51 protein-coding genes are annotated in these 52,049 nt (G+C 67.0%); 28 read left to right on the top strand and 23 right to left on the bottom strand.

Annotation, left to right across the window (positions count from 1 at the left end; genetic code table 11):
* Window positions 1-111: 111 nt before the first annotated feature.
* A complete protein-coding gene (locus IAE41_RS08410; RefSeq protein WP_200732777.1) occupies window positions 112-2,205 on the bottom strand; it encodes a M13-type metalloendopeptidase in 2,094 nt (697 codons plus the stop codon).
* Window positions 2,206-2,308: 103 nt separating this feature from the next.
* Between IAE41_RS08410 and IAE41_RS08405 the strand changes: the two genes are divergently transcribed.
* A complete protein-coding gene (locus IAE41_RS08405; protein WP_200732776.1) occupies window positions 2,309-2,728 on the top strand; it encodes a hypothetical protein in 420 nt (139 codons plus the stop codon).
* Window positions 2,729-2,942: 214 nt separating this feature from the next.
* Here IAE41_RS08405 and gpmA read toward each other — a convergent pair whose 3' ends face one another.
* On the bottom strand, window positions 2,943-3,692 hold the full coding sequence (gene gpmA, locus IAE41_RS08400; RefSeq protein ID WP_079221191.1) for a 2,3-diphosphoglycerate-dependent phosphoglycerate mutase: 750 nt from the start codon (window positions 3,690-3,692) through the stop codon (window positions 2,943-2,945).
* Between the two features lie 94 nt (window positions 3,693-3,786).
* Between gpmA and nfi the strand changes: the two genes are divergently transcribed.
* Window positions 3,787-4,476 (top strand): deoxyribonuclease V, encoded by a 690-nt coding sequence (nfi, locus tag IAE41_RS08395; RefSeq protein ID WP_200732775.1) that lies wholly within the window; start codon window positions 3,787-3,789, stop codon window positions 4,474-4,476.
* Window positions 4,477-4,516: 40 nt separating this feature from the next.
* Here the strand turns inward: nfi and IAE41_RS08390 are convergent, their stop codons facing one another.
* Window positions 4,517-5,470 (bottom strand): cation diffusion facilitator family transporter, encoded by a 954-nt coding sequence (locus IAE41_RS08390; protein ID WP_200732774.1) that lies wholly within the window; start codon window positions 5,468-5,470, stop codon window positions 4,517-4,519.
* Between the two features lie 201 nt (window positions 5,471-5,671).
* Between IAE41_RS08390 and IAE41_RS08385 the strand changes: the two genes are divergently transcribed.
* On the top strand, window positions 5,672-7,087 hold the full coding sequence (locus tag IAE41_RS08385; RefSeq protein WP_200732773.1) for a GGDEF domain-containing protein: 1,416 nt from the start codon (window positions 5,672-5,674) through the stop codon (window positions 7,085-7,087).
* Here the strand turns inward: IAE41_RS08385 and IAE41_RS08380 are convergent, their stop codons facing one another.
* Window positions 7,088-8,278, bottom strand: coding sequence for an MFS transporter (locus IAE41_RS08380; RefSeq protein ID WP_200732772.1), 1,191 nt, complete (start codon window positions 8,276-8,278; stop codon window positions 7,088-7,090).
* A gap of 83 nt (window positions 8,279-8,361) precedes the next feature.
* Here IAE41_RS08380 and IAE41_RS08375 point away from each other — a divergent pair, with 83 nt between their 5' ends.
* From IAE41_RS08375 to map, 9 genes are all read left to right on the top strand, one after another.
* Window positions 8,362-8,790, top strand: a complete 429-nt coding sequence (locus tag IAE41_RS08375) for a helix-turn-helix domain-containing protein (RefSeq protein ID WP_200732771.1) — start codon at window positions 8,362-8,364, stop codon at window positions 8,788-8,790.
* Between the two features lie 96 nt (window positions 8,791-8,886).
* Complete coding sequence (locus IAE41_RS08370; protein ID WP_200732770.1) at window positions 8,887-9,222, top strand: hypothetical protein; 336 nt, start codon at window positions 8,887-8,889, stop codon at window positions 9,220-9,222.
* Window positions 9,219-10,799 carry a PepSY-associated TM helix domain-containing protein gene (locus IAE41_RS08365; RefSeq protein WP_200732769.1) on the top strand — a complete coding sequence of 527 codons (1,581 nt, stop codon included), beginning with the start codon at window positions 9,219-9,221 and terminating at the stop codon, window positions 10,797-10,799. The genes IAE41_RS08370 and IAE41_RS08365 overlap by 4 nt, the downstream gene beginning before the upstream one ends.
* On the top strand, window positions 10,796-11,095 hold the full coding sequence (locus IAE41_RS08360) for a DUF3325 domain-containing protein (protein WP_200732768.1): 300 nt from the start codon (window positions 10,796-10,798) through the stop codon (window positions 11,093-11,095). The genes IAE41_RS08365 and IAE41_RS08360 overlap by 4 nt, the downstream gene beginning before the upstream one ends.
* A 21-nt stretch (window positions 11,096-11,116) precedes the next feature.
* The gene (locus IAE41_RS08355) at window positions 11,117-13,324 is read left to right on the top strand and encodes a TonB-dependent siderophore receptor (protein ID WP_200732767.1); all 2,208 of its coding nucleotides are present in this window, start codon (window positions 11,117-11,119) and stop codon (window positions 13,322-13,324) included.
* Window positions 13,325-13,462: 138 nt separating this feature from the next.
* On the top strand, window positions 13,463-14,590 hold the full coding sequence (locus IAE41_RS08350; RefSeq protein WP_200732766.1) for a metallophosphoesterase: 1,128 nt from the start codon (window positions 13,463-13,465) through the stop codon (window positions 14,588-14,590).
* Window positions 14,591-14,697: 107 nt separating this feature from the next.
* Window positions 14,698-15,057: a VOC family protein gene (locus IAE41_RS08345; protein WP_200732765.1), complete on the top strand. Its 360-nt coding sequence runs from the start codon at window positions 14,698-14,700 to the stop codon at window positions 15,055-15,057.
* Window positions 15,058-15,125: 68 nt separating this feature from the next.
* On the top strand, window positions 15,126-15,338 hold the full coding sequence (locus IAE41_RS08340; RefSeq protein WP_079221179.1) for a ParD-like family protein: 213 nt from the start codon (window positions 15,126-15,128) through the stop codon (window positions 15,336-15,338).
* Window positions 15,339-15,348: 10 nt separating this feature from the next.
* A complete protein-coding gene (gene map, locus IAE41_RS08335) occupies window positions 15,349-16,137 on the top strand; it encodes a type I methionyl aminopeptidase (protein WP_200732778.1) in 789 nt (262 codons plus the stop codon).
* 32 nt (window positions 16,138-16,169) lie between these two features.
* Here map and IAE41_RS08330 read toward each other — a convergent pair whose 3' ends face one another.
* A complete protein-coding gene (locus tag IAE41_RS08330; protein ID WP_200732764.1) occupies window positions 16,170-16,736 on the bottom strand; it encodes a hypothetical protein in 567 nt (188 codons plus the stop codon).
* A gap of 45 nt (window positions 16,737-16,781) precedes the next feature.
* Window positions 16,782-17,396, bottom strand: a complete 615-nt coding sequence (locus tag IAE41_RS08325; protein ID WP_108746245.1) for a LysE/ArgO family amino acid transporter — start codon at window positions 17,394-17,396, stop codon at window positions 16,782-16,784.
* 105 nt (window positions 17,397-17,501) lie between these two features.
* Here IAE41_RS08325 and IAE41_RS08320 point away from each other — a divergent pair, with 105 nt between their 5' ends.
* Entirely contained in the window at window positions 17,502-18,395 is an 894-nt protein-coding gene (locus tag IAE41_RS08320) for a LysR family transcriptional regulator ArgP (protein ID WP_200732763.1), read from the top strand.
* 24 nt (window positions 18,396-18,419) lie between these two features.
* Here the strand turns inward: IAE41_RS08320 and IAE41_RS08315 are convergent, their stop codons facing one another.
* Window positions 18,420-18,971, bottom strand: a complete 552-nt coding sequence (locus tag IAE41_RS08315) for a hypothetical protein (RefSeq protein WP_200732762.1) — start codon at window positions 18,969-18,971, stop codon at window positions 18,420-18,422.
* A gap of 175 nt (window positions 18,972-19,146) precedes the next feature.
* Here IAE41_RS08315 and IAE41_RS08310 point away from each other — a divergent pair, with 175 nt between their 5' ends.
* From IAE41_RS08310 to IAE41_RS08295, 4 genes are read left to right on the top strand one after another with little or no spacing between them, the layout of a single operon-like run.
* The gene (locus tag IAE41_RS08310; RefSeq protein WP_234458384.1) at window positions 19,147-20,493 is read left to right on the top strand and encodes a TolC family protein; all 1,347 of its coding nucleotides are present in this window, start codon (window positions 19,147-19,149) and stop codon (window positions 20,491-20,493) included.
* On the top strand, window positions 20,486-21,499 hold the full coding sequence (locus tag IAE41_RS08305; protein WP_200732760.1) for an efflux RND transporter periplasmic adaptor subunit: 1,014 nt from the start codon (window positions 20,486-20,488) through the stop codon (window positions 21,497-21,499). Before IAE41_RS08310 ends, IAE41_RS08305 begins: the two co-directional genes overlap by 8 nt.
* The gene (locus tag IAE41_RS08300) at window positions 21,484-22,671 is read left to right on the top strand and encodes an ABC transporter permease (RefSeq protein ID WP_200732759.1); all 1,188 of its coding nucleotides are present in this window, start codon (window positions 21,484-21,486) and stop codon (window positions 22,669-22,671) included. The genes IAE41_RS08305 and IAE41_RS08300 overlap by 16 nt, the downstream gene beginning before the upstream one ends.
* Window positions 22,668-23,804, top strand: coding sequence for an ABC transporter permease (locus IAE41_RS08295; RefSeq protein ID WP_200732758.1), 1,137 nt, complete (start codon window positions 22,668-22,670; stop codon window positions 23,802-23,804). The genes IAE41_RS08300 and IAE41_RS08295 overlap by 4 nt, the downstream gene beginning before the upstream one ends.
* On the opposite strand, the gene IAE41_RS08290 is transcribed toward IAE41_RS08295, so the two are convergent.
* Together IAE41_RS08290 and IAE41_RS08285 are read right to left on the bottom strand one after the other, a co-directional pair.
* Window positions 23,773-25,149 carry a hypothetical protein gene (locus IAE41_RS08290; protein ID WP_200732757.1) on the bottom strand — a complete coding sequence of 459 codons (1,377 nt, stop codon included), beginning with the start codon at window positions 25,147-25,149 and terminating at the stop codon, window positions 23,773-23,775. The genes IAE41_RS08295 and IAE41_RS08290 overlap by 32 nt on opposite strands.
* A gap of 147 nt (window positions 25,150-25,296) precedes the next feature.
* Window positions 25,297-25,659, bottom strand: a complete 363-nt coding sequence (locus IAE41_RS08285; RefSeq protein ID WP_079221169.1) for a glycine zipper 2TM domain-containing protein — start codon at window positions 25,657-25,659, stop codon at window positions 25,297-25,299.
* 146 nt (window positions 25,660-25,805) lie between these two features.
* Between IAE41_RS08285 and IAE41_RS08280 the strand changes: the two genes are divergently transcribed.
* The 9 genes from IAE41_RS08280 (at window position 25,806) to katG (ending at window position 39,696) form a co-directional block, all read left to right on the top strand.
* On the top strand, window positions 25,806-26,198 hold the full coding sequence (locus IAE41_RS08280; protein ID WP_200732756.1) for a barstar family protein: 393 nt from the start codon (window positions 25,806-25,808) through the stop codon (window positions 26,196-26,198).
* A gap of 387 nt (window positions 26,199-26,585) precedes the next feature.
* On the top strand, window positions 26,586-31,115 hold the full coding sequence (locus tag IAE41_RS08275) for an RHS repeat-associated core domain-containing protein (RefSeq protein ID WP_200732755.1): 4,530 nt from the start codon (window positions 26,586-26,588) through the stop codon (window positions 31,113-31,115).
* Between the two features lie 466 nt (window positions 31,116-31,581).
* Window positions 31,582-31,953 (top strand): hypothetical protein, encoded by a 372-nt coding sequence (locus tag IAE41_RS08270; RefSeq protein ID WP_200732754.1) that lies wholly within the window; start codon window positions 31,582-31,584, stop codon window positions 31,951-31,953.
* Between the two features lie 140 nt (window positions 31,954-32,093).
* A complete protein-coding gene (locus tag IAE41_RS08265; protein ID WP_200732753.1) occupies window positions 32,094-32,501 on the top strand; it encodes a hypothetical protein in 408 nt (135 codons plus the stop codon).
* A 233-nt stretch (window positions 32,502-32,734) separates the two neighbouring features.
* Window positions 32,735-33,106 (top strand): hypothetical protein, encoded by a 372-nt coding sequence (locus IAE41_RS08260; protein WP_200732752.1) that lies wholly within the window; start codon window positions 32,735-32,737, stop codon window positions 33,104-33,106.
* Between the two features lie 227 nt (window positions 33,107-33,333).
* Complete coding sequence (locus IAE41_RS08255; protein WP_200732751.1) at window positions 33,334-33,714, top strand: hypothetical protein; 381 nt, start codon at window positions 33,334-33,336, stop codon at window positions 33,712-33,714.
* Window positions 33,715-33,917: 203 nt separating this feature from the next.
* Window positions 33,918-36,509: a DNA mismatch repair protein MutS gene (gene mutS, locus IAE41_RS08250; RefSeq protein WP_200732750.1), complete on the top strand. Its 2,592-nt coding sequence runs from the start codon at window positions 33,918-33,920 to the stop codon at window positions 36,507-36,509.
* Window positions 36,510-36,658: 149 nt separating this feature from the next.
* Window positions 36,659-37,309: a DUF937 domain-containing protein gene (locus IAE41_RS08245; protein WP_200732749.1), complete on the top strand. Its 651-nt coding sequence runs from the start codon at window positions 36,659-36,661 to the stop codon at window positions 37,307-37,309.
* 146 nt (window positions 37,310-37,455) lie between these two features.
* Entirely contained in the window at window positions 37,456-39,696 is a 2,241-nt protein-coding gene (gene katG, locus IAE41_RS08240) for a catalase/peroxidase HPI (protein ID WP_200732748.1), read from the top strand.
* A 236-nt stretch (window positions 39,697-39,932) separates the two neighbouring features.
* Here katG and IAE41_RS08235 read toward each other — a convergent pair whose 3' ends face one another.
* The 3 genes from IAE41_RS08235 to IAE41_RS08225 form a co-directional block, all read right to left on the bottom strand.
* Window positions 39,933-41,126 (bottom strand): cellulase family glycosylhydrolase, encoded by a 1,194-nt coding sequence (locus IAE41_RS08235; protein ID WP_200732747.1) that lies wholly within the window; start codon window positions 41,124-41,126, stop codon window positions 39,933-39,935.
* Between the two features lie 163 nt (window positions 41,127-41,289).
* Window positions 41,290-41,697 carry an RNA-binding S4 domain-containing protein gene (locus IAE41_RS08230; protein WP_108768217.1) on the bottom strand — a complete coding sequence of 136 codons (408 nt, stop codon included), beginning with the start codon at window positions 41,695-41,697 and terminating at the stop codon, window positions 41,290-41,292.
* Between the two features lie 9 nt (window positions 41,698-41,706).
* Window positions 41,707-41,943, bottom strand: a complete 237-nt coding sequence (locus IAE41_RS08225; protein ID WP_200732746.1) for a hypothetical protein — start codon at window positions 41,941-41,943, stop codon at window positions 41,707-41,709.
* Between the two features lie 62 nt (window positions 41,944-42,005).
* On the opposite strand from IAE41_RS08225, the gene IAE41_RS08220 reads away from it, so the two are divergent.
* Complete coding sequence (locus tag IAE41_RS08220) at window positions 42,006-43,460, top strand: MATE family efflux transporter (RefSeq protein ID WP_200732745.1); 1,455 nt, start codon at window positions 42,006-42,008, stop codon at window positions 43,458-43,460.
* A 58-nt stretch (window positions 43,461-43,518) separates the two neighbouring features.
* Here the strand turns inward: IAE41_RS08220 and IAE41_RS08215 are convergent, their stop codons facing one another.
* The 11 genes from IAE41_RS08215 to ffh form a co-directional block, all read right to left on the bottom strand.
* A complete protein-coding gene (locus tag IAE41_RS08215; protein WP_234458381.1) occupies window positions 43,519-43,911 on the bottom strand; it encodes a DUF1801 domain-containing protein in 393 nt (130 codons plus the stop codon).
* A gap of 49 nt (window positions 43,912-43,960) precedes the next feature.
* A complete protein-coding gene (locus IAE41_RS08210) occupies window positions 43,961-44,392 on the bottom strand; it encodes a DUF1801 domain-containing protein (protein ID WP_200732743.1) in 432 nt (143 codons plus the stop codon).
* Window positions 44,393-44,416: 24 nt separating this feature from the next.
* Window positions 44,417-44,797, bottom strand: coding sequence for a DUF6404 family protein (locus IAE41_RS08205; protein ID WP_200732742.1), 381 nt, complete (start codon window positions 44,795-44,797; stop codon window positions 44,417-44,419).
* Window positions 44,798-44,879: 82 nt separating this feature from the next.
* A complete protein-coding gene (rplS, locus tag IAE41_RS08200; protein WP_079221128.1) occupies window positions 44,880-45,281 on the bottom strand; it encodes a 50S ribosomal protein L19 in 402 nt (133 codons plus the stop codon).
* A 154-nt stretch (window positions 45,282-45,435) separates the two neighbouring features.
* A complete protein-coding gene (gene trmD / locus IAE41_RS08195; RefSeq protein WP_200732741.1) occupies window positions 45,436-46,194 on the bottom strand; it encodes a tRNA (guanosine(37)-N1)-methyltransferase TrmD in 759 nt (252 codons plus the stop codon).
* An 8-nt stretch (window positions 46,195-46,202) separates the two neighbouring features.
* The gene (gene rimM / locus IAE41_RS08190) at window positions 46,203-46,715 is read right to left on the bottom strand and encodes a ribosome maturation factor RimM (RefSeq protein ID WP_200732740.1); all 513 of its coding nucleotides are present in this window, start codon (window positions 46,713-46,715) and stop codon (window positions 46,203-46,205) included.
* A gap of 44 nt (window positions 46,716-46,759) precedes the next feature.
* Window positions 46,760-47,020, bottom strand: a complete 261-nt coding sequence (gene rpsP / locus IAE41_RS08185) for a 30S ribosomal protein S16 (RefSeq protein ID WP_004149033.1) — start codon at window positions 47,018-47,020, stop codon at window positions 46,760-46,762.
* Between the two features lie 130 nt (window positions 47,021-47,150).
* Complete coding sequence (locus tag IAE41_RS08180) at window positions 47,151-47,933, bottom strand: aminotransferase class IV family protein (protein WP_200732739.1); 783 nt, start codon at window positions 47,931-47,933, stop codon at window positions 47,151-47,153.
* Complete coding sequence (locus IAE41_RS08175; RefSeq protein WP_200732738.1) at window positions 47,930-49,006, bottom strand: nitronate monooxygenase; 1,077 nt, start codon at window positions 49,004-49,006, stop codon at window positions 47,930-47,932. The genes IAE41_RS08180 and IAE41_RS08175 overlap by 4 nt, the downstream gene beginning before the upstream one ends.
* Before the next feature lie 118 nt (window positions 49,007-49,124).
* Window positions 49,125-49,559 carry a hypothetical protein gene (locus tag IAE41_RS08170; RefSeq protein WP_152027057.1) on the bottom strand — a complete coding sequence of 145 codons (435 nt, stop codon included), beginning with the start codon at window positions 49,557-49,559 and terminating at the stop codon, window positions 49,125-49,127.
* A gap of 91 nt (window positions 49,560-49,650) precedes the next feature.
* Window positions 49,651-51,027: a signal recognition particle protein gene (gene ffh, locus IAE41_RS08165; protein ID WP_079221123.1), complete on the bottom strand. Its 1,377-nt coding sequence runs from the start codon at window positions 51,025-51,027 to the stop codon at window positions 49,651-49,653.
* Between the two features lie 122 nt (window positions 51,028-51,149).
* On the opposite strand from ffh, the gene ccsA reads away from it, so the two are divergent.
* Entirely contained in the window at window positions 51,150-51,944 is a 795-nt protein-coding gene (gene ccsA / locus IAE41_RS08160; RefSeq protein WP_200732737.1) for a cytochrome c biogenesis protein CcsA, read from the top strand.
* Window positions 51,945-52,049 lie beyond the last annotated feature (105 nt).

The following is a 52,049-nucleotide window of genomic DNA, read 5'->3' as shown; positions in this document are numbered from 1 at the left end:
CGCGCTGCGCGCGATAGTCGACCAGCGGTCGACTCTACCGGGTCACCGTTCCGCCATACAAAAGGCCCGGCTTTCGCCGGGCCTTCTGCATCACGCATCACGTGCGATCGATTACCAGATCACGACGCGCTTGTCGTCGGCGCGCACCATCGCATCGCCTGCCTTGCACTGGAACGCAGCGGCGAAGGACGGCATGTTCGACGGTGCACCGTTGGCGCGGAAGTTGGCCGGTGCGTGCGGATCGGTGTTCAGGCGCACGCGCAGTTCGCCATCGGTGAAGTTGCGGCGCCACACGGTGGCCCAGTTCATGAAGAAGCGCTGGTCCTGGCTGTGGCCATCGACGTCGACATTCGCCTTCGGGTCTTCCTTCAGGGCCATCTGCAGCGCGTCGTAGGCCACGGTCAGGCCGCCCAGGTCACCGATGTTCTCGCCCAGGGTCAGCTTGCCCTTCACGAACACGCCCGGCACCGACTCGTAGCCGTCGAACTGCGCGACCAGCTTGTCGGTGCGCTCGGTGAAGGCCTTGCGGTCGCCGTCGGTCCACCAGTTGTCGAAGTTGCCGTTGGCGGCGAACTGACTGCCCGAATCGTCGTAGCCGTGCATCATCTCGTGGCCGATGACCGCACCGATGCCGCCGTAGTTCAGCGCCGGATCGGCCTTGGCGTCGAAGAACGGCGCCTGCAGGATCGCTGCCGGGAACACGATCTCGTTCTTGGTCGCGTTGTAGTAGGCGTTGACGGTCTGCGGGGTCATGCCCCACTCGGTCTTGTCCACCGGCTTGCCGATCTTGTCCAGCATGTAGCGGTAGTTGAACGCGCGTGCCGCCTGCATGTTGCCCAGGTAGCTGTCACCGTTGGTCTGCAGGCCCGCCCAGTCACGCCACTTGTCGGGGTAGCCGATCTTCGGGGTGAAGCTGGCCCACTTTTCCAGTGCCTTCTTCTTGGTTTCCTCGCCCATCCACGGCAGCTGCTCCAGGCGCGCCTTCAGCGCCTCCGACAGGTTTTCCACCAGGTGCTGCATGGCGACCTTCGATTCGGCCGGGAACACGGCGTCGACGTACAGCTGGCCCAGGGCTTCACCCATGCCACCGTTCACCGATTCCAGCACGCGCTTCCAGCGCGGCTGCATTTCCTTCTGGCCACGCAGGGTGGTGCCGTAGAAATCGAAGTTGGCCTTCTCGAACTGGCTGCTCAGGTACGGCGAGGCGTCGTCGATGGTGTGGAAACGCAGGTAAGCCTGCCAGGTGCTGGCCGGCACGTCGGCCAGCATCTTGTCCATTTCACCGAAGAAGCCCGGCTGGGCCAGCGAGAACTTCTGCGCGGCCGGCACCTTCAGGGTGTCAAACAGCGCGGTCCAGCTGAAGTTCGGGGTCAGCTTGTCGGCGTCGGCAGCGCTGAGCGGGTTGTAGCGCTTGGCCGGGTCGCGCATTTCGATACGCGACATCGATGCCTTGGCCAGGCGGGTCTCGAAGGCCATCACGGCCTTGGCCTGCTCGGCGGCCTGCGCAGCGTCCATGCCAGACAGGGTCAGCACCTGGGCGATGTAGGCCACGTAGGCGTCACGGATCTTGGCCTGCGATTCGTCGAAGTAGTAGCCCTTTTCCGGCAGGCCCAGGCCGCCCTGGCCGACGTAGGCGATGACGTTGGCCGAATCCTTGTAGTCGGCGTTGCCGAACAGCGAGAACAGCACGCCCTTGCCTTCGGCCTGGCTGTCGCGCAGGTACTGGGTGATGGCGGCGGTGTCGTTCAGCGCAGCGATCTTGTCCAGCTGCGGCTGCAGCGGCGCCAGGCCGGCGGCCTCGATCTTGGCTTCGTCGTTGCCGGTCTTCCAGATGTCACCGATCTTGGCTTCCACCGAGCCGGCCTTGGCCTGGCTGGCGGCGGCCTGCTCGACCAGCGCGTGCTGCACTTCCAGCGAGCGCTCGCGCAGGATCTCGAAGCTGCCCCAGGTGGTCTGGTCGCCCGGCACCGGGTTGGCCTGCAGCCACTTGCTGTTGACGAAGCCATTGAGGTCGGTACAGGCGGCAATGGACGGGTCCAGATCGGCGCTGTTGAGCGAGATCAGCGGCGTCTTGATCTGCGACTGATCGAAGGCCGGCTTGGCATCGGCGGTGGCGGCCGGCGCGATTTCGTTCTTGCCACAGGCGGCCAGCGAAGCAGCGATGGCGATGGTCAGGCCCAGCGGGACCAGGTTGCGGACGTTCATGGAGTCTCTCTCCGACGGCGAATCGTGCAGCGTAGCGGGCGCGGCGATGCCGGGGACCGGCCAAAGGTCACAGGGGAGATGCGGGCCGTTACCATGCCCTGCCATGACCATCATTACCCTCGCCACGCCATCGGACGCTGCGCTGCGGCTCTACACCCTCCCCGGCCTGGTTGATCCAGGGCACTTGCCCGCCCCCCTTGCGGCCCGGATCGTGGAGGCTCCAGCGGGGCACCTGCTTGCGTGGTCCGCAGCCGAAAACGGAATCGCGGGTTTCAGCCAGGACGGCCGCAGCCTGGTCCTGCCACTTCCGCTGCTGGGCGCCGGCATCGGCAGCATGCAACGGGCCAAGGGCAGTGGCTTCGTCACGCTGTTCGTGAAAACAGCCGACGCGGGCATGATCGAGGTCGTGGGCAGCCAGACGTTCCAACAGGCCGCGCTGGATCGATTGCTGGCGCAGCAGGCCGCACTGGGCGCGTTGCTGGGCTGCACACTGACCGTGGAAGACTGGGGTTACGACTGCTGACGGCGGTGCAGCGGCTCTCTGGGGAAACAGCAGCCGAGCATGGGCTCGACTCTACAAACAGCAGCCGAGCATGGGCTCGACTCTACAAACAGCAGCCGAGCATGGCTCGACTCTACAAACAGCAGCCGAGCATGGGCTCGGCTCTACAAACAGCAGCCGAGCATGGGCTCGGCTCTACAAAAAGCGAAAGGCCGGCTTGCGCCGGCCTTGTGCTTTATTTTGCCTTGCCCTGGTTGGCCACGGCTTCAGCGGCCTTGCGGGCGGCTTCCGGGTCGCCCAGGTAGCGGAACGACTTCACGGTCAGGTCGTCGTTCAGTTCGAACAGCAGCGGGATGCCGGTCGGGATGTTCAGCTCGAGGATCTCCTCGCGCGAGACGTTGTTGAGGTACTTGTACAGCGCGCGCAGCGAGTTGCCGTGGGCGGTGACCAGCACGGTCTTGCCCTCCTTCAGCTGCGGCGCGATGGCGTCGTGCCAGTACGGCAGCACGCGGTCCAGCGTGGTCGCCAGCGATTCGGTGCCCGGCAGTGCGTTGCGGTCCAGGCCGGCGTAGCGGCGGTCGTGGATCGGGTGGCCCGGATCTTCCAGCTCCATCGGCGGCGGCGGAATGTCGTACGAACGACGCCACACCTTGACCTGCTCTTCGCCGTGCTTGGCGGCGGTCTCGGCCTTGTCCAGGCCCTGCAGGCCACCATAGTGGCGCTCGTTCAGGCGCCAGGACTTGTTGACCGGCAGCCAGTCCTGGCCCAGTTCGGCCAGCGCACCCTGCAGGGTGTGGATGGCGCGCTTGAGCACCGAGGTGTGGGCGACGTCGAACTGCAGGCCCTCTTCGCGCATCAGGCGGCCGGCGTTGGCGGCCTCGCTGCGGCCCTGGTCGGTCAGGTCGACATCGACCCAGCCGGTGAAGCGGTTGTCCAGGTTCCACTGGCTCTGGCCGTGGCGCAACAGTACGAGTTTACGGGTCACTGCAGGATCTCCAACGCGAGGATAGGCAGGCGGACATTGTAGCCCCGGCCACGCTCACCGCGCCGTGGCAGCGGTCATGCCATGCTCCGGGCCGATGAAGACCGTGATCGATCCGGGCCATTGGCAAGGCAACGTCGCCGCCGCCCGCGCACACCAGGTGCAGCTGGCCAGCCGCGTCGAGCGCCAGGACCGGCTGCTGGCCGCGCCGCGCTGGGTGGCCGGGCTGGACGTGGGCTTCGAGGACAACGGCGCCATCACCCGCGCGGCCGCCGTGCTGCTCGATGCCACCACGCTGCAGCCGGTGGCGCAGGAAATCGCCCGCATTCCCACCGTCATGCCCTACATCCCGGGCCTGCTCAGCTTCCGCGAACTGCCGGCCCTGCTGGCCGCGCTGGCGCAGCTGCCACGCACCCCGGACCTGGTGTTCGTCGATGGCCATGGCATCAGCCACCCGCGGCGGCTGGGCGTGGCATCACATCTGGGCGTGGTGACCGACCTGCCGAGCATCGGCGTGGCCAAGTCGAAGCTGGTCGGCCGCTTCGAAGAACCCGGTGCCGAGCCCGGCGCGCATGCGCGGCTGCTGCAGGGGGATGAACAGCTGGGCTGGGTGCTGCGCAGCAAGGCCCGCTGCAAGCCGTTGTTCGTGGCGGGCGGCCACCGGGTCAGCGCCGATACCGCGCTGGCCTGGGTGCAGCGCACGCTGCGCGGCTATCGCCTGCCCGAACCAACCCGCCTGGCCGACCGCCTGGCCTCGCGCCGCGATGAGGGTAGGGTCGACGGGTAGAGGCGACTCTACCCAGCCGACGAGACCCAGTCGGGATCTGTTACCGGTGCACGTGGCCATGATGACCCTGTACATCATGGTCATGATCGTGCTCGTGCCTGGCCGGCTCCCCGCACGCTTCGCCGCAGTGGTCAGCCTCGATCTGCAGGGTCACATGATCGATGCCGAACTCCTCGTGCAGGCGTCCGCCCAGTTCACGGCGCAGCGCGTCGGCGTCGGTGCCATCGCGCATCACCACGTGCGCGGTCAGCGCCGGGGTGCTTGATGCCAGTGCCCACACGTGCAGGTCGTGCACGTCCAGCACGGCGGAATGCGCACTCAAGCCTGCGCGCACCTTGGCCACATCGGTGCCCTTGGGCACGCCTTCCAGCAGTACGTTGATGGCTTCGCGCATCAGCACCCAGGTGCGCGGCAGCACCCACAGGCCGATCAGCACGGCAAGGATCGGATCGATCGGCTTCCAGCCGGTCCAGCGGATCAGCAGCGCGCCGACGATCACCGCCACCGAGCCCAGCATGTCGGCCCACACTTCCAGGTAGGCGCCTTTCACGTTGAGGCTTTCACCGCTGCCGGCCTGCAGCAGGCGCATCGAAATGAGGTTGATGACCAGGCCGATCGCTGCGATCACCAGCATGCCGGTCGATGCGATCTCCTGCGGCTGGCGGAAGCGCGCAATGGCTTCCCACAGGATGTAGCCGGCAACGACGAACAGCATTGCGCCATTGATCATCGCGCCCAGTGCTTCCAGCCGCGCATAGCCGTAAGTGCGTCGCGCATCCGGCGGGCGCCGGCTCAGCCGCACCGCCATCAGAGCGATCATCAGTGCCAACGTATCGGTGGCCATGTGCGCGGCATCGGACAGCAGGGCCAGGCTGTTGGTCCAGAACGCACCCACCACCTCCACCACCAGGAACGTGGTGGTCAGGCCGAGCGCCCACCACAACGGTTTCTCGTGGCGGATTTCCGATCGCAGGTGGTCGTGGTCGTGGCCCATGGCAAAGCTCCTGTGCAATGCGGTCAGGCTACGCGCGGTGGCCGCGGGAGACTATTACGCTGTTTATAACATTGCAGGCGTCGCCGCCCTGCCATCGATGCAGGCACGCTGCATGCCGCTTAAACTGCCGACTCGCCCCCCATCAACCGTACACCCGCGCTGCCGATACCGGTGGTTTGCCGTACGCCGCTGGATACCGACGTGGACACACCCCAACTGGATGAGGCCAGCCAACCGCTGGCCGACGCCTGGCAGCACTGCCTGCTGCAGGCTGGCCCCGCAGCGACCGCGCTGCTGCGGCAGGTCGCGCAGGATGCACCGCCCGCGCTGGCACAGCGCTTCTACGACGTCCTGCTGCAGGATGCGCGTGCGCGCCGCTTCCTGTCCCACGAGCAGGTGAAGGATCGCCTGCAGCCCGCCATGCAGCGCTGGCTGAACCAGTTGCTGTGCACCGATGCCGAAGGCGTGGCCATGGCGGTGGCCGCGCAGCGTGTGATCGGCGATGTCCATGCACGGGTCGGCAATCCCGTGGACCTCGTCACCCGCGGTGCGCGCGTGCTCAAGCACGAACTGTTCGTGCGCGTGCGTGGCCTGGCCAGTGATGCGGATACGGCATTCGCTGCCATCGATTGCCTCAGTGCAACCATGGACATCGCCATGGAAGGCATGACCCTGGCCTATACCCATGCCCGCGAGCGCTCATCGCGCGCCGATGCGGCATACCGCCTGTTCTCGCTGGTGCAGAACGTGAGCACCGAACGCGAGCGCCAGCGTGCACTGCTGCTGGACTGGGAAAACACCCTGTTGTACACCTTGGCCGGCCACACCTGCGATGGCGAAGGCGCGAGCCTGGCCACGTCCGAGTTCGGCCTGTGGTTCACCCACAAGGGCGTGCCCAGCTTCGGCGAAAGCAGCGAGACCCAGCAGGTGTCCCGCCTGGTCGCGCGCATCGACGCCTGCCTGGTGCGCGCCAAGAGCGATGACACCGCGCAGCGGCTGGCCGTGCTGCCGCCCATCCGCGAAGACCTGGCCACCATCCGCAGCCTGATGACGCTGCTGTTCGAGCGTATCGGCGAACTGGATGCGGGCAGCGATGCACTGACCAACCTGCTCAACCGCCGCTTCCTGCCGACCGTGCTGCGCCGGGAAATTGAGCTGGCCACGCGCAACCAGACACCTTTCTCGCTGCTGTTGCTGGACCTGGACCACTTCAAGGCGATCAACGATGGCCATGGCCACGACGCCGGTGACCGCGCGTTGCAGCACGTGGCCGCCCTGCTGGGGCAGCTGACCCGTGGCAGCGATTACCTGTTCCGCTACGGCGGCGAAGAGTTCGTGGTGGTGCTGGTGTCCGCCAGCGAATCGCAGGCGATGGTGATCGCTGAAAGCCTGCGGCGACAGATCGCGCAGTCGCCGGTCAGCCTGGCCAACGGCCAGCAGCTGGACCTCAGCGCCAGCATCGGCGTGGCCGCCCACGATGGCCACCCCGACTACGAGCGGCTGATGGCGCGTGCCGATGCGGCGATGTATGCCGCCAAGCGTGGCGGACGCAACCGGGTGGTGCTGGCTGATGCCACCCTGCCCGACGCACCCGGGCGCCGTGCCCTGCAACGCTGACTATCCCCTCCCGCCGCACGGCTGGCGGCGCAGGCGGCACAGCGCCCACCACAACAGCGCCAACGCCGCGATGCCGGCACCCAGCAGGCACACCGCGCCCCAGCCGTGGCGCGCCTGCACCCAGGTGCCGGCCGCCGCGCCACTGCCGCTGCCCACCGCATAGAACAGCATGTACAGCGCCACCAGGCGCCCATGCTGTTCAACCGGTGCGCGCAGCAGCAGTGCCTGGTTGGCCACGTGCAGTGCCTGCCCGCCCAGGTCCAGCAGCACCACGCCCAGCAGCAGCAACGCCAGCGAGTGCGGCAGCCCCAGCAGCGGCCACCACGCCGCCAGCATCAGCAGCAGCGCGGCCAGGCTGACACGCACCGCGAAACCACGATCCATCCAGTGGCCCACGCGCGCGGCCAGCAGCGCGCCAACAATGCCCGCCACGCCCAGTGCACCGATCGCGGCGGTGCACCAGTGCAACGGTGGCGCCGACAGCGGCAACGGCGCCGCCGCCCAGAACACGTTGAGGCCCGCAAACAGCAGCAGCGCCAGCGGCCCGCGCTCACGCAGCGCGCGGTCGTCGCGCAGCAGCGTGGCCATCGACGCCAGCAGCGCCCGCCATGAAGGTGGCATCGCTGGTAGCGGCAAGGCCGGCAGCCGCCGCCACAGCAGCAGTGCCAGCAGGGCCATCAGCACTGCCGAGAGCAGGTAGACCGCACGCCATCCGCCCACCGCGGCCACGCTGCCGGACAGCACACGCGCCGACAGCAGGCCGATGAACACCCCGCCCTGCACGACGCCAACCATGCGACCGCGCTGCGCGGCCGGCGCCAGCGTGGCCGTGTAGGCGATCAGGCCCTGGGTGAGTGCCGTACCCAGCAGCCCGGCCAGCAGCATGCCCGCCAGCAGCCAGGGTGCCGTGCGGGCGCTGGCCAGCAGCAGGAGCGCGGCCACCAGGGCCAGCAACTGCACGCGCAGCAGGCGCCGGCGGTCGCCGCGGTCCGCCAGCGGCAGCAGGCCGAGCAGGGCCAGCACGCTACCCACCTGGGTCGCGGCCAGCACCCCACCGGCGACGGCCGCATCCAGCGCGAACGCCTGCGCCAGCCGCTCCAGCAGGGGCTGGGCGTAGTAGACATTGGCCACGCTGGCGCCGGCGGCGACGGCCAGCAAGCCCAGCAATGGCCGCGATACGGGAGTGCTCATCAATGTGGTTGCATATCGAAACTGGATGCACGGTAGCGCCGCCGGTTTTAAACTGCAACCAGATTCCACACCCGGACGCCGCCATGCACGCCGACAGCCCCTGCCCCGTGGCCCGCAGTGCCGATCTGCTCGGCGACCGCTGGGCGCTGCTGGTCATCCGCGATGCCTTCGACGGCATCACCCGCTTCGGTGATTTCCAGCGCAGCCTCGGCGCCGCCCGCAACATCCTCAGCGACCGCCTGCGCCGGCTGGTGGAGGCCGGCCTGCTGGTGCAGCAGCCCGCCGCCGATGGCAGCGCCTACCAGGACTATGTGCTGACTGCCGCCGGGCGCGACCTGTTCCCGCTGCTGGTCGCCCTGCGCCAATGGGGCGAACGGCACCGTTTCGCCCCCGGCGAAGCGCATTCCACCCTGATCGAACGCGCCAGCGGCGCCGCCCTGCCCCACATGCGGCCGCAGGATGCCGCCGGCCGCGCCATCGCCCCCGAGCAGACGGTCGTTCGCAAGCTCTGACAGAAGGGCACACCCCCCGAATGGGGGACTCGACACAGCTACCGGTGTCAAATAGCATTCGCTCGCAATTGCAGACGATTCCTATTGACATCGGCTATGGCCGCACCCTCTTCCCCTCCTGCTGCCGGCACCGCGCCGGCCAAGCGCGTGCCGCGCGGTAACGGCCATGGCCTGCTGTGGGCCCGTGGCCTGCTCGGCCTGCTCGGTGGCTATGCCGTGGCCGCCTGCTGGGCCGCCGCACTGGCGCGCCTGCTGCCCGGCGCCAAGGCCGATGCCACCCTGGTCGCCACCATGGCCGCCTTCGTGGTCTACGCGCTGGCCGCGATCTGGGCCTATGCCGCACGCAGCACCCTGCGCGCCACGTTGGGCCTGCTGGTTGCCGGTGGCCTGGGCGCGCTGCTGGCCTGGCTGCTGCGCGGGGGCGTGGCATGAGCAATCTGGGTGGCATCCGCCAATCGCAATCGGTACTGCATACCTGGTCGGGCCTGGTGGTCGGCTGGGTGCTGTTCCTGATCTTCATTGCCGGCACCGCTGCGTACTGGAAGGAAGAACTGACCCGCTGGATGCAGCCGGAAATCGGCCTGCCCGCCAGCAGCGCCACGGCTGTCAGTCAGGCCCAGCAGTTCCTCGCCCGCACCGCGCCGGATGCGCAGCGCTGGAGCATCGAACTGCCCGACTCGCGCAGCAGCGCGACCGCCGTCAGCTGGCAGCCACAAGGCGAGAAGGAACGCCGCCGCGGCCAGCGCAACCCGAACCAGGCCACGCTGGATGCCGACGGCAAGCCGGTGCAGGTGCGCGAGACGCGCGGGGGCAACTTCTTCTATCGCCTGCACTTCGACCTGCACTACGTGCCGGTGCTGTGGGCGCGCTGGTTCATCAGCGCCTGCTCGATGCTGATGCTGATCGCGCTGATCAGCGGGGTCATCACCCACAAGAAGATCTTCACCGACTTCTTCACCTTCCGCCGGGCCAAGGGCCAGCGCAGCTGGCTGGACGGCCACAACGCACTGGCCGTGCTGTCGCTGCCGTTCCATCTGATGATCACCTACACCGGCCTGATCACCCTGATGACGCTGTACATGCCGTGGGCGGTGGATGCCAACTACCCCGGTGGCCGCGATGCGTTCTTCGCCGAACTGTTCCCGCGTGCGGAAAAAGTCGACGCCAGCGGCACCGCCGCGACCCCGCCGGCGCTGGCCGAAGTGCTGCGCCGTGCCGAAGTGCAGTGGGGCGGCGGCCATGCGGCCTCGCTGCAGATCGAACAGCCTGGCGATGCAGCGATGCGCATCAGCGTGCGCCGCCAACAGGGCGACCAGATCGCTGGCGCTGCCGACACGCTGGCCTTCGATGCGCGCGGCAACCTGCTGGATGCGGCGCCGCCGCGTTCGGCCGCCGTCATCACCCGCGACGGCATGATCGGCCTGCATGCCGCGCGCTTCGCACCCACCACGATGCGCTGGCTGTTCTTCCTTTCCGGCGTCGCAGGCACGCTGATGGTGGCCACCGGGCTGGTGCTGTGGACGGTGAAGCGGCGCACCCAGCTGCCGGATCCGGCGCGCCCGCACCTCGGCTTCCGCATCGTCGAACGCCTGAACATCGGCTTCGTCACCGGCCTGCCGGTGGCGATGATCGCCTTCCTGTGGGGCAACCGCCTGCTGCCGCTGGACGTGGCCAACCGCAGCGATGCCGAGGTGAAGGTGTTCTTCTACGCCTGGGCCGCCTGCGTGGTGCACGCGATGCTGCGCGCGCCGCGTCGCGGCTGGGTCGAGCAGCTGGCGCTGGCCGGCGTGCTGGCGCTGGGCCTGCCGTTCTACAACCTGGTGGCCTGGCACGGTGGCGCGCTGTCCGCGCTTGCTGCCGGGGATGGCGCCAAGGCCGGCATCGACATCGGCCTGCTGCTGATCGGCGCCGGCCTGCTGTGGGCCGCGCGCAAGGTGCACCGTTTCGTTCCGGCGCAGCGCAAGCCCCGCACCGCACGCGCCACCACGCCGGCCGAGGCGGGCGCATGAGCGTGCTCGCCCTGCTGTTGGCGGCCGCCGCCTTTGCCTGCCTGGCCATGGCAATGGAACGCCACCACCGCGATGTGGCCGGCCATGCGCCGCCCACGCCGCGCCGTCGCCTGCTGCAGGGGCTGGGCGTGCTCGGGCTGGCCGCCAGCCTGCTGGCCAGCATCGCCGCCTGGGGCATTGCACAGGGGTTTGTTGGTTGGTGCGGCGTGCTCGCCGCCGGTGCCGGGGCGATGGTGCTCTGGCTCAGTTTCCGCAACCCGGCCAAGCCGGCGCCACGCCCGTCTTCCCGTTCCTGATCCAGAAACCGAGGTTCCATCATGAAGCAGCCTTCGCCTGGCGCCCTGCGCCGGAACGCCCTTGCCTTGTCGCTCGCCTGCGCCGCTGCGCCGGCCTTCGCCCAGGACAGCGCGCCGACCACCACCGAACTGGACCGGGTGATGGTCACCCAGCGCACCGAGGGCTACCAGGTCTATGGCACCAACACTGCCACCAAGCTGCCGCTGACCCTGCGCGAAACCCCGCAGTCGCTGACCGTGTTCACCCGCCAGCGCATCGAGGATTTCAACCTCATCACCATTTCCGAGGTGCTGCAGCAGACCCCGGGCGTCACCATCCAGTCCTATGACAGCAACCGCACGCTGTTCAATGCGCGTGGCTTTGCCATCAACAACTTCATGTTCGATGGCATCCCCACCAACTACACCACCGGTGCGGGCGGCAATTCGATCCTCAGCGATACCTCCATCTACGAGCGCATCGAAGTGGTGCGCGGCGCCAGCGGCCTGGTCACCGGCTCGGGCAATCCGTCGGCCACGGTGAACATGGTGCGCAAGCGCCCGACCGAAACCTTCCAGGCCAGCACCAGCCTCAGCGCCGGTTCGTGGGACTACAAGCGTGCCGAAGTGGATGTGTCCGGTCCGCTCAGCAAGGGCGGCCGCGTGCGGGGTCGCTTCGTCGGCGCCTACACCGACAAGGAAAGCTGGGTGCGCTTCCAGCATGACAAGTCACCCAGCCTGTATGGCGTCATCGAAGCCGACCTGACCGACAGCACCCGCCTGCGCGCCGGCATCGACCACCTGAAGACCGGCTCCGATGGCGGCGCATGGAGCGCCTCGCCGCTGTACTTCCGCGACGGCACGCGTGCGCACATGCCGCGTTCCTACAGCGCCGCGGCGCGCTGGAACGAATGGAACCGCGAGAGCACCAACTACTTCGCCACCCTGGAACAGCAGCTCGGCGCCGGCTGGAGCGGCCGCCTGGCCTACAACCACCGCGCCACCGACACCGACTCGCTGCTGCTGGCCGGTTCCAACACCGGCAACTGGGCCGATGCCGTGACCGGGCTGGGCCTGCGCATCGCCGATACCTACTCGGTGTCCGAGACGCGCGAGGATGCCTTCGACCTCTACGCCTCCGGCCCGTTCCAGCTGTTCGGCCGTTCGCATGAGCTGGTGGTAGGCATCAACCACTACGACCGCGACCTGGACACCATCCGCGCCGGCATCACCTCGCGTCCGTACAACGTCAACGCGTTCCCCAGCATCTACCAGTGGGACGGCAACATCGGCAGGCCGACCACCTTCAACTACGGCATTCCGTCGAACACGGTGAACACCACCGAAACCGGCTACTACGCCGCCGTGCGCCTGAACCCGATCGACCCGCTGAAGATCATCGCCGGTGCGCGCTATTCCGATTACCGCACCACCACCGACAACTACGACGTCAACGGTGTGTTCACCAGCCGCAGCGCGCGCAACACCGCGCACGAGCTGACCCCTTACGTGGGCGTGCTGTACGACCTCAGCAGCAGCATCACCGCCTTCGCCAGCTATTCGGACGTGTTCCAGGCCACCGCGCGCCGCGACATCAACAACCAGCTGCTCGACCCGACCACCGGCGGCAACTACGAGTACGGCCTGAAGGGAGAGTTCTTTGGCGGACGCCTGTACACCGCGTTGAACGGCTTCTACATGAAGCAGGACAACGTGGCCGAGCTGGACCCGAACGGCGGCGAGATCAAGCTGCCCGATGGCAGCTCGCCCTACATCGCCAGCAAGGGCATCACCACCCAGGGCGGCGAGTTTGAAGTGTCCGGCTCGATCACCGACCACTGGAGCATGACCGGCGGCTACACCTACAGCTACAGCAGCAACCCCGATGGCAGCCGCTTCGCCAGCACCAGCCCGATGCACCTGGCACGCTTCAACACCACTTACAGCCACGGCCAGTGGACGGTCGGCGGCGGCGTCAGCGTGCAGAGCGAGATCTACCAGATGCAGCCGATCCCCACCGGCCGCTTCAATGCCAACGGCACCCCGGTCACTGCAACCGGCAAGATGAGCCAGGGCGGCTACGTGCTGTTCGACCTGATGGGCCGCTACCGCATCAACGACAACCTCAGCGTGGGCGTGACGGTCACCAACCTGTTCGACAAGGTCTACTACCGCAACGTCGGCTTCTTCAACGCGGGCTACTGGGGCGAGCCGCGCCGGGTGCTGTTCAACCTGCGCGCGAAGTTCTGATGCCACCGTGCGGCGCCGGCCACCCGACTCCGCACAGTGACCCCCCACCTTCGGCGCATGCTGCCGGGGTGGGCATCGGCGTAGCATCACGGGCGGGCCTTCGGGCCCGCCTTTTTGTTGCCCGCCGAGGAACCGCCCATGCTGCACCGCCGCCTGCTCCACCCTGCCCTGCTGCTGTTGCCGCTGGCCCTGCTGGGCGCACCGTCGCTGCAGGCACGCGAGGTGGCCGCGCCGGCCGAGCATGTCGATGCCGATGGCCCCTACGTGTTCCGCGTCGGCGACCAGCTGCGGGCGAAGTGGATCTGCGGCGACCAGGTGCAGATGCGCACCCTGCCCGCCCAAGCCAGCGGTACCGACATCACGCCGCAGTGCGGCTACGGCCACAGCGTGCATGTGATGCCGCCGGTGGCGCCCTCGGTGTCGGTGCTGCCGGCCACGCCGCGTATCGTTGCGGTGTCCGACATCCATGGCCAGTACGGCCTGCTGGTGCGCCTGCTGCGCGCCAACAAGGTGATCGATGCGCAGGACCAGTGGGCGCTGGGCAAGGACACGCTGGTGATTGCCGGTGATGTGTTCGACCGTGGCCCGCAGGTGACCGAAGCGTTCTGGCTGCTGTACGGGCTGCAGCAGCAGGCCGCCGCAGCCGGTGGCGCGGTGCATTTCGTGCTGGGCAACCACGAGACCATGGTGCTGTACGACGACCTGCGCTACGTCAATCCCAAGTACCTGCGCAGCGCGCAGCTGCTGGGCCGCAGCTACCCGCAGCTCTATGGAGCCGATTCGGTGATCGGCCAGTGGCTGCGCACCCGCCCGGTGCTGCTGAAGATCGGCGACACCCTGTTCCTGCACGGCGGCATCTCGCCCGACGCCGTGCAGCTGGCGCTGCAGCCGGCCGCGACCAATGCCGCCTACCAGGCCTCGCTGGGCACGCCCAAGGCCGAGGTGAAGGCCAACCCGGCCACGGCGCCGCTGTATGACGGCAAGACCAGCCCGATCTGGTACCGCGGCTACTTCGATGGGCGCCTGGACAGCAACGGCGTGCAGGCCGTGCTTGATCAGCTGCAGCTGAAGCGGATCGTGGTCGGCCACACTTCGATGCCGCATGTGAGCAGCTTCCATGGTGGCCGCGTGATCGCCATCGACAGCAGCATCAAGAACGGCGAGAACGGCGAACTGCTGTTCATCGAGAACGGCACGCTCAGCCGCGGCCTGCTGGACGGTACGCGGGTGCCGCTGGCTGAAGGCGTGCCCGGCCTGGATGACTGAGCCCGAGCAAGCTCAACTGCCGTTGGCATTGGTAGAGTCGAGCTTGCTCGACTGCTTTTGATCGGATAGTCGAGCAAGCTCGACTCTACCCATCAGGAACCGCCGCCATGCCCCAGACCGTCATCCCGCAGCTGCGCATGCTGCACGCCGACACCAGCCTGCCGTTCTACGTGCAGGGCCTGGGGTTCTCCGTCGACTGGGAACACCGCTTCGGGCCGGGCATGCCGCTGTTCGCCCAGCTCACCCGCGATGGCCAGACCCTGTTCCTCAGCGAACATGCCGGTGACTGCCAGCCCGGCGGCGCGGTGTACTTCAAGATCGATGACGTGGACGCGGTGTTCCGCGCGTTCAGTGCCGCCGGCGTGCCCATCCCGCAGCCGCCGCACGATACCGACTGGGGCACCCGCGAAATGCTGCTGGTCGACCCGGACGGCAACCGCCTGCGCTTTGCGACCCACAGCGACTGAACGGCGGGGACTTGAGTGGGAATATATGAACCATATATGCTTCATATATTCCCCATCGAGAACCCGCCATGGGCATCGTCAACATCGATGACACCCTGCACGACCAGCTGCGTCGTGCCTGCACCGTCTCCAGCCGCTCCATCAACGCCCAGGCCAACTTCTGGATCCGGGTCGGCATGCTGTGCGAACTCAACCCGACCCTGAGCTTCCAGGACATCGTCGCCAGCGAGCTGCGCGCGGCCGGCGTGCAGCCGCCGCTGCTGCCAGCGGGCCAGGCCTGAGCCGATGGCCATCATCAAGCGCCCCGACGAGATCGCGCTGATGGCCGAATCGGGCCGCCTGCTTGCGCAGGTATTCGCCGCACTCGACGCCCTGCCGCTGGAAGGCCGCAGCACGATGGACATCAACGACTTCGTTGAACGGATGATCGTCGACGAACTGCACGCGCGGCCCGCCAGCAAAGGCCAGTACGGCTTTCCGTACGTGCTCAATACCTCCATCGACAATGTCATCTGCCACGGCGTGCCCAGCCACGATGACGTGCTGCGCAGCGGGCAGATCGTCAACCTCGACATCACCCTGGAAAAGAACGGCTACATCGCCGATTCCAGCACCACCTACCCGGTGGGCGAGATCGACTACGCCGCACGCAAGCTGGTCAAGGTGGCCTACCAGGCCATGTGGAAAGGCATCGCCGAGGTGCGTCCCGGCGCGCGCCTGGGCGACATCGGCCATGCCATTGCCCGCCACGCGCGCAGCCATGGCTACAGCGTGGTGAAGGAGTACTGCGGCCACGGCATCGGCCAGGAGATGCACGAAGACCCGCAGATCCTGCATTACGGCCACGCCGGCACCGGCATGGAACTGCAGGAGGGCATGGTGTTCACCATCGAGCCGATGCTCAACCAGGGCAAGCCGGCCATCCGCCAGCTGCCGGACGAATGGCCGGTGTACACCCGCGATGGCAAGCTGTCGGCGCAGTTCGAACACACCGTGGCGGTGACCGCACAGGGCGTGCGCGTACTGACCCTGCGCCCGGGCGAGACGCCACTGTGTGCGATTGACCAGGCAGAGCACTGACACCCCAGGGTGGCGGAAGCGGCCGGGAACCCTTAGAACGTGCGCGTACAGACCAGGATCGAACGATTGGCATCGGCCGGGTCGGCCATCAGCTCAGGGGCCGTGCCAGCGTCGGAGGCGGGCGAGGGCGGGAAGCCGCCGCCCAGCTGCTGGCGCAGGATGGATCGCGCGGTTGCGGCATCCTGCTGCAGGTAGAGCGCCACGCTGGGCAGGCCGCCGGTGCCGGGCAGCGCCATGCGCTGCACCGTAAGCCCACGGTAGCTTTCGTCCATGCAGAAATAATAGAAGTCGGCGTCACGCCCGCAGGCGGCCCCGGGATGGGCGCGGAACCAGTCCGTATCCGGCGCCGTGGCCACCTGCCCCGGAAGATCGTTGACGAACAGGCCCTCATAGCGGCACTGATGGAAGCCTGCCAGCATGCGCGCGAAAGCGGGATCACCTGCCGCCGCAGCCACCGTATCGGCGGGCACGGAAACAGACGGCGGTGGGTGCGCGCCGCACGCCGACAACAGCGCACCGGCCAGCAGCATCAGCGGCAGTGCACGCCGCGACAACGGACCCCGCATGCCGCCCATGCCGGAAGCAACGTCCGGATGCATCAGAACACCTCCCTCGGACCGGAACATCCGGGCTGTGGATGCAGCCTAAAGCGGACGCAGCAGCAACAGCAATGCCAGGCCCGCCATGAACAAGGCAATGCCGGCATCCAGCACGCGCCACGCGTTCGGGTTGCGGAACAGCGGCTGCAACAGGCGCGCGCCATAGCCCAGCGCGCAGAACCAGAGCACGCTGGCCACGCTGGCGCCGGCCGCGAATGCCCAGCGCAGGTCGCCGGGGTAGCGCGTGGACAGGCTGCCCAGCAGCACCACCGTATCAAGGTAGACGTGCGGGTTGAGCAGGGTGAAGGCCAGGCAGGCCAGCAGCACCTGGCGCCGGTTGCCGCCGTCGCTGCGGGCGGCCGCCAATGCGCTGCCGCCGCGCCACGCGCGCACGCCGGCCTGCAGGCCATACCAGCCCAGGAACGCCGCACCGCCGAAGCGCAGCACCTGCAGCAGCAGCGGCCACTGCAGCACCAGCGCGCCCATCCCGCCGACACCGGCCAGTATCAGCGCGATGTCCGCGCCCATGCACGCCAGCACCACCGTGCCCACGTAGCGGCGCTGCAGCCCCTGGCGCAGGACGAAGGCATTCTGGGCGCCGATGGCGATGATCAGGCCGGCGCCTGCGAACAGGCCGGCCAGGGCCGCGGTGAACCACATGGGGACGGGCATCCAGCAGGAAGGGACGCGCAGGGTGCAGCCCACGGCCGATTAAGGCCAGCTGGTTTTTCTTTATCCTGTGCAGGAAAACTGAAGAGGCCCGGCATGGACCTGGTACACCCGCAACTGGCCGCCTTTGCTGCGGTGCTGGAAGAAGGCAGTTTCGAGGCCGCCGCGCGCCGGCTGGCGATCAGCCCGTCTGCGCTGTCGCAGCGGATCAAGGCGCTGGAGGACCGCTTGGGCCAGGTGCTGCTGGTACGCCAGGCGCCGTGCCGGCCTACCGCCGCCGGTGAAATCCTGCTGCGCAGCGTGCGGCCCATGCAGGCGCTGCAGAGCGAAGCGCTGGCCGAGCTGCTGCCCGAGCGTGGCAACGATGCCACCCGCACGCCGATCCCGCTGGCGGTCAACGATGATTCGCTGGATACGTGGTTCGTCGCCGCCATCGCCGACCTGCACCAGCGCCATGGCTACCTGTTCGACCTGCGCATGGACGACCAGGACCACACCCTGGAACTGCTGCGCGATGGCAGCGTGCTTGGCGCGGTCACCGCCGAGGGGCGCGCACTGAAGGGCTGCAACGTGCATCCGCTGGGCGCGATGCGCTACCACGCCATCGCATCACCGGCATTCGCACGCCGCTGGTTCAACAAGGGCATGCAGGCCGATGCGCTGGCCGTGGCGCCGATGATCGTGTTCAACCGCAAGGACGAACTGCAGGCACGCTTCATGCGCCGCCTGACCCGCGCACGGCTGCAGCCACCGGTGCACTACCTGCCCTCCTCCACCGGCTTCGTCGAAGCCGCCGCGCGTGGACTGGGCTGGTGCCTGGCCCCGGAAACACTGATCGCGCCGGCGCTGGCCGAGCGCAGGGTGACCGTGCTGGAGCCACGCCGCTGGCTGGACGTCCCGCTGTTCTGGCAGCACGCCGCCGTGCGCTCGAGCACGCTGCAGCACATCACCCAGGCCCTGCGCAGCGCAGCGGAAGGCAACCTGCGCTGAGCCCATGGCGCGCACGCCACAGGCTCAGCAGGCGATCCAGTAGTCGATCTGGAACAGGCGTCCCTCGCCGTCGAAGCGCAGGTCGTAGCGTTCTTCGGTCAGCCCGCGCGGGTCCGGGGTGACATGCACCGTGTCACCGCTGCGGTGCGCGCGTGGCACCTGTTGCAGCACATCGGCAGGCGATGTGCGCGCGCCGATCTGCGTGCCATTGGCCAACAGCAGCGCGCCCTCCCGGCCCACGTCGAAGCGACGCAGCACCGCGGTGCGGCCGTCGCTTTCCCACGCCTGCCCCGCCCAGCCCAGCAGCTGGATATCACCCTCGTCGTAGGCGCTGCCGCACTCGTAGGGCGAGGGTTCGCGCTGCGAGGGCGTGCCCAGTGCCTGCAGCACGCGTGGCAACGGCACGCGTTGGCCATGCGCCAGCCGTCCGCTGCCCTGCACCTGCATGCCGATGATGGCCGGGCCGGTGTGCGCCGCCACATCCGTGGCAGCGGCCCACCCCCATGGCAGTACGAGCAGCAGCGCGCAGGCCAGCCACAGGTGGGCACGGCGGCATTTCCAGTGGCAACCCTGCATCGCGCGCTCCTGTCCGCGTAGCGGCAACCACTGTAGCGCGCGCCGCACCTACAACGGCTTCACGGCATATCCACTAGTCTTTGCCGGACTCTTTACGGATGACGGACCCGACGTGCACCTGCAACGTCCCTCCCCGCGACCGCACCGCGCACGTTGGCTGCTGGTCTGCGCGACGCTGCTGCCGGCCGCCGGCTACGCCCAGACGGGTGCGGACAGCGCCGCAGTGGCCGCCCTGCAGTGGGAACAAGCGCGGCAGCGGCTGGAACAGGTTTCCGACGCTCTGGCCGCTGCCGATGCCGGCGTGCGCAACAAGCAGGAACTGCAGGACGCCACGCGCCTGCTGCGCCTGCCGGAAATCACCGGTGAGGTGCGCCGCCTGCAGTTCCAGAAGACCCTCACCCTGCCGCTGGGCTCGCTGGAACCGGTGGCCGAGGCGTATGGCATCGACTCGCCCCTGACGTTCACCGAACGCGACTGGCGGACCCGCCCGGTGGTGACCGCCGTGCTGCCGCTGTACACCGGTGGCGTCATCCCCGCGGCGCAGCGCGCGGCCAGCGCCGCCAGCGAACAGGCCAGCGCGGAGCGCGAGGCGCAGCGGCAATCGCTCACCGTGCAGCTGGCCCAGGCCTACTTCGGCCAGCGCCTGGCCGAACAAGCGGTGGACGTGCGCCGCGACGTGCGTGATGGCCTCGACCGCCACCTGTCCGATGCGCAGAAGCTGGAACGCGAAGGCTTCGCCACCCGCGCCCAGCGCCTGCAGGCCACCGTGGCCCGCGACAAGGCCGAGCGCGAGTACCAGAAGACCCTCAACGACCTGGCCACGCTGAAGGCCGCGCTGGCCACCCTGCTGCGCAGCGGCGGCGAGGTGCAGCCACTGTCGCCGTTGTTCGTGCAGCGCGCACCGCTGGAACCGGTGGCCAGTTTCGAGCGCACCGCGCAGGCGCGGCAGCCGCAGATCCGCCGCCTGCAGGCCATGGTGGCCCAGGCCGAACAAGGCGTGCGCGTGCAGCAGGCCAAGCTGAAACCGCAGATCTTCGCCTTCGGCCAGTACGACTTCCGCCGCCGCGATGAAATGCTGACCGACCCGGACTGGGCCTTCGGCATCGGATTGAAATACACCTTCCTGTCGCCCAGTTCGCGGCCGGCGCAGATCAGTGCGGCCCGCGCGCAGCAGGAACAGGCCGAGGCCGGCCTGCGCGAAGCCGAGAACCAGGTGGCGCTGGGCGTGCGCAAGGCCTGGAACGAACTGGACAGCGCGCGGCAGCAGTTCGTGCTGCTGGACAGCAGCATCGCCCAGGCCCGGGAGAACCTGCGCCTGCAGGAGCTGGCCTTCCGCGAGGGCCAGGCCACGTCGCTGGATGTGATCGATGCGCGGCTCGGCCTGGGCGGCGCCCGCGTCGAACGCGCGCAGGCGGCGTACGAGTACGACATCGCGCTGGCGCAGCTGTTGGAGATCAGTGGACAGATGGACCGTTTCGAAGACTATCGGCGCCGTGCGGACGAGGTGATCGACCATGAGTGATGTGCTGCACGACGACGCCACCACGCCACCGGGCAAGCGCCGCCTCGGTGTGATCCTGGTGATGGTGCTGCTGGTGGTGGTGGTGCTGGGCCTGTGGCTGGCCTGGCGGCGCCCGGCCGACCAGATCCAGGGCATGGCCGACGCGGATACCCTCAACGTCGCCGCCAAGATCACCGCGCGCGTGGCCGAACTGAAGGTCCGCGAGGGCGACCGCGTGCAGGCCGGGCAGATCCTGTTCCTGCTCGACAGCCCGGAAGTGGCCGCCAAGGAACAGCAGGCGCAGGGCGCGCTGGCCGCCGCCCAGGCAGTGGCCGACAAGGCCGACGCGGGCGCACGCAGCGAAGACATCCGTGCCGCCGAGGCCAACTGGAAGCGGGCCGAAGCCGGTGCCACGCTGGCCGAAGCCACCGCCCGCCGCGTGCAGAACCTGTTCAACGAAGGGGTGATGACCCGGCAGAAGCGCGACGAAGCGCAGGCCCAGGCCACCAGTTCGCGCGAGCTGGCACGCGCCGCACGCGCGCAGTACGACATGGCGCTGGCCGGCGCCCGCGAGCAGGACAAGCGGGCGGCACAGGGCCAGGTGCAGCAGGCGCAGGGTGCGGTGGCCGAGGTCAACGCCGCGCGCGCCGAAGTGGAAGGACGCGCGCCGGTGGCGGGCGAGATCAACAAGCGCATGGCCGATCCGGGCGAACTGGTGCCGGCCGGCTACCCGGTGTTCACCCTGGTCGACATCGACCGGATGTGGGTGTCGATGAACCTGCGCGAATCGCAGATGCAGGGCCTGAAGGTCGGCAGTACGGTGCGCGGCCGCATCCCGGCACTGGACCAGGACGCCGAATTCAAGGTGTATTTCATCAATCCCGCAGGTGACTACGCCACCTGGCGCAGCACCCGCCAGTCATCGGGCTACGACGTGCGCAGCTTTGAGGTGCGGGTGCGTCCGGCAGATCGCATCGAGGGCTTCCGCCCCGGCATGAGCGTGCTGTTCGCGTGGCCCCAGCACTGAACCCGGGCGAGGCCGGCTTCGCTGCATCGTGGCGGCGCGAACTGCGCACGCTGCGTGGCAACCGCGCCGACCTGCTGCTGGTGACGGTACTGCCGCTGCTGATGCTGGCGCTGATGGCCTGGATGTTCAGCCCCTCGGTGATGCGCGACGTGCCCATTGCCGTGGTCGACCTGGACCACAGCAGTGACAGCCGCCTGCTGCTGCGCATGCTCGACGCCAGCTCTGGCGTGCGCGTGGCCAGCCAGCCGGTGGACATCGATGACGCCCGCGCGCAGCTGCGCCGGCTGCAGGTGTATGCCATCGTGCTGGTGCCGCGCGATGTCACCCGGCAGGCGCTGCGCGGCCAGCAGGGCACGGTATTTGCCTATTACAACGCCACCTACATGACCACCGGCCAGTCGGCTGCGCGCGACATCGGCGATGCCGTGGCCGCCTGGAACGCGCGCCTGCTGCGCGAGCGCATCGCCCTGCAGGTCGGCCCTGGCAAGCTGCGCGCAGCACCGATCGCCGTGCAGTCGGACATCCTCTACAACCCTGCGCGCAGCTACGAGCTGTTCCTGCTGCCGTTGATCTTCCCCGCCGTGCTGTCGCTGGTGCTGGCGCTGGCAGTGGCCGGCAGCCTGGGCCGCGAGATCCGCGATGGCACCCTGCGCTGCTGGCTCGGCCACACACCGTGGCCGGCGCTTGCCGGCAAGATCGCGCCGTACGTCCTGCTGTTCTCCGTGTATGGCGCACTCGGCGTGGGCTACCTGGCCTGGCTGCGTGGCGACGGCATCGCTGGCAGCGTGTTCCTGCTGCTGCTCGGCCAGCCGCTGTTCTACCTCGCCACCGCGGCCTATGCCCTGTTCTTCGTCGGCATCACCCGGGATATGGGCACGGCGCTGTCGGCCGTTGGCCTCAGCATCGGCACCGCGCTGGCCTTTTCCAGCGCCACCTTCCCGGTCATCGATGCACCGTTGTTCACCCGCATCTGGCACCTGCTGCTGCCGCTCAGCGCGTACATCAAGCTGCAGACCCAGCAGCAGTTCGTCGGTGCGCCGCTGGCGGTCACGCTGTGGCCGCTGGGCACGCTGCTGCTGATGATCATCCTCGCCGGTGGGCTGGGTGGCTGGCGCCTGCTGGCCTTTGCCCGCAGCACGCAGGCCGCGCAGCCCGCCGGGGCCGGCGCATGAGCGGGGTCTGGGCCAGCCTGCGGCAGACCCTGCTGGCGGTGCTGCTGGACCGCTATGCCATCGTGGTGATGGTCGGCGCGGTCATCCTGTACTCGTTCTTCTACCCGGCCGCGTACCGGCACCAGGTGGCCGGCAACCTGCCGATCCTGGTGGTGGACGAAGACCACAGCGCCACCAGCCGCGAACTGCTGCGCAAGCTGGATGCGCTGCGCGTGGCGCGCGTGGTCGGCCAGCCCGCCGACATCGACAGCGCGCGCCGCCAGCTGGAAGCCGGTGATGCCGAAGGCATCGTGCTGATCCCGGCCAACCTGGAACGCGACATCCTGCGTGGCCATCCGGCCAAGCTCGTCCTGCTCGGCAACGGTGCCTACCTTGGCCGCGCCAGCTGGGTGCTGGGCAGCGTGGCTGATGCGCTGGGATCATTCGGGCGCGAGGCGGCCGTCACCCAGGCGGCCTTCATGGGCGCCCCGCAGGCACCGCCGGTCAATCTCGTGCAGCGGCCACTGTTCAACACGCACGAAGGCTATGGCAGTGCCATCGTGCCCGGCGTGGCCGAACTTATCGTGCACCAGACCCTGCTGATGGGCATCGGCGTGCTGCTCGGCGGGCGCCGCCTGGCGCTGGGCCGGCGCCTGCGCTTCGACCTGCCCACGCTGGCCGGCATGGCCCTGGGCTTTGGCCTGATCGGCCTGTTCGGGCTGTTCTACTACGCCGGGTTCACCGCCTGGGTGCAGGATTACCCGCGCGGCGGCAATCCCCTGGGCCAGCTGCTGGGCGGCACGCTATTCATCGCCGCCACGGTGGCATTCGGCCTGTTCGTCGGCAGCTTCTTCCGCACCCGCGAACGCGCCTTCCAGTACATCATCGCCACGTCCATCCCGCTGTTCTTCCTGGCCGGCCTGTCCTGGCCCACGGTGATGACGCCGCAACCGCTGGTCTGGCTGGCGCAGCTGCTGCCCACCACCTCCGGCATCAACCTGATGGTGCGGCTGACCCAGATGGATGCCGACCTGGCCGACGTCAGCCGCGAACTGGTCACGCTTGGCGTCCTGCTGGTGCTCTACGGTGCCCTCGCCTTCTGGCGCCTGCACGGCCCCTCGATCAGGGATCCGGGGCGTACCAGAACGGAATGAAGTACTCGCGCCGGCGATCGCCGCCGCGCGTCGGCCCATCGGCATTCCACAGCAGATGCAGGTCATGCCGGCCCGGTGCCAGCCCGGCCATCGGCAGGTAGCCGGCCAGGCCGCGCATGTCCAGGTCACGCCGCTCCATCGGCACGAAGGCGTGCAGATCCACCGGCTTGCCGTCCAGCTGTATCGTCCAGAGCTGGGCCAGGCAGTCCACCGCCGCAGTGGCGGCCGCCGCGCCGCGGGCGTCATTCCGCCCCCCCGGCAGCTGCGTGCAGCGCTCACGCGCCAGCGTGTTGTCGCGCTGCGGGCGGTGCGGGATGAACAGCCGCAACTGCGTCGCGCTGACGGTGTCGGACGGGATCATCGGGTAGGGCAGCAGCTGGTCGTGCGCCGAGCGCATCGATTCGTAGTGCGCGCTCAGCATGCCGTGGTCGACGGCTTCCTCGGTGACCACCTGGTAGCGGTTGAACAGCGAGAACTTCACCGAACCCGCCACCTGCAGGCCCCCCAGCAGTATCGCCACCAGGATCGCGGACATGTAGCCCACGATGAAGAACCGCGAGCGCAGGTTGCTCTGCATCGTCAGCTGCATGGTCTGGATCAGGCGCATCAGCGGCACCCGCTGCAGGCCACCCAGCACCCGTTGCAGCATGCGCTGCTGTCGCGCCGTCGACTGCCCGCGCGCCTGCCGCCGCGCGATCGACTTTTCCAGCATCGCAGGCAGCAGGCCCAGCACCAGCAGGCCTGCCATCACCACGCCCATGAAGATCAGCGCCGCGGTGTCCGAACCGCCGGACAGCGCAGCGACCACCATTGCCAGGCCGAGGATGAGGATCGCCATCACCAGGGTGCCGGCCAGCGTCTGCACGCACATCAGCGTGGTCGAGAACAGCATCGTCGCCAAGCGGTCGGCGCGCTGGATGCTGCCATCCAGGCCGCCATCGCGCGCACGCATGAAGGCCCGCGACACCGGCCCCATCTGCGGCAGGTGGTCCCAGTCGATGCCCTTGGGGAAGTGCGATTTCAGACCGACCAGGCCGATCCAGTAGCCGCGCACGGTCAGGTGCGCGATCAGTGCCACCGCCAGCACGTAGCACATGCCCACGCTGATGCTGAAGACGAACCACAGCACCTGGAAGTACATGCCTTCGGTATGCAGGCTGCTGCGCGCCCAGATGTCGAACAGATAGCCCGGCACGGCCAGCAGCGCGAAGGCCAGCAGGCCGGAGATGAACAGCTCCAGCTCATCGGTGCGCTCGCGCAGGCGGCCGAAGCGCGTGCTCGCCTCCTGCTCGGGTTCGGCGTGGCTGCCAGGCACGACGGGTTCGGCAGCAGGCGATTCGTTCACAGGGCGTTCATCCGTTGAAGTCGGCGCAGTATAGGGGGCGCGCCGTTGCCTGCGATACGCCCGCCCACAACGACGAACGCCGACCCTGGGGCCGGCGTTCGAGGTACCGCGTCGTGGAAGGGAGCGGGTATCAGGTCGTGCGGTGACTCAGCGGTAGACGCGCTCGCAGCGGCGCTCGACCACGCGGTCACCGGTCTTGTTCTGGTGGTTGCCCTGGATCTGGCGGCCGGCTGCACCGCCGGCGACGGCACCCGCAACGGTGGCGATCTTCTTGCCGTTGCCGCCGCCGACCTGGTTGCCGAGCAGGCCACCCACCACCGCACCGGTAGCAGTACCGGCGATGCGGTTGGGATCGCGCGAGTTGCGCTGCACTTCCACGTTCTTGCAGACCACGCGGCTGCCATCGTTGAACTTGCGGCCTTCATCGCGCGGGCCATAGCTCTGTGCGCTGGCTACCGACGACGCCGCAATCAGGCTGCCCAGCAGCAGTACGCGAAGGGACGTGTTCATGGCGATCTCCTGTGATCCGGTGTGCGCCCAGTCTCCCGCCGGCAACGCCAACCGAAGGTGAAATACCGGTCGTCACCACCTGAAGGGCCATGCAGCGTTCAGCGATGCGACGCCGGTGTTGGCACCGCGTGCCCTACAGTGCATGCATGACCCTGTACCTGCAGATCGAAGGCCGTGCGATCACCGGCATCGACAGCCTCTATGCCGAGTTCAACCGTGTGTTCATGGTGGGCGAGGACTGGCAGCTCGGCCATAGCCTGGATGCGCTGGACGACCTGCTATACGGCGGCTACGGCACGCTGGCCGGGCACGCCACGGCCACCGTGGCCTGGCGCGATGTCGAGCTCAGCCGCGTCGCGCTGGGCGTGGACGCGACCTGCGCCTGGCTGCAGGCGAAACTGCAGCAGCCGGGCACATTCAGTACCGATGTGATCCGCCGCCAGCTGGATGCTCTGGAACGCGGCGAAGGCCAGACCTACTTCGAGATCGTGATGGAAATTTTCGCGGGCCATCCGCGGATCACGTTGCGGCTGGAATAGGTGCCCTCGGGCGATGTCGCATTCCGCCCTCACTGCACGCGCTCAATTGACGCAATTGGCCTGCACACGCATCTGGATGATTTCACGTTGATCGTTGCTTCAGCACGCCTTCGGGCGTGCGGAGTGGACGCTGTCGCATCAGCGCGAGCTCATTGCAACACCCGCCATTTGACGCTTGAAAGCAGGTGTTTGCAGGCCTGGCCCCACAGTGAGCGATCAATGAAGAGCGTCTGCCGGCGCAGCGATGCTCCAGTCATTTTCGATGCCTGCCCCACCACATTGGGCGCCGGGCCAGAGCATGGAAATGGTTGACTGCGCGAAGTGCCAGGACACAACTGATATCAACAGCTCGGCCGAGTCTGTCGTGACCCATGAAGGAGTATGGCGATGCAGGGACTTTTGGCGATGCAACGCGCGGCTGTGCGCCTCGGCGCGGCGTCCACACTTCTGCTCAGCTTCGCGGTGCAGGCCGAGACCTACTGGCTCGACTCCCGCTTCAACGACAGCGAGCCCCACTACCCCACAGCAGAAGAGGCCTGCGTCACCGGCGAACTGGAACGCCGCCTGGATGGCCATCGTGCAAAGAGCGCGCTACCGCATCGCTACGCCGCTGTTTCCGTCGGACCATACCTCGATGGCGAAGCCATATGCCGGGGCCAACTGCAACGCCGCCAGTTCAATTCGTGGCTGCCCGTCGAAATTGTGAACACGTTCGTCTACGGCCCACGCGGCGCAAGACCGCCCTGCCCGCTCGGCGGCCTCGCCGACCCGGACACCGGTCAGTGCGGCATGCCCAAGTGCGACAGCAACTGCCCCGCCGACGGAGGCAATGCATCCAACCCCATCGCCAGCGCTACCGGCAACAAGCGTCAGCAGGAGACGGACTACGTTGGAGCGGGCGTGTTCCCACTGCATTTCGTTCGCGTCTACAACAGCCATCGCGTGCCGGACAGCCGAGCGCTTCCTATCGGCATTGGCTGGAGCCACAACTATGCAACCCGACTCGAGCCGGTCACCGACGCCGCCGGATCGGTCGTACGCCTCCGAGCGCATCGAGCCAATGGCGCCATTCAGACATTCAGCCTTGTCAATGGCGAATGGACTGCAGGTAGCGATGTTCCGGAGAGACTGACCGTCATCCTGACAGGAGGGTCACTGGCTTCGGCAAGCTATCGCCGTGCGGACGATTCCGTCGAAGCCTATGACGAACTCGGCCGCCTGCACTCCATCACCTCGCGCGACGGGCTCGTGCAGACGCTGTCCTATGCCTCCGGCGCGGGCATCTCGCCGTACGTTCAACGCGTTACAGACCCGCAGGGACGGTCACTGGTGTTCGGCTACACAAGCGATCGCCTGACGAGTCTGACCGACAGCGCCGGGGCGGTCATCACCTACGCCTACACCGGCAGCGACCTGACCAGCGTGACCTACCCCTCGCCACGGTCAGGCCCGGCGACGCGTCTCTATCACTACAGCGAGCCAGGCCAGACCGGAGGGGGGGCGCAGCCGCACCTGCTAACCGGCATCACCGATGAGGACAACAACCGTTACGCAAGCTGGGCCTATGACGCCCAGCGGCGTGGCGTGCTCAGCGTGCACGGTCCCTTCGCTTCCGGAACCGCAGATCGAGTCGAACTGCAGTTCAACAAGGACGGGAGCACCACGATCACCGACAGCCTCGGCAATGCCAGACGCTACGCGTTTGGCGTCGATCACGGAGTTGCGCGACTCGCATCGCTGGATGCGCCTTGCGACGACTGTGCCAGTGTTGCCGCGGCACGCACTTACGACAGCAACGGATATCCCGCCAGCAGGACGGACTTCAGGGGCAACACTACCCGCTATGCCTACAACGCTCGCGGACTGCAGACCCAGCGGATCGAGGCAGGCAACGACCTCGTGGGCAGCAAGCGCACAATCCAGACAGACTGGCATGCCAGCTTCCGCCAGCCCATCGCACGGCGAACCTACGACGCAGCGGACAGGCTCGTTGCTGAAACCAGCTTCACTTACAACAGCCGTGGCCAGGTGCTCAGCGAGACTCGCAGGGATCCGGAAACATCCATCAGTCGCACAACGACGACGACCTACTGCGAGCCCGCTGACGCAAGCGCCGGCACCTGTCCGCTGGTTGGATTGCCGATCAGCACCAAGGGCCCGCGTACCGACATCAGCGATACGACGACCTACGTCTACCACCAGACCGACCACGGCGATTGCAAAGTTGCCCCGACGGCATGTGCCTATCGCAAGGGTGATCTGTGGAAGATCATCGATCCGCTGGGGCGCATCACAGCCTTCCCGACCTACGACGGCGCGGGGCGACGATTGTCCTCCGTCGATCCGAACGGTGTAGAGACGAACTACGAATACCATCCGCGCGGCTGGATGACAGCGGAGAAAGTGCGAGGTCCGGATGACAGCACCGAGAGTGATGACCGCATAACGCGCACCGACTACCGGCCAACCGGCCTGGTCGAGCAGATCACCCAGCCCGACGGCGACTCGCTGGCGTTCTCCTACGATGCCGCGCATCGACTGGTACGCCTCACCGACAACAGTGGCGGCTACATCGCCTACACCCTGGATACGGCGGGCAACCGCATTGCGGAGGAGACCCACGACCCGGCCCAGAGAGTGCAACGCAGCCTGTCGCGCATCTACGACCTGAACGGGCGGCTTGCGACCGTCGCCGATGCGTCCAGCAACCCGACGGATTTCACGTACGACGACAACGGCAACATTACGGCGGTGACGGATGCATTGGGCCGCACTGAACGCCGTGAGTACGACGCACAGAACCGCCTCAGGCAGACCACGCAGGATGCCGGCGGAATCGCCGCCGCTACGCATTACATCTACAACCCGTTGAATCGGCTCGTACAGGTCACTGACCCAAAGGGACTGCAGACACACTACGCATACAACGCACTAGGCGACCTGCTGCAGCTGAGCAGTCCAGATACAGGCACCACCCGTTACAGCTATGACAGCGCAGGCAATCGCGACGGCGTGACAGACGCCCGTGGGCAGGCATTGGCCTACCGCTATGACGCGCTCAAACGACTGACCCGCGTTGCAGTTGCCGGTGCGCCTGCGCTGGACACGTCCTACCTCTATGATGCCGCGCCAACTGAGTGTGCAACGGGCGAGACCTTTGCCTCTGGCTATCTGAGCCAGATCGTGGATGCCAGCGGCACGACGGGATACTGCTACGACCGCTTCGGCCGCATCGTACGCAAGACCCAGGTGACCGGCAGCCATAGCTTCGCAGCTCGCTACGCCTACAGCTTGGGTGGAAAGCTCCAAGCCATCACTTACCCAGATGGCACCTTGGTTGATTACGTCCGTGATCCCGAGGGCCGCATCTCGGAGATAGGCGTTACATCGCCCGGCGCCAGCCGCGAGGTGCTGCTGTCCGGTGTCACGTACTACCCATTTGGACCTGCGGCAGGCTGGAGCTATGGTAATGGTCGGACCCTGGTCCGAGCCCATGACCGGAACTACCGCACCATCTCGCTGAGCGATGTCGACCGGGACGGCCTGGATGCAGGTTACGCCTACGACGCCACTGGCAATCTTACCGGCCTGCACACCGCTGGCCATGAATCTCCGGCGCTTGCCACCTACGACTACGACGCCCTCAAACGTCTGGTTGCATTCCGGGATGGGGCCACAGGAACCGCGATCGAGCGCTATGGCTACGACGCTACGGGAAACCGCACATCGTTCGCCAACGCTGAAGGGACCGACGGTTATGCCTACCGAGCTGACAGCCATCGCCTTCTCTCGGTAGAGGGGGCATCCCGGAAGTACGACGCCGTTGGCAACACAGCCTCCATTGATGGCACGGATAGAGAGTTCGTCTTCGACCCGCTCAATAGATTGATACAGGTCAAGCAGAGCGGCCAGGCGATCCAACAGTACGCATACAACGGCCGTGGTGAACGGGTGCGAAGCTACCTGGGGACAACCACCACCACCTACAGCGTCCACGATGAGGGCGGCCAGTGGCTGGGTGACTACGATGCCACGGGCACGCCGATCCAACAGGTGATATGGCTGGGCGACCTGCCCGTGGGTGTATTGGTTGGCACCGCAGCGTCTTCGAATCGCCTGCACTACATCGAGCCGGATCAGCTCGGCGCACCACGCGCCGTCATCGAGGTTGCACGCAACGTTGCGGTCTGGTCGTGGGACAGCAGAGGCGAGGCATTTGGCAGCGACGGACCCAGCGAGGATCCGGATGCGGACGGTACGCCGTTCACGTTCAACATGCGCTTCGCGGGACAGCGGTACGACCCCTACAGCGGTCTTCACCATAACTACGCACGTGAGTATGAGCCCGCTACAGGCCGGTATCTGCAGAGTGACCCCATTGGCCTGGCGGGAGGCATCAGCACTTACAGCTATGTCGAGTCCAACCCCCTTCTGTATACGGACAGCACAGGCCAAGCAAAGGATCAGGTCTGCATGGCGTCGTGCACCATCAGCGGAGGTGTCATCGGCGGCTATATCGGTTACGCCGGCGGCGGCATTGCAGGTGGCGTTGGTGGTGGGGCGGGATGCACGCTTTTCGCCCCTGGCGTCGGCACAGTCGGCTGCGGGGCAGGCGGTGCTCTAGCCGGCAGCAGTGCGGGAGGTGCAGCGGGCTCGGTCGTCGGCAGTTTCTATGGATATCTCACGGGGTTGGCAATCTGCCCGAGCGATGAAGACAATACCGACGAGTGCTACAGGCGCTACGATAGAGAAGAGGTTTCGTGCGACAGGTGGAGAGGCTTGGGGCCGAGCAAAGATCCTGATCGCTGGTATCGAGCGTGCCTCACGCGCGCTGCAGATCGTCGCAATCTGTGCGTCGCCAACAAGGGCCAGTCCGACCATGAACCGCTGCCATGGTCAGAAGACGACTTCCCCTAGGATATTTCCGATGACAGAAAAAAAAATAGAAACGATCGAGACGTACTATCCATCTGGAAGAATCCAGTCTCGTGGCACCATGGTCGACGGACGGTGGCATGGCGTTTTTCAACGCTGGTACGAAAGTGGCGCACCGTTTTCTGAGTTTGAATATAGGAATGGGTTAAAGAACGGAGTCCTCCGTGAATGGTCAAAAGACGGGATACTGCTTCTCTGCGCCACCCTTCAAGATGGCCATTTTCACGGCCCATACAAGAGCTGGTGGGACTCAGGACTTGTTAAGGAAGAGGGAAATTTTCACTCTGGAAAAAGAGTCGGAAGGTACAACTGGTACAAAGTAGACGGATCGCTCTGGAGGTCTTCTGACATCTCCGCGGATTAAGCTCTCATTGGCGTCGCAAACAAAGGGAAAGCTGCCGATGAGCCACCAGAATGGTCACGGCACGAATTCCGCAAGGCGGCACTCATGAAATATAAAAGGTTTAAAACGGCAGAGAGCTACTTCATCTCAGGAGCCCTGCGGTCCCGTGGAACCCAAGCTGATGGACAATGGGTCGGCTCCTTTGAATGTTGGTACGAGAGCGGCGAATTACTTTGTCAGTTCGAGTATAGGAATGGCCAGAAGAACGGAGTGCTTCGGGAGTGGTCGAAAGATGGCGTATTGCTTCTGTGTGCCACCCTTCAAGATGGAGAGCTTCATGGCCCCTACTGGAGCTGGTGGAGCTCGGGCCTCCTCAAAGAGGAAGGAACCTTTAAAGAGGGCAAGCGGATCCGAAAATACACGTGGTACAAGCTCGATGGTTCCATATGGAACATAGTCGAAGATCATGACCAGTAGGCCAAATGATGGCGTACGACATCCGGCGGCAACTCTGAGCAGTTAACGGTTCATATCGCTTTTATCGAGCTTGCGTGACGCAAGCAGGGGACCGTCGCAACTTTTGCGTACCAACAAGGGACAAACAGGCGGAGAACCTGATGAGTGGTCTGATCGCGACCTCCGGTAGAGTTCAATCCATGACAAATTCAAGCGCAAAGGTGGTGGAGAACTATTTTCCCTCGGGAAGAATCGAGTCGCGTGGCACCCAGGTCAACGGGCAATGGCATGGCCTCTTTGAGCGCTGGCATGAAACCGGCCCGCTATTCTCCCAAGCTGAGTACCGGCATGGGCTGATGAACGGGCTGCTTCGACAATGGACCGTGGACGGGGTGATGACGTTGTCTGCAACCGTCAAGGACGGTGAATTCGATGGTCCGTACAAGAGCTGGTGGAGTTCAGGTCTGTTAAAGGAAGAAGGCACTTTTAAAGACGGCAAGCGGATCGGAAAGTACACGTGGTACAAGCTCGATGGCTCCATATGGAACGTAGTCGATAATGATGACTAGCAGGCCAATTGACCTGCCGCAACCGCATGGACTGAGCCGATGGCAAACGGCGGGGGGGGGCAGCTCCTCTGTGAAGCGAAGAGGATACGGCGCGGTGAGAGACCCTGACCGCTGGCATCGAGCATCTCTGACCCAAGCGGCGGACCGTCGCAACCTCTGCGTCGGCAACAAGGGTCAAATCGACGGAGAGCCGCAACCTTGGTCACCAAGCGACCTTCGTTAGGATGCTGCCCATGAAAAATCCCGAAACTAAATTGGTGGAAAATTATTTTCCTTCTGGAAAGCTCGAGTCCCGAGGAACACAGGTCGGTGGGCGGTGGGTGGGTATCTTTCGACGCTGGCACGAGAACGGCGCACTTTTCACTGAGAGCGAGTACGTGAATGGCCAGTTGAATGGAATGATCCGGGAGTGGGCAGAAGACGGGCTTTTGCTAATGTCTGCCACCGTAAAAGACGGCGAGTTTGATGGGCCTTTCAAGAGCTGGTGGAACTCAGGCTTGCCCAAAGAGGAAGGAACGTACAGAGCAGGGAAACGAATCGGACGTTACACCTGGTACGACACAGATGGCTCGGTCTGGAGAACTTCGAACATTGCCAAGGAGTAGGCTCTGTCAAGAATCTCGCATAGACGGACCGAGCCATGGCTGCAGTGAGGAAGATGTGTCGTGCGACAGGTCGAGAGGCTTGGGAACAAGCAAGGACCCTGATCGCTGGTATCGAGCATGTCTGACACGAGCGGCGGATCGTCGCAATCTGTGCGTCGCCAATAAGGGTCAATCTGACGACGAGCCGCCCGTTTGGACAGATCGTGACCTCAGATAGGTGGTGCCCCATGAAAGATTCAAACCCGCAACTGGTCGAAACCTATTATCCCTCAGGAAAGATCAAATCTCGTGGCACACGCGTGGATGGACAATGGGATGGCCTCTGTCAACGCTGGTTCGAGAGTGGCGGACTGTTCACCCAGTCCGAGTACAGAGACGGCGTGATGAACGGCTTGCTACAGGAATGGACAGAGGATGGAGTGTTGACCTTATCCGCCATTATCAGAAACGGGGATTACGACGGTCCCTACAAGAGTTGGTGGGACTCTGGCCTCCTCAAGGAGGAAGGCACTTTCCGGCGCGGCAAGAGGGTCGGAAGATACACCTGGTACAAGGTCGACGGCTCTCTTTGGAGGTCGTGCGACTTGGCTGACGAATCCAGCCAGTAGCAGCGCCTGATGTGTCGGTCCGTCTCCTGCCTGGACGTGACCACAGCCGTGGCGCCGGGCCAGTGAGCCGCAGGCTGTATGCGCGAGAGCACACCCCATGCGGGTGCCCCTTGCCCCACCCTACCCGTTACCATGGTCGCCCCAGTTCCTGCAGCTGCCTGCCGCCCTCCCGGCGCGCGCGCCTGCCCCGATTTCCGAGTCCCATGTCCAGAGACAAGTCCGCCGAACACACCCCGCTGATGAAGCAGTTCTTCGCAGCCAAGTCCGACTATCCGGACCTGCTGCTGTTCTTCCGCATGGGCGACTTCTACGAGCTGTTCTACGACGACGCCCGCAAGGCGGCGCGGCTGCTGGACATCACCCTGACCCAGCGCGGCAGCTCCGGCGGCGCGCCCATCCCGATGGCCGGCGTGCCGGTGCATGCCTACGAGGGCTACCTGGCCCGCCTGGTGGCGCTGGGCGAATCGGTGGCCATCTGTGAACAGATCGGCGACCCGGCCCTGGCCAAGGGCCTGGTCGAACGCAAGGTGGTGCGCATCGTCACCCCCGGCACGGTCACCGACGAGGCGCTGCTGGACGAGCGCCGCGACACCCTGCTGATGGCGCTGTCGCGCACGAAGCAGGGCTACGGCCTGGCCTGGGCCGACCTGGCCGGCGGTCGCTTCCTGGTCAATGAAGTGGAGACCGACGACGCGCTGGAAGCCGAACTGGCCCGCCTGGAGCCGGCCGAGCTGCTGGTGCCCGACGAAGAGAACTGGCCCGAATTCCTGCGCCAGCGCACCGGCGTGCGCCGCCGCGCGCCGTGGCTGTTCGATGCGGACAGCGGCCGCCGCCAGCTGCTGGCCTTCTTCAAGCTGCACGACCTGAGCGGTTTCGGCATCGACGACAAGCCGCGCGCCACGGCAGCCGCCGGCGCCCTGCTCGGCTATGTCGAAGAGACCCAGAAGCAGCGCCTGCCGCACCTGACCTCCATCGCGATGGAAACCGCCGGTGAAGCGATCGCGATGAATGCCGCGACCCGCCGCCATCTGGAACTGGATACGCGCGTGGACGGCGACACCCGCAACACGCTGCTGGGCGTGCTCGACAGCACGGTGACGCCGATGGGCGGCCGCCTGCTGCGCCGCTGGCTGCATCGCCCGCTGCGCCTGCGCGAGGTGCTGGTGCAGCGCCACCACGCGGTGGAAACGCTGATCGACCGTGGCAGCGACGCCGACATCCGCGAGCAGTTCCGTCGCCTGGGCGATCTGGAACGCATCCTCACCCGCGTGGCGCTGCGCTCGGCGCGCCCGCGCGATTTCTCCACCCTGCGCGATGGCCTGGGCCTGCTGCCGGCCGTGCGCGAAGTGCTGGCACCACTGGATTCGCCGCGCCTGCAGACCCTTCACGCCGCGCTGGGCGAGCACGACGAATGCGCGCACCTGCTGGCCAGCGCCATCGCCGAAATGCCGCCGCTGAAGCTGAGCGACGGCGGCGTGCTGGCCGATGGCTTCGATGCCGAACTGGATGAACTGCGCCGCCTGTCCACCCATGCCGACCAGTTCCTGGTCGACCTGGAACAGCGCGAACGCGAGAGCAGCGGCATCGCCACCCTCAAGGTGGGCTACAACCGCGTACACGGCTATTACATCGAAATCAGCAAGGGCCAGTCCGACCGCGCGCCGGTGCACTACACCCGCCGGCAGACGCTGACCAATGCCGAGCGCTACATCACCGAGGAACTGAAGGCCTTCGAGGACAAGGTGCTGTCCGCGCGCGACCGGTCGCTGTCGCGCGAGAAGTACCTGTACGAGCAGCTGCTGGACACCCTCGGCGGCCAGCTGGAACCGCTGAAGCAGTGCGCCGCCGCGCTGAGCGAACTGGACGTGCTGGCCGCCTTCGCCGAACGCGCGCAGGCGCTGGACTGGGCGCGCCCGGAACTGCAGGCCGAGCCCTGCCTGAAGATCGAACGCGGCCGCCACCCGGTGGTCGAAGCCGTGCGCGAACAGCCGTTCGAGCCGAATGATCTGGACCTGCATCCGGACCGTCGCATGCTGGTCATCACAGGCCCGAACATGGGCGGTAAATCGACCTACATGCGGCAGAACGCGCTGATCGTGCTGCTGGCCCACATCGGCAGCTTCGTGCCGGCCAGCCGCGCGCTGATCGGCCCGATCGACCGCATCCTCACCCGCATCGGCGCCGGCGATGACCTCGCCCGCGGGCAATCGACCTTCATGGTCGAGATGGCCGAGACCAGCTACATCCTGCACCACGCCACCGCGCATTCGCTGGTGCTGATGGACGAGATCGGCCGCGGCACGTCCACCTACGACGGCCTGGCCCTGGCCGATGCGGTGGCCCGCCACCTGGCCTACCAGAACCGCTGCTACACGCTGTTCGCCACCCACTACTTCGAACTGACCGCGCTGGCCGACGAACAGCACGAAGGTGGCCGCAGCGGCATCGCCAACGTGCATCTGGATGCGGTCGAGCACGGCGAAGCACTGGTGTTCATGCACGCGGTGAAGGATGGCCCGGCCAACCGCAGCTTCGGCCTGCAGGTGGCCGCGCTGGCCGGCCTGCCGCGGGCGACCGTGGCGCAGGCCCGCCGTCGCCTGGCCGAGCTGGAACAGCGCGGTGGCGAGAGCCATGCCGCCGAGGTTTCGCCGCAGGCGCTGGATGCACCGCAGCAGTTCGGCCTGTTCAGCGCACCGGCCAGCAAGGCGCAGGAAGCGCTGGCCGCGATCGACCCGGATGAGCTGACCCCGAAGCAGGCGCTGGAAGCCCTGTACCGGTTGAAGACGTTGTTGTAAGCGGCAGGGCTGAGCCGAGCGTTGGCTCGGCTCTACAACGGCCCCGTCCCGCCCTCCCTGTAAAGCCGCCGGGCATGGCCCGGCGCTACCCCTGTAGAGCCGAGCCCACGCTCGGCTGCCCTTCGCATTTCCGTCGTGTACCCGGCGTTATGCTCGGGCGGTCCTTCCTTCACAGAACGGAGACCGCCGTGAACACCGAATCCCTCGCCGCTTCCCTCTTCCAGCAGCTGCAGCAGGGGCAAGGCCTGCAGCAGGTGTCCCAGCAGCTCGGCCTGGACAGCAGCCAGACCACCCAGGCGGTGGGCAGCGCGCTGCCGCTGCTGCTGGGCGCGATGGGCCAGAATGCCAGCGAGCCACAGGGCGCGCAGTCCCTGCTCAATGCACTGCAGCGCGATCATCTTGGCGGCGGCAGCGGCGGCGGTTTCGACCTCGGCGGCATCCTCGGCGCGGTGATGGGCGGTGGTGGCAGCGGTGCCACCGACGGCGCTGGCATCCTCGGCCATGTATTCGGCGGCCAGCAACCGCAGGCGGCCGAGCTGCTCGGCCAGAAGACCGGCCTGGACAGCGGCACCACCGGCAAGCTGCTGGCCATTCTCGCCCCCATCGTCATGTCGTTCCTGGCCCAGCGCTTTGCCCAGCAGGGCAATGCCGGCGAACTCAGCTCGGCCCTCGGCCAGGAAGCCCAGCATGCTGGCGGCGGCCTCGGCAGCCTGCTGGGGGGCGCACTCGACCAGGACGGCGATGGCCAGTTCGGTGCCAGCGATCTGCTCAAGCTCGGTGCGGGCCTGCTCAAGCGCTGATCGCGCACAACGGTCCAAGCCCTGCCCTTGATAGGCCGCCACTATCGCATTGGTTGAATCAATCGAATTTACCCATCAGTAGGCGCCACCTATGGTGGTCAGGCCTCCCCCGATTCCACCTTTCGCCAGTCCACAGGTAGACACCCATGAAAAGCGAAGCCAAGTGCCCGTTCAACCACGCCGTCGTCGGTGACGCGACGACCAACCGCGACTGGTGGCCGAACCAGCTGCGCGTGGACCTGCTCAACCAGCACTCCAGCCGCTCCAATCCGCTTGATGCGGGCTTCGATTACGCCACTGCCTTCAAGGGCCTGGACTACGCCGCGCTGAAGGCCGACCTGAAGGCGCTGATGACCGATTCGCAGGACTGGTGGCCGGCCGACTTCGGCCATTACGGCGGCCTGTTCATCCGCATGGCCTGGCACAGCGCCGGCACCTACCGCATCGGCGATGGCCGTGGCGGCGGTGGCCGCGGCCAGCAGCGCTTCGCCCCGCTCAACAGCTGGCCGGACAACGTCAGCCTGGACAAGGCGCGCCGCCTGCTGTGGCCGATCAAGCAGAAGTACGGCCAGGCCATCTCCTGGTCCGACCTGCTGATCCTGACCGGCAACGTCGCCCTCGAATCGATGGGCTTCAAGACGCTCGGCTTCGCCGGTGGCCGCCCTGATACCTGGGAACCGGACCAGGACGTGTACTGGGGCCGCGAAACCACCTGGCTGGGCGGCGATGTGCGCTACGCGCACGGCTCCGAAGGCGTGCAGGAAGACCACGGCGTGCTGGTGTCCGATGACGATGCCGATGGCGACGTGCATTCGCGCAAGCTGGAAAACCCGCTGGCCGCCGTGCAGATGGGCCTGATCTACGTGAACCCGGAAGGCCCGGACGGCAACCCCGACCCGGTGCTGGCCGCGCATGACATCCGCGACACCTTCGCCCGCATGGCCATGGACGACGAGGAAACCGTCGCCCTGATCGCCGGCGGCCACAGCTTCGGCAAGACCCACGGCGCCGGCCCGGCCGACAACGTCGGCAAGGAACCGGAAGCGGCCGGCCTGGAAAACCAGGGCCTGGGCTGGGCCAGCAGCTTCGGCAGCGGCAAGGGCGGCGACACCATCACCAGCGGCCTGGAAGTGACCTGGACGCGCACCCCGGCGCAGTGGAGCCACGACTTCTTCGAGCTGCTGTTCGGCCACGAATGGGAACTGACCAAGAGCCCGGCCGGCGCCCACCAGTGGGTGGCCAAGAACGCCGATGCAGTCATTCCCGACGCGCACGATCCGTCGAAGAAGCACCGCCCGACCATGCTGACCACCGACCTGTCGCTGCGCATGGACCCGGCCTACGAAAAGGTCTCGCGCAGGTTCCTCGATGATCCGCAGGCCTTCGCCGATGCCTTCGCCCGCGCCTGGTTCAAGCTGACCCACCGCGACATGGGCCCGCGTGCGCGCTACCTGGGCCCGGAAATTCCGGCCGAGGAATTCATCTGGCAGGATCCGGTGCCGGAAGCCAAGCACCCGCTGATCGACGCCAAGGACATCGCCGCGCTGAAGCAGAAGATCGCCGCAACCGGCCTCAGCGTCGCCGAGCTGGTGTCCACCGCGTGGGCGTCGGCCTCGACCTTCCGCGGCTCGGACAAGCGCGGTGGCGCCAATGGTGCGCGCATCCGCCTGGCCCCGCAGAAGGACTGGGCGGTGAACCAGCCGCAGCAGCTGGCCAAGGTGCTGGCCGCGCTGGAAAAGGTGCAGGCCGAGTTCAATGGCGGCGGCAGCAAGCAGGTGTCGCTGGCCGATCTCATCGTGCTGGCCGGTGGCGTAGGTGTCGAACAGGCCGCCAAGGCCGGTGGCCATGAGGTGAGCGTGCCGTTCACCCCGGGCCGCACCGATGCCAGCCAGGAACAGACCGACGTCGAATCGTTCGCGGTACTGGAACCGGCGGCGGATGGTTTCCGCAACTACCTCAAGGGCGCTTACAGCGTGCCGGGCGAAGCGCTGCTGATCGACAAGGCACAGCTGCTGACCCTGACCGCGCCGGAGATGACCGCCCTGGTCGGCGGCCTGCGCGTACTCGGTGCCAATGCCGATGGCGGCAAGCACGGCGTGTTCACTGCACGCCCGGGCACGTTGAGCAACGACTTTTTTGTCAACCTGCTGGACATGGGCACGCAGTGGAAGGCCACCGGCCGCGAGAGCTATGAAGGCCGCGCCCGCGGCGAAGGCAGCGCACGCTGGACCGGCACCCGCGCCGACCTGGTGTTCGGCTCCAACGCCGTGCTGCGCGCACTGGCCGAGGTCTATGCCAGCGCCGATGGCGAGAAGAAGTTCGTGCAGGATTTCATCGCCGCCTGGACGCGGGTGATGGAACTGGACCGCTACGACCTGCACGGTTGAGGTGATCCGGGTGGTCGCCGGGCATGGCCCGGCGCTACCCGAATGCTGTGGTGGGTGCGAACCCCCGCTCTGGTGGGTGCGAACCGTTGGTTCGCACGCTCTCCTGCTCTGGTGGGTGCGAACCGTTGGTTCGCACGCTCTCCTGCTCTGGTGGGTGCGAACCGTTGGTTCGCATGCTCTCCTGCTCTGGTGGGTGCGAACCGTTGGTTCGCACGCTCTCCGCAGCCGCAGGGGTTTCAACGCGCCCCGTCTTTCAGCCGCTGCAGGATCGGCGCAAACAACGGCGCCTGCAGCGACCGCGGTGGCTGCACCGCCTTGCCCTTCTCCAACGCCTGCCAGTACGCCCCCGGCAGCGCCTTGTCGCCCAGCTCGTAATCCATCCCATCCCAGCCATCCTCACGGAAGGCATAGAACGCCCAATGCACCTGCTGCTGCTCGGCCACCGCCAGCACATCACGCAGGTACGCACCGCAATCCGGCCAGCGGCGCATGCAGCCGAACTCACCGATCACCATCCGGTTGGCACCGATGCCATGGGTCTTCGCCCAGTCCATCGGCTGCTGCAGGTAACTGCGCACGCGCGACGCGTCCCAGCGCTGCTTTCCCGCGCCGAACGGCACCACGGCCGGGTAGCGGTACGGCGTGGTGCGCTTCTGGTTGGGCGCACTGGTGGCCGCATAGGGCTCGTACATGTGCACGCTGTACAGCAGCTTCGTATCGTCCAGCGGCCCCGGCCAGTAATCAAAGGCATCGGCCGCCGCATACCAACCGGCATCGAGCATCAGCGGCATGTCCGCATCCACCGCACGCACGCTGGCGATCAGCCCGCGGTACAGCACGCGCAGATCGCGCGGGCCGCCCTCCTCACCGGCATACCACTGCTTCATCGCCTCGCGCGGGGCGTGTTCGGCCAGCGCAGTGCCGTATTCCGGCGCCGGCTCGTTGATGAGGTTGTAGGCGGCCAGCGCAGGGTGGCCCTTCAACGCGGTGGCCAGGTCGCGCCAGAAGCGCTGCGCAGGCAGGTGGTTGTCCATCGACTGCCACAACCGCTGGTCGACCACGTCATTGTTCTTCTGCTTCCAGCGCAGCACGGGCAGCGACAGCGGCACCAGCACCACCTTCAGGCCCGAGGCATTGGCGTCATCCAGCGCACGGCGCAGGGTGGCCACGTCGGCCTGCACCAGCCCTTGGTAGTGGTCGGCATCGCCCATCAGGAAGTCGCGGCCGCCGGCACTTTTCCACTTGTCCGGGCTCAACCGCACCCAGGTCGCCCCGGTGTCCCGCAGTGCCTGGAAATAGGCACGGTCGGGCGGGTTTTCGTTGAAGCTGTTGCCGCCGCGCTGCGGCGTATCCCAGAAGGTGATGTCGGCGGCGAACGCCGGAGCGGCGGTGGCGAGGGCCAGGCACAGCAGGGTGCGGCGGAGGAACATGCGGGTCTTCCATGAAGAGGAAGATCCAACGTGCGGGGCACAAACCCAACGCTGGCTGAGTGCGCGCGTGTTCGCCGGGCATGGCCTGGCGCTACCGACGCGCCCTGGTGGGTGCTAACCGCCCGCTCTGGTGGGTGCGAACCGTTGGTTCGCACGCTCTCGGTCAAAGCGCGTCCAGATCGCCCAGTGCGCGGATCAACCGCCGCGCGCGCTTGTCCGGCTTGTGCTCCGGCGGCTGGAAACCATCGCGTGCGGCGATGCGCAGCGCGCGCTGTTCGGCACGGCGCGCCTTGGACGCCTCGCTTTCGGCATACAGCTGCTGCGCCACCGGCGCCGGTCCGCGCTGGTCGCTGATGCCCAGCACCTGCAGCTCGAAATGCTCTTCGCCGCGGTCCACCTGCAGCTGCTCGCCCACGCGCACCGCGCGCGAGGATTTCGGGCGCTGCCCGGCCACGGCCACCTTGCCGGTTTCAATGGCCTGCTTGGCCAGGCTGCGGGTCTTGTAGAAACGGGCCGCCCACAACCAGATATCCAGGCGGACACTGGGCGACAGCGGGGAAAGCTCGGACATCGGCAGGTACTACTCCGTGCGCTTGTTCAGGGGTCGCGGGTTGGCGGGGTCGCTGCGGCAGCCAGTGCCCCCCATCAACGTCGGCGTGCCCGCCAGGTCCTGGCGCTGGTTGCCGACCAGGCACTCAGCGCGGTCGGCGGGCCGCACCTGGGCATCACCCAGCCGGTCACCCGTCGAACATGCGGCCAGCGTGGCCACGATCAAGGCCCCCACGCAGTACCGCGCCAGCTGTCGTCGTTGATGCATTGCCACACCCCGCAAACCGCCTTGATGCTAGTGTGCGCCTCCCGGGAATCGATCACCAGCCCATGGCCAAAGCGCCGCTCGACCTGACCTCCGGCCCCATCGGCCGCAACCTGCTGCTGTTCGCGCTGCCGATCCTGGCAGGCAACATCGCCCAGTCGCTGAACGGTTCGGTGAATGCGGTGTGGGTGGGGCGCTTCCTCGGCGAGGCAGCGCTGACCGCCACGGCCAACGCCAACAACATCATGTTCTTCCTGATCGGCTCGGTGTTCGGTTTCGGCATGGCCTCGACCATCCTGATCGGCCAGGCCATCGGCGCACGCGACATCGCCCAGGCCCGCCGCGTGGTCGGCACCAGTGCCACCTTCTTCATCGGCCTGTCGGTGATCATCGCCATCGCGGGCTGGTTCCTGGCCCACCCGCTGCTGGCCGCGATGGGCACGCCGGCCGCCTCGCTGCCGCTGGCCGAGGCCTACCTGCGCATCATCTTCCTGGCCATGCCGACGCTGTACGCGTTCGCCTTCCTCAGCGCCGCCCTGCGCGGTGCCGGTGATTCGCGCACGCCGTTCCGCTTCCTGCTGGTGTCGGTGCTGCTGGATATCGCGCTGAACCCGGTACTGATCTTCGGCCTCGGCCCGTTCCCGGCACTGGGCATTGCCGGCTCGGCCTGGGCGACGCTGGTGTCGCAGACGCTGTCGCTGACCGGCCTGCTGCTGTACATGCGGCACAAGCGGCACACGCTGTGGCTGGGGCGTGCCGACACGCACCTGTTCAAGCTCGACCTGACCATCCTGCGCGCGCTGGTGGTCAAGGGCGTGCCGATGGGCCTGCAGATGGTGCTCATCTCGCTGTCGGTCATCCTGCTGATGACCATGGTCAACCAGTACGGCACGGCCACCGGCGCTGCCTATGGTGCGTCGCTGCAGTTGTGGAACTACGTGCAGATGCCGGCGATGGCCATCGGTGCGGCGTGTTCGTCGATGGCGGCACAGAACGTCGGCGCGCAGCGCTGGGATCGTGTCCGCGGTACCGCGCGCCAGGGCATCCTGTTCAACTTCCTGCTGACCGGTGCACTGATCCTGCCGCTGGTGCTGCTGGACCAGTATTCGCTGGCGCTGTTCCTGCCGCAGGGCAGCGAATCGCTGCAGATCGCCCGCCACCTCAACCACATCGTGATCGGTTCGTTCCTGTTCTTCGGCGTCAGCTTCGTCATTTCCGGCGTGGTGCGCTCCACCGGTGCGGTCATTCCGCCGCTGCTGATCCTGGCCGCCTCGCTGTGGGGCGTGCGCGTGCCCTTCGCCGAGTTCCTGCAGCCGTACTGGGGCGCTGATGCGATCTGGTGGAGCTTCCCGGCCGGCTCGCTGGTGTCGATGCTGCTGTCGCTGGCGTATTACCGCTGGGGTGGCTGGCGCAAGGCGAAGATGATCACCGCGCCACCGGCAGAACACGTGGCCACGCCATCGGAAATCCCGGCCTGCCCGCCGTCTCCGGTGGCGGATCCGGATGCCGTGGCCCGGTAGCGGGGGGGGCCCCCCCCCCGCCCCCCCCCGGGGCCCCCCCCCCCCCCCCCCCCCCCCACTACCGTTTCTTCTTGCCTGCGTTGTGCTTGGCGGCCGCGCGCATCAGGGCCTTGAACGCTGTCGCATCGGGCATCGCGCCTTCATGGATGTCGATCGCGCGCCGGGTATTGCCTTCCAGGCTGGCGTTGAACAGCTGCTTCGGATCCGGCAGGGCCGCGCCGTTGGCGAACGTCAGTTTCACCGCCTGCTTGTAGCTCTCGCCGGTGCAGAGGATGCCGTTGTGTTCCCACACCGGCGTACCCCGCCACTTCCAGGTCTCCTCCACGTCAGGCAGCGCTTTGTGGATCAGCGCGCGCACGCGGGCCAGCGCCTGGCCGCGCCAGTCGCCGAGTTCGGCGATGCGGGCATCGATCAGTTCAGGGGCCGGGCGCGTTTCTTCGAGGGTTTCCAAGGCTTTTCTGGGCATGTCAGCGCTCACGCGGATCAGCGGGAAAGGAAAACTAGAAGCGTACGCCCGGCAGCTCACGGACCTGCTGCAGCCAGTCCCGCAGTTGTGCCCGGTCCAGCACGCTGTCTTCGTACAGGTGCAGGTAACGGGTGGCGGCCTGCCGCGAGGGCTCGGGCGGCTCGGGCTTCAGCAGCGTGCCATGGAACAGCGCCACCTTGATGTAGCGGGTGCAGCAATGGAAGCTGAGGAACCAGCCCTGCCCTTCGGCGACGCCGTACATGGGCGAATTCCAGCGCACCGCCTTGTGCACGCCGGGCATGGCCTCGGTAATCAGCGCATCCAGCTGCTCGCCGAAAGCGCGTTTCCAGCCGGGCATGGCGGCGATGTAGGCCTGGACCGGAGCATCGCCCTCCCCCTTCGCGATCTGCGGGTTGCCACCGGACAGCAGCTTCGGCGCAGCGGCGGCAGCTTGCTTGGCGGGCATCGCGCGGCGCTCCGTGGTCCGGGGTCAGCGGGTTGGCGCAGCCGGCAGGTCGCGCCACAACGGCAGACCGCGGCGCAGGCGCATGACGCGCATCACGACGGCCATCAGCAGGCCGAAAAGCACGCCGGCCAGCAGCGCGCTGAACACCGCGCCCCCTGCCGGCATGTGGGTGTTGCGCCAGACCAGCAACCACATCAACACGCCCCAGCCCACGGTGAACCAGGTACCCATCAGCAGTGCGTTGGATGCCACGCTGGCCAGGATCGGCGGTGGCGCGTTGAAACCCATGCGCCACAACAGGCGATGCAGCGGCGGAGCCGAGTGCCGGCGATGCACGCCCGCAAGGTCGAGATGGCGCAGGGCAGCCTGCACCTTGGGCGGGTAACGCTGTTCGGCTGTGCTCATGCCGCGACCATAGCGCCGGCGGATGCACAAACGCAAACGGCCGCCCGAAGGCGGCCGTCGCGGCAACAACCGAAGTTGTTTATCAGGCCTTTTCGGCCAGACGTGCAGCCTTGGCGGCAGCAGCAGCAGCCAGGTCTTCCTTGATGCGGGCAGCCTTGCCTTCCAGGCCACGCAGGTAGTACAGCTTGCCGGCGCGGACCTTACCACGACGCTTCACTTCGACCGAGTCGATGATGGCGCTGTGGGTCTGGAAGACGCGCTCGACGCCGTAGCCGTGCGAAATCTTGCGGACGGTGAACGAGGAGTTCAGGCCGCCGTTCTTGGTCGCGATGACAACGCCTTCATAGGCCTGCACGCGCTCGCGGGTACCTTCCTTCACCTTCACGTTGACGACAACTGTGTCGCCCTGGCTGAACTTCGGCAGTTCGCGGGTGATCTGGGCGGATTCGAATTCCGCGACGATGGACTTGTTCAGCTTGCTCATGGGTTACACCGATTCTTGTTCGGGTGGGCGTGTCGTGTCGACAACGTAGGCTCATGCAGTCACGGAACTGTGCTGCACGTTTGTTGTGGGTACTGCGCGCGCCAGCCGGGGCTGGCGGGAATTGGCCATGATAGCCGATAAAGCCAGCCCTGCGCTAGGGGTTGGCCTTCTGTTTCAGGGCCTGGCGGCCCTGGTCCAGCAATTTGCGGTCGGCCTTACCCAGCGCCTGTTCATCCAGCAGGTCCGGGCGCCGCTCGGCGGTCCGCAGCAGCGACTGCTGGCGGCGCCAGGCGGCGATGGCCGCGTGGTTGCCCGAGCGCAGCACGTCCGGCACGTCACCCAGCGGGTGCTGGGCCGGCTGGCTGTAATGCGGGCAGTCGAGCAGGCCCAGTTCGCCTTCGAAGCTGTCCTGGGCCGCCGATTCGGCGTCGTTCAGGGCACCTTCCTGCAGGCGGGCCACGGCATCGATGATGACCGCCGCACCCAGTTCACCACCGGACAGCACGTAATCGCCGAGGGAAATCTCCTCGTCGACGTTGGCTTCCAGGAAGCGCTCGTCGATGCCTTCGTACCGGCCGCAGAGCAGGACCATGCGCGGCAGTGCCGCCAGCTCCCGCACCTTGGCCTGGGTCAGCGGCGCGCCCTGCGGGCTGAGGTAGATCACCCGCGCCGGGGTCGGGTCGGCGTCGCGGATCGCCTGCAGGCAGGCCTGCAAAGGCTCGATCAGCATCACCATGCCCGGGCCACCGCCGAACGGACGATCGTCCACCCGGCGGTAGTTGCCTTCGGCGTAATCACGGGGGTTCCAGCCATGCAGGCTGAAAAGACCCTTCTCCTGCGCGCGCCCGACCACGCCCAGCCCAGCGGACTGGGCGAGGAACTCGGGGAACAGGGTGATGACGTCGAACCGCATGCTCACACTCAGAACTCGGGATCCCAATCGACCACGACCAGGTTGGCCTCGAAGTCGACCGACTTGACGAAGTCCGGCTGCACGAACGGGATCATCCGCTCGCGATCGCCGCGGACCACGACCACATCATTGGCGCCGGTGCTGAACAGGTGCGAGACCTGGCCCAGGGCAACGCCCTCGGTGGTCTTCACATCCAGGCCTTCCAGGTCGACCCAGTAATACTCGTCGGGCTTCGGCGGCGGCAGCGCACTGCGGGCCACGTAGACCTCGGTGCCGTGCATGGCTTCGACGGCATCGCGGTCCTCGACGCCGGGGAACCGAGCGACCAGGTGCTTGCCGCTGTCACGGCCCCGAGCGCCTTCAAGCGTCGATTCCTGCCCGTTGGGGCTGCGCAGGATCCACGGCTGGTAACGGAAAATGGCGGAACGAGGCTCGGTCCAGGACTCGAGCTTGATTTCGCCGCGCACACCAAAAGCGCCGACAACCCTGCCCAGCAGGATGCGGCGCTCGATATCTTTCATCTTCGTCAACCGAGAGGGCCACGCCGAAGCGTGGCCCTTCAGACTCAGGCCGCAGCGGCCTGGGACTTGGCCGCTTCCTTGATCAGGTTGCGGACCTTTTCGGTCGGCTGGGCGCCGTTCTTGACCCAATGGTCAACGCGGGCCAGGTCCAGCTCGATGCGCTTCTCGCCGCCCTGGGCGACCGGGTTGTAGAAACCAACGCGCTCGATGTTGCGGCCGTCGCGCGCGCTGCGCACGTCGGTCACGATGATGTGGTAGAACGGACGCTTCTTGGCGCCGCCGCGGGTCAGTCGAATCTTGACCATGTTGTTTTTCCTATTGCCCAGTCGCCAGGATGGCGAGGTAAGCGGGTGATTATAGCGCCAGAGCGCGGCCGAGCCAACCCCAAGGGTGGCCTGCCTTCACGGTGGCGCCGGGCCATGCCCGGCGGGCCTTTCAGCCCATACCGTCCCACGGCACCGCCGCCAGCACCGCCCTGCCCTGTTCAGCCAGCGCCTGCGACCCCGGCAGAACCTGCCCGTCGATGGCGTCCAGCGCCCACAGGCCACTGGCATTGCAGGCAAAGGCCGCCTTCACACCGGCCAGTTCGGCCAGCCGCAGCGGCTGCGTGGCCTGGGCACCCGGCCAGTGCCGCTGCAGCAGCGCCTCGGCCGTTCCGCGCAGGGCCGGGGCCTGCGGCCAGAGCAGGCGTTCACCATCGTGCAGCGCCAGGTTCCAGGTGCTGCCCTCGCTGATCGCACCAGTGGCCGACACGAACAGCACATCGTCGAAGCCCGCGGCCATCGCCGTACGACGCTCGGCAAACAGGCCGAAGGTACCCACATGCTTGATCTGCGGCAGTTCGCGCTGCCACGCCACGCTGCGCACGCGCTTCGGTGCGACCAGCGCCACCGGCACGGACACCGCCACCAGTACATCCACCGGCACGGCCGCCAGCGGATTGCGGAAATCGAAGTGGCGCGAATACACCGTCACCCGCAGCGAAGCATCGCCCTGCCCTGCCTGCTGCAGCGCCTGCGCCATCCACGCCTGCACCTGCACGACATCCAGCGCACTGCCGAACAGTTCGCGCGTGGCCTGCGACAGCCGCGCCAGATGCAGCGCCAGCCCCTGCACGGCGTGGCCGCGCACCTGCATCGAGGTGAAGTGGCCGTAGTTGACCAGGGCCGGCAGCAGATCCTCCACCTGCGCCGGCCGGCCATTGCAGAACACCGTCATCGCAGCAGGGCCTGCGCCTGTTGCCACATGCCGCGCAGCACATCGGCCGCCGGTTGCGCCGGTGCCATCCATGCCGACTGCCCTGCCCAGGCCTGCATCGCGGCCAGGCGGTTTTCCTGCGCCGCCTGCTTGCGCATCGGCGCGGTCAGGCCGCGCTGCACCGGATACGGGCGCGGCGCCGGAGCGCCCTCTGCCGCAGCGGCGCGCACATACGGCGTGGCCAGGCCACGACCGAGGCGGCCACTGAAGGCGCGGGTCGGCCAGATGTATTCGGGTTCGCTCGCGGCCAGCCCGTCCGCCCACGCCGAAGCGATCGCCGCTTCCGGTGTACGCAGGAAGGCGGTGCCGATCTGCACTGCGCTGGCGCCGAGGGTCAGTGCGGCCGCGATGCCGCGCCCATCGGCAATGCCACCGGCGGCAATCACCGGTATCTGCAGGTGGTCGGCCAGGCGGGGCAGCAGCGCGAACAGGCCCACCAGCTGGCGCTCGGCCAGGCTGGGATCGAACGCGCCACGATGGCCACCGGCTTCGGCGCCCTGCGCCACCACCGCGTCGGCACCGGCGTCCTGCGCGGCGCGCGCTTCGGCCAGCGTGGTCGCGCAGGCGATCCAGGCAATGCCGGCGTCCTTCAACTGCTGCACGTGGCGCGGCGACAGCACACCCATGATGGTCGAGGCCACGGCCGGGCGCGCAGCGAGCAGCGCCGCGAACTGTTCGTCGAAATCGGCCGGAGTGGCGTCGGCGGCACTGGCAGGCACCTCCGGCCCCCACTGCGCGAGGAAGGCACGGCTGGCCGCTTCGGCAGTGACGTCACGGGCGGGCGATGGATCCGGCAGCCACAGGTTCACCTGTGCCGGGCCTGCGGACGCGGCACGGAAATCGTCCATCCAGCGGCCGATATCGGCGGCCGGTGACAGCACCGCACCCATCGCGCCCATGCTGCCGGCATTGGCCAGCGCGGCCGACAGCGGCACCGGACAGGCACCGGCCATCGGCGCCAGCAGGATCGGTACGGAAACGCCGAAGCGCTGGCAGAACGCCTCGGCGCGGGAAATAACAGCAGACATCTGCATGGGGCCTATCGTTTCGGACAGGCCCCCATGGTGCGCGCATCGGAGGGGTAGAGTCGAGCTTGCTCGACTGTCGTGCGCCTGCCGCAGTCGAGCAAGCTCGACGCTACGGGTGCGCGGCTCAGCGTGCCGACACCGCGTAGGTGCGGACCAGCTGGCTGTCCATTTCCTCGTTGAACTGGAAGGTCACATAGCGCGCGTCGTCGGCCGCGAATTCCTCTTCGGCACTGGCACGACCGATCTCGGCACCCTCGCCGTCCAGCGCGCGTGCCACCAGCTTGCCCTTGAATGCCTTGTCAGCCACGACGTACACCGCCGCTTCCTTGGAGCCCATGCCACGGCTCTTCCCCAGGGTGACCGTGAGCCCGTGCGCGGCCAGGCCCGGATCGACCTGCAGCGTCACGTTCATCTTCTTGTCCACGCCTTCGCCCAGACCGGCCACGAAATCGGCGGCGGTGCCACTGATGGCGCTGCCGGCCTTCTGCGACATCGAGGTGTCGTCCTTGCAGGCAACCAGCGCCAAGGCCAGCGCCATCACCATGATCGACTTGTTCATCAGCATTCCCTTGTCAGATGCAGCGCGTAGTCAAGCAATACAGCCAGGGCCACGCAAGTGCCGATGCCGGCACCCGCGCCGCCCTCCGGCATCAACGGAACGGCAGGCCGCGGCCGCCCATGGCCCCCATCATGCCCTTCATGCTGCGCATCATGCCCTTCATGCCACCGCCGGCCATCTTGCTCATCATCTTTTCCATCTGCATGTACTGCTTCATGAGCTTGTTGACGTCGGCCGGGGTCACGCCCGAGCCCTTGGCGATGCGCGCGCGGCGCGAACCGTTGAGCAGGTTCGGGTTGCGTCGTTCCTTCTTGGTCATCGAGCTGATGATGGCGATCATGCGCGGCACTTCCTTGCCCTGGCTGACCTGCTGCTTCAGGTGCTCGGGGATGTTGCCCAGGCCCGGCAGCTTGTCCATCAGGCCGCCGATGCCGCCCATGTTCTGCATCTGCTCGAGCTGGTCGCGCATGTCGTTCAGGTCGAACTTCTTGCCCTTGGCCACCTTCTCGGCCAGCTTGGCGGCCTTGTCCTTGTCGACCTGCTGCTCGACCTGCTCGACCAGCGACAGCACGTCGCCCATGTCCAGGATGCGGCTGGCGATACGGTCCGGGTGGAACACGTCCAGGCCTTCCGGCTTTTCGCTGACACCGACGAACTTGATCGGCTTGCCGGTGATGTAGCGCACGCTCAGCGCGGCACCGCCACGGGCGTCACCGTCGGTCTTGGTCAGCACCACGCCGGTCAGCGGCAGCGCATCGCCGAAGGCCTTGGCGGTGTTGGCCGCGTCCTGGCCGGTCATGGCGTCGACCACGAACAGGGTTTCAGCCGGGTTGACCGCTGCGTGCAGGGCCTTGATCTCGGCCATCATCGCTTCGTCGATGGCCAGGCGGCCGGCGGTATCGACCAGCAGCACATCGACGAACGACCTGCGTGCATCGTCGATGGCCGCGCGCACGATGGCTTCCGGCTTCTGGTCGGCGCTGGACGGGAAGAACAGCACGCCGACCTGCTCGGCCAGGGTCTTCAGCTGCTCGATCGCGGCCGGACGGTAGACGTCGGCCGAGACCACCATCACCTTCTTCTTGCGCTTTTCCTTCAGGTGCTTGGCCAGCTTGCCCACCGTGGTGGTCTTGCCGGCGCCCTGCAGGCCTGCCATCAGGATGATGGCCGGGGCGGGAACATTGAGGTTCAGGTCGCTGGCTTCGGCGCCCATCACCGCTGTCAGCTCGTCGCGCACGACCTTGATGAGGGCCTGGCCCGGGGTCAGCGACTTCAGCACTTCCTGGCCGACCGCACGCACCTTGATGCGCTCGATCAGGGCCTGCACCACCGGCAGTGCGACGTCGGCCTCAAGCAGCGCGATGCGTACTTCGCGGGTCGCCTCGCGGATGTTCTCCTCGGTCAGGCGGCCACGGCCACGCAGGCGCTCGATGGTGCCGGAAAGGCGCTGGGTCAGGGACTCGAACATGCGGCGCAACCTGTCTGAAAGCGGGGGACAATAAGGCAGACAGTATAGCGGGTCCGCCCACCCTGCCGGGCTGCGACCACGGGGCCGTCGCCAGCATCCCGGGGGTATGCGAAACTGCAACGATGTTAATCGTTCTCATCGCCGCCCTGCTCTATCTGGCCGCCAGCGCCCTGCTGGTGCGTGCGCTTGGCCGCGATGATGCCGTCGGCTCGCCCGTCTGGCTGCGGCCCGCACTGCCGGCCATGCTGCTGCACGGCGGTTACCACGTGCTGGTGGCGATGCGCACGAGCGGCGGCCCGGACATGCATTTCTTCGCCGCACTGTCGCTGGTCGGCCTGGGCATGGCCTGGCTGACCTCGCTGGTGGGCGCGCGCGGGCGCATGTCGGCGCTGGGCGTGGTGGTGTTCCCGCTGGCGGCGCTGCTGCTGGCGGTCTACCACGGCTATGGCCACGAACCGAGCAAGCTGCTGGGCTGGCGCCTGGCCAGCCACGCCTGGCTGGCCCTGCTGGCCTACGCCACGCTGAGCATCGCCGCCCTGCTGGCGATCATGCTGTGGCTGCAGGAACGTGCGCTGCGCCGCCGTGAATTCCGCCCGTGGCTGCGTGCGCTGCCGCCGCTGGCCGACCTGGAAGCACTGCTGTTCCGGGTCATCACCGTGGGCTTCGCCCTGCTCACCCTCACCCTGGTCACCGGCGTGCTGTTCGTCGATGACCTGCTGGCGCAGAAGCTGGTGCACAAGACCGTGCTCAGCGTGCTGTCGTGGATCGTGTTCGGCGTGCTGCTGATCGGCCGCCGCCGCTACGGCTGGCGCGGGGTGAAGGCGGTGCACTGGACGCTGTCGGCGATGCTGTTGCTGCTGCTGGCGTTCTTCGGCAGCCAGTTCGTGATTGAACTGGTGTTCGGGCATACGCGGTAAAGGCGTGGCGCCCCCCCGGGGGGCCCCCCCCGAGTGGGGGGGGGGGGGGGGGGGGGCGCCCCCGCCCCCCCCCCCCCCCCCCCCCCCCCCCCCCCCCCCCGCGTG

The sequence above is a fragment of the Stenotrophomonas sp. S39 genome (assembly GCF_016624665.1).
Taxonomy (GTDB): domain Bacteria; phylum Pseudomonadota; class Gammaproteobacteria; order Xanthomonadales; family Xanthomonadaceae; genus Stenotrophomonas.
This window is presented reverse-complemented; position numbering and strand designations above follow the sequence as displayed.

Coding starts and splice junctions, on each gene's coding strand:
- IAE41_RS08235 (WP_200732747.1), bottom strand. CDS start 41,126: ATGTTCCTCCGCCGCACCCTGCTGTGCCTGGCCCTCGCCACCGCCGCT.
- IAE41_RS08410 (WP_200732777.1), bottom strand. CDS start 2,205: ATGAACGTCCGCAACCTGGTCCCGCTGGGCCTGACCATCGCCATCGCT.
- IAE41_RS08350 (WP_200732766.1), top strand. CDS start 13,463: ATGCTGCACCGCCGCCTGCTCCACCCTGCCCTGCTGCTGTTGCCGCTG.
- IAE41_RS08205 (WP_200732742.1), bottom strand. CDS start 44,797: ATGAGCACAGCCGAACAGCGTTACCCGCCCAAGGTGCAGGCTGCCCTG.
- rimM (WP_200732740.1), bottom strand. CDS start 46,715: ATGAAAGATATCGAGCGCCGCATCCTGCTGGGCAGGGTTGTCGGCGCT.
- IAE41_RS08295 (WP_200732758.1), top strand. CDS start 22,668: ATGAGCGGGGTCTGGGCCAGCCTGCGGCAGACCCTGCTGGCGGTGCTG.
- IAE41_RS08375 (WP_200732771.1), top strand. CDS start 8,362: ATGCACGCCGACAGCCCCTGCCCCGTGGCCCGCAGTGCCGATCTGCTC.
- IAE41_RS08315 (WP_200732762.1), bottom strand. CDS start 18,971: ATGCAGGGTTGCCACTGGAAATGCCGCCGTGCCCACCTGTGGCTGGCC.
- IAE41_RS08330 (WP_200732764.1), bottom strand. CDS start 16,736: ATGCATCCGGACGTTGCTTCCGGCATGGGCGGCATGCGGGGTCCGTTG.
- IAE41_RS08260 (WP_200732752.1), top strand. CDS start 32,735: ATGAAAAATCCCGAAACTAAATTGGTGGAAAATTATTTTCCTTCTGGA.
- IAE41_RS08370 (WP_200732770.1), top strand. CDS start 8,887: ATGGCCGCACCCTCTTCCCCTCCTGCTGCCGGCACCGCGCCGGCCAAG.
- IAE41_RS08380 (WP_200732772.1), bottom strand. CDS start 8,278: ATGAGCACTCCCGTATCGCGGCCATTGCTGGGCTTGCTGGCCGTCGCC.
- IAE41_RS08255 (WP_200732751.1), top strand. CDS start 33,334: ATGAAAGATTCAAACCCGCAACTGGTCGAAACCTATTATCCCTCAGGA.
- IAE41_RS08180 (WP_200732739.1), bottom strand. CDS start 47,933: ATGACGGTGTTCTGCAATGGCCGGCCGGCGCAGGTGGAGGATCTGCTG.
- IAE41_RS08210 (WP_200732743.1), bottom strand. CDS start 44,392: ATGCCCGCCAAGCAAGCTGCCGCCGCTGCGCCGAAGCTGCTGTCCGGT.
- IAE41_RS08320 (WP_200732763.1), top strand. CDS start 17,502: ATGGACCTGGTACACCCGCAACTGGCCGCCTTTGCTGCGGTGCTGGAA.
- IAE41_RS08220 (WP_200732745.1), top strand. CDS start 42,006: ATGGCCAAAGCGCCGCTCGACCTGACCTCCGGCCCCATCGGCCGCAAC.
- rplS (WP_079221128.1), bottom strand. CDS start 45,281: ATGAGCAAGCTGAACAAGTCCATCGTCGCGGAATTCGAATCCGCCCAG.
- IAE41_RS08325 (WP_108746245.1), bottom strand. CDS start 17,396: ATGTGGTTCACCGCGGCCCTGGCCGGCCTGTTCGCAGGCGCCGGCCTG.
- IAE41_RS08175 (WP_200732738.1), bottom strand. CDS start 49,006: ATGCAGATGTCTGCTGTTATTTCCCGCGCCGAGGCGTTCTGCCAGCGC.
- IAE41_RS08340 (WP_079221179.1), top strand. CDS start 15,126: ATGGGCATCGTCAACATCGATGACACCCTGCACGACCAGCTGCGTCGT.
- IAE41_RS08355 (WP_200732767.1), top strand. CDS start 11,117: ATGAAGCAGCCTTCGCCTGGCGCCCTGCGCCGGAACGCCCTTGCCTTG.
- trmD (WP_200732741.1), bottom strand. CDS start 46,194: ATGCGGTTCGACGTCATCACCCTGTTCCCCGAGTTCCTCGCCCAGTCC.
- katG (WP_200732748.1), top strand. CDS start 37,456: ATGAAAAGCGAAGCCAAGTGCCCGTTCAACCACGCCGTCGTCGGTGAC.
- rpsP (WP_004149033.1), bottom strand. CDS start 47,020: ATGGTCAAGATTCGACTGACCCGCGGCGGCGCCAAGAAGCGTCCGTTC.
- IAE41_RS08365 (WP_200732769.1), top strand. CDS start 9,219: ATGAGCAATCTGGGTGGCATCCGCCAATCGCAATCGGTACTGCATACC.
- nfi (WP_200732775.1), top strand. CDS start 3,787: ATGAAGACCGTGATCGATCCGGGCCATTGGCAAGGCAACGTCGCCGCC.
- IAE41_RS08270 (WP_200732754.1), top strand. CDS start 31,582: ATGAAATATAAAAGGTTTAAAACGGCAGAGAGCTACTTCATCTCAGGA.
- IAE41_RS08280 (WP_200732756.1), top strand. CDS start 25,806: ATGACCCTGTACCTGCAGATCGAAGGCCGTGCGATCACCGGCATCGAC.
- IAE41_RS08245 (WP_200732749.1), top strand. CDS start 36,659: ATGCTCGGGCGGTCCTTCCTTCACAGAACGGAGACCGCCGTGAACACC.
- IAE41_RS08285 (WP_079221169.1), bottom strand. CDS start 25,659: ATGAACACGTCCCTTCGCGTACTGCTGCTGGGCAGCCTGATTGCGGCG.
- IAE41_RS08390 (WP_200732774.1), bottom strand. CDS start 5,470: ATGGGCCACGACCACGACCACCTGCGATCGGAAATCCGCCACGAGAAA.
- IAE41_RS08265 (WP_200732753.1), top strand. CDS start 32,094: ATGAGTGGTCTGATCGCGACCTCCGGTAGAGTTCAATCCATGACAAAT.
- IAE41_RS08170 (WP_152027057.1), bottom strand. CDS start 49,559: ATGAACAAGTCGATCATGGTGATGGCGCTGGCCTTGGCGCTGGTTGCC.
- mutS (WP_200732750.1), top strand. CDS start 33,918: ATGTCCAGAGACAAGTCCGCCGAACACACCCCGCTGATGAAGCAGTTC.
- IAE41_RS08360 (WP_200732768.1), top strand. CDS start 10,796: ATGAGCGTGCTCGCCCTGCTGTTGGCGGCCGCCGCCTTTGCCTGCCTG.
- IAE41_RS08275 (WP_200732755.1), top strand. CDS start 26,586: ATGCAGGGACTTTTGGCGATGCAACGCGCGGCTGTGCGCCTCGGCGCG.
- IAE41_RS08305 (WP_200732760.1), top strand. CDS start 20,486: ATGAGTGATGTGCTGCACGACGACGCCACCACGCCACCGGGCAAGCGC.
- IAE41_RS08345 (WP_200732765.1), top strand. CDS start 14,698: ATGCCCCAGACCGTCATCCCGCAGCTGCGCATGCTGCACGCCGACACC.
- ffh (WP_079221123.1), bottom strand. CDS start 51,027: ATGTTCGAGTCCCTGACCCAGCGCCTTTCCGGCACCATCGAGCGCCTG.
- ccsA (WP_200732737.1), top strand. CDS start 51,150: ATGTTAATCGTTCTCATCGCCGCCCTGCTCTATCTGGCCGCCAGCGCC.
- IAE41_RS08230 (WP_108768217.1), bottom strand. CDS start 41,697: ATGTCCGAGCTTTCCCCGCTGTCGCCCAGTGTCCGCCTGGATATCTGG.
- IAE41_RS08225 (WP_200732746.1), bottom strand. CDS start 41,943: ATGCATCAACGACGACAGCTGGCGCGGTACTGCGTGGGGGCCTTGATC.
- IAE41_RS08405 (WP_200732776.1), top strand. CDS start 2,309: ATGACCATCATTACCCTCGCCACGCCATCGGACGCTGCGCTGCGGCTC.